Raw genomic sequence first — 57,671 nt, forward strand, 5'->3', positions numbered from 1 at the left:
GAAGCGCGGTATCCAAACCGTCCCTGGTCTGTGCTCGCGAGAATGGCGGGCACGTTAGCAAGGCTGCCGGGGATGTTATGTAGGGGCGATCCCAGACCTGAGTAGGACGGTTCGCAAATATGAAATGTGCTGCGGATTTCTACCCCTGTCGGAGCTGTTGCAGGCTCGAGCCTGCTGCAGCTCCGACACGGATACGAGTCTTAGTTGACCTTGGCGAGGTCGCCCTTCAGTGCAACACCGGCCATGATCGCGCCAGCGTGGCATTCGTAGGTGCTCGCGTCCTTGCGTTCGTTGCGTTTGTAGAAACTGACGATGTCGGTCACGGCGTTGGCGCCGGCCTGTTTGGCGGAGTCGTGCAGGGCGATCAGTGCTGATTGCAGCACCCATTCGCAGGCGACTTCGTCGGTTTTGTTGAAGGCGTTGGTTTTCTTGTTGGTCACGACGGCCGGGGCGACGACGGTGACTTTGCCGGCAGGCTTGTTGCCGGCCAGGTAGAACTTGACGCTGCCGTCGATCTTGCCGCTTTTGATGGCTTCAGCCACGACTTTGTCGAAGGGCAGGTACAGCGCGGTGTCGCGGGCCTGGCTGATGCCGGGCAATACGGCGGCGATCAGCAATGTGGCTGCAGCGAGTTGTTTCAAACGCATGGTGGTCTCCTTGACCGACAGGTTTAGCGCCAGCGACGGAAAATCAACGATGTGTTGACCCCGCCGAAAGCGAAGTTGTTGTTCATCACGTATTCGTGGCTCATCTGGCGGAATTCGCCACGCAGATAATCGAGCTTGCCGCAGTGCGGATCGACGTCGTCGAGATTGAACGTGTGCACGTATTGATCGCGGTTGAGCATTTCGATGCTGAACCACGATTCCAGCGCACCACAGGCGCCCAGGGTGTGACCGAGGAAGCTTTTCTGCGAGCTGATCGGCATGCGTTCGCCGAACAAACTGCTGGTTGCCAGTGTTTCGGCAATGTCGCCCTGTTCCGTAGCGGTGCCGTGGCCGTTGACGTAACCGATGACATCAGGCGTCAGGCCGGCATCTTCCAGCGCCAGTTCCATGGCACGGCGCATGGTCACGAGTTCCGGGCGGGTGGTGTGCTGGCCGTCGGCGTTGCTGCCGAAACCGACAATTTCGGCGTGGATGTGCGCGCCACGGGCCAGGGCATGTTCCAGCTCTTCGAGCACCAGCATGCCGCCGCCTTCGCCGATCACCAGGCCGTCGCGACCCTTGTCATACGGACGCGGACTGGTTTGCGGTGCATCGTTTTTCAGGCTGGTGGCGTACAGCGCGTCGAACACCATGGCCTCGGTCGGGCACAGCTCTTCGGCGCCACCGGCGAGCATCAGCGGCAAACGACCGAATTTGATCGCCTCGTAGGCGTAGCCGATGCCCTGGCTGCCGCTGGTGCAGGCGCTGGACGTCGGAATCAAACGGCCGGTCAGGCCGAAGAAAATGCTGATATTGGCCGCCGTGGTGTGCGGCATCATCCGCACGTAGGAGTTGGCGTTGAGGCCTTCGGCCACCGAGTTGAGCAGCATGTTGCCGAACGCTTTGATTTCATCGGTGCTGCCGGTGGACGAACCACAGGCGACACCCATGCGCCCATCCTTGATCGAGGCGTCGCCAAGCAGCCCGGCGTCGGCCAGTGCCAGCTCAGCGGCACCGACGGCAAGCCGCGAAACCCGGCCCATGCTGCGCAGTTGTTTGCGCGTCCAGTGCGCGGGCACCTTGAAATCATCGATGGGGCCGGCCAGGCGCGTGTTGAGTTCGCTGAAGCGATCCCACTCGTCCATCCGGCGAATGCCGCTGCGATTGGCCGCGAAGTTGCCGGCGATGGTGTCCCAGTCGCTGCCCAATGAGGTGATGCCGGCCATGCCGGTGACGACGACGCGCTTCATCAGCACAACCCTCCGTTGACCGCCAACACCTGGCGGGTGATGTACGACGCTTCCGCCGACATCAGGAAATTCACTGCACCGGCCACTTCTTCGGGCGTGCCCATGCGCTGTGCGGGGATCATTTTCAGCAGCTCTTCAACCGGCACGTTTTCATCAAGCATGGCGGTGTCGATCAGGCCCGGGGCGACACAATTGACGGTGATCTTGCGCTTGCCCAGTTCGATCGCCAACGCTTTCGCCGCGCCGATCACACCCGCTTTGGACGCGCTGTAGTTGACCTGGCCACGGTTGCCGATCAGCCCCGACACCGAGGTAATGCAGACGATGCGTCCGGCGGCGCGACGACGAATCATCGGCATCATCACCGGGTGCAGCACGTTATAGAAGCCATCGAGATTGGTACGCAGCACCACGTCCCAGTCGTCGTCGCTCAGTGCCGGAAAAGCACCGTCGCGGGTCAGCCCGGCGTTGAGCACAACGCCGTAATAGGCGCCGTGGTTTTCAACATCGGCTTCAAGAATGCTTTTGCAGGTTTCGCGGTCGGCCACGTCGAATTGCAACACACGGGCGTTGCGCCCCAGCGCTTCGACTTCGGCTTTGACGGCGTTCGCTTCGGCCACGCCGCTGCGGCAATGCAGGACGATGTCATGCCCGGCCTGGGCCAGGCGCAAGGCGATTGCGCGGCCGATGCCACGGCTGGAGCCGGTGACGAGTACGGATTCAGTCATCGTTCGACTCCCTCGTTTGTTGAAGATATTGCGCCGCTTGCGGCGGGCGAAACACATTGAGCCGGGCGCTGGCATGAATGCCGGGCGCGTTGATATGGCATTCGAACACGCCCATGCCGTTGTCGTCTTCCAGCGAGCGAATCCCATGGATGACCAGCTCGCTGCCGGCCGGAAACGCCTCGACATTGCATTCGAATTTGCGTGTGCCGAGCAGAAAACCCAGCGCCACAGGGTCACCTTTGCGCCGCGCGTGGCAACCAGCGAAGGCCGCGACACTCTGCGCCATCAACTCGATGCCGAGGTACGCCGGCAGGCTGCCGTCGGGCAGGTTGAACAGACCGTCGGGCCTGACCGTCAGCCGGGTGCGGATCTGTTCGTCGTCGACATCGAGGATGTCGTCGATCAGGATCATGTCGCCGGCGTGGGGCAGTAGTTCGGCGAGCGGCCAGTCGGTCATGGGGCGTCTCCGATAATCAGGCTGACGTTGTTGCCACCGAAGGCAAAGGAATTGCTCATCAGGTAGCGGGGAGCAATGGACGTCAGGCGCTCGTTGGCGGTCACCCACTTCAGCGCGGGCAGCGCCGGGTCGGCCTCACCGTCCCAGAGATGGGGCGGCAACGCGTGTTCAGTGTTTTCGGCGCTCAGGCTCATCCAGCAGAACGCGGCTTCCAGCGCGCCAGCCGCACCGAGGGTGTGGCCGGTCATCGGTTTGGTTGACGAGCAGGGCACACCGTTTGGAAACAGGGCGGCGACCGCCAGGCTTTCCATGGCGTCGTTGTGTTGAGTGGCGGTGCCGTGCAGGTTCAGATAAGCGATTTGCGAGGCGTGCATTTGAGCCTGATCCAGGGCTTGGTGCATCGCTTGCTGCGCGCCGCGACCGGTCGGCTCCGGGGCAGAAATATGATGCGCATCGGAACTGGCGCCCGCACCCAGCAGGGCAATCGCCGGCCCGTCGCCACGTTGCTTGCTCATCACGAATAGCACCGCCGCTTCACCGATGTTGATGCCGTTGCGGTTGATCGAGAACGGATTGCAGCGCGCATCGGACACCGCCTCCAGCGCGCTGAACCCGTTGAGGGTCAGTTTGCATAAACTGTCGACGCCGCCGCACAGCACGGCGTCGCACAAGCCCAGATCGAGCAACCGGCGGGCGCTCATCAACGCGCGGGCGCTGGAGGTGCACGCGGTGGAGATCACGTAGGCCGGGCCACTCAGTTGCAGCCAGTCGGCGAGGAAGTTCGCCGGGGCGCCGAGTTCCTGTTGGCGATAGTCGTAATCGGCCGGGAACGCGTGGTCGCGGATGTAATGGGCCAGGCCACGGCTGGCTTCGTCGATGCCCGAGGTGCTGGTGCCGAGCACCACGCCGACGCGATCATGCCCGTAAGTGCGGATCGCGTGGTCAATGTCGTCGCGGATCTGTAATGCCGCTTCGAGCAACAGCTGATTGTTGCGACTGCTTTGGTTCGCCAGCGCCGCCGGGATCGGCGCCAATTCACCGCGCACCGCCGCTACCGGCAATTCACGCTCCGCCACCCAGCCGGATTCGCTGCGCATGCCGGAACAGTCACCGGCGAACAAGCGGCGGGCCACGCTTTGCTTGTCGCGACCGAGGGCGCAGATCACGCCGAGGGCATTCAGATAAGCGGTCATGGCGTCGGCTCGTTGAGAGGGGATACGCGGTAGTGCGGGCCTTTGGGTAGTTCCAGTTCAAAGCGTTGAGGCTGTGAATAGCGGATGTTCCAGCGCATGTGCAGCGAGCGTCGATTGTCTTGTTGCGATGCCTCAGGGTAATTGCGCGCCACCTCGCCGGAGGGCGTCAGGGCGAACAATAGCGCGGCAAACAGCTCTCGGGCTTCAGGATTGGGCGGCAGCAGACCGTCGGCCTGCCAATGCCCGTCGATGAGCTTTTGCCGGGCCAGCGGAATGCCTAGCGGATCCATCATCGACCAGCGAATGCCTTGTCCTTCTTGTTGAATCACCAAGAGCCAGTCCTGACGTTGGTCGGCCTGTTCGCGCTCGATGTGCAATTGCAGCGGCAGGGCGAGGGTCGGGTTCTCCACAGGCAACGGTGGCTGGCTGGCGCAGGCACTGAGCAGCAGCGCACAGAGGAATACAAATAAGCGCAACACCGCAGAACCTGTGGGCGCTGGCTTGCCAGCGATGACGCCATCACATTCACCACCTGCGGTGGCTGACACTCCGCTATCGCTGGCAAGCCAGCGCCCACAGGGTTCTGTGTACACAGATTGACTGTGTTGCATCACAGATCACCTGCCAGTGGCTTGCGCGCCACCACGTTCACCAGTGTTTCTTCACGCTGCCCAAACGGCTTCGGCTTGCGCAATCCAGTGCGTTCGAGCAGGCCAAAATCCTTTGAGCGGCTCCACCACAGATACGGGTACGAAACGTTTTGCTCGGCGAATTCGAAACCTTGCTGACGAATCATTTCCAGGTACTGCGCCGCGCTTTTCTGCACGTGCATCGGATGGCGGAACAGCCAGCGAATCACCCAGGTATCGATGTAGGCCTCGGTGGATTCGGCGAACAGTAAATAACCGCCAGGCTTGAGCACGCGATAGAACTCGGCCAAGGCTTTTTCCTGTTCGACCAGATGATGAAACGTCTGGTGGCAGAACAGCAGATCGACACTGGCGTCCGGCACTGCAAGGGTCGCGCAATCGCTGCCGATCAGTTGCACGTCGAAGCCCAGTCGCGTGGCTTCTTCGGCGCTCAACTGAAGGCTCTGCGGATCGGCATCAACGCCGATCAGTTGCTGCGGGGCGAACGTCTGGCGTAGGTAACGGAACGACTTTCCCTGGCCGCAACCGGCATCGAGCAACACGGGATCGACCGGCAACGGCTCGCTGAACAGGCTGCGCAGATCATTGATCGCCACCCGCAGGACGTGGTGCTGCCAGGTGTGGCTGCGCAGGAACCAGAACCCGAATCGGGTCTCTTCGACGTAGCTGTCGCTCAGGTAAGTCATGAGGCGTCCTGTGCGCAGAGTTCGGAGATCATTTTCAAGCGTCGACGCGATTCGCTGACGAACGGGTTGCGTTCGTCCCAGGCGTATCCGGCGAGGATCGAGCAGATCATGCGGCGAATGTCTGCGGAGCCTTGCTCATAGAAAATCACGTCCTGGAAGGTGCCGGCGTACCAGCCCTCAACGTAGCAACGGAAGGTATCGACGCCGCGCTTGAGCGGTTCGGCGAATTCCGTTTGCCAGTCGACCGCTTCCCCTTGCAACTGACGGTGCAGAACTGCAGCCGCCATGCTCGCCGAGCGCATGGCGATGGTCACGCCGGAGGAAAACACCGGGTCGAGGAACTCCGCTGCGTTACCGAGCAGGGCGAAACCCCGGCCGTGCAGGGTTTTGACGTTGGCCGAGTAACCGCCGAGCGCGCGCGCCGGGGTGTCCCATACGGCGTTGTTCAGCACGCCGGACAGGCTTGGCGTCTCGGCGATGAAACCGCGCAGGCATTCGTCGAGATCGCTGTCACGGCCGGCGAAATGCCTGGCGTCGGCGACTACGCCCACCGAGCAGCGACCGTTGCTGAACGGGATCGTCCAGAACCAGATGTCGCGATGCTCGGGATGGGTGGTGATGAGGATTTTTTCGCGGTCGAAGGCCGGGGTGTCGATGCAGTCTTCAACGTGGGTAAATACCGCTTGGCGCGCCGGGAAATTCGACGGTGCTTCCAGGTCCAGCAAGCGCGAGAGCACACGGCCGTAGCCGCTGGCATCAAGCACGAATTCGGCTTCGACGCGGTACTGGCTGCCGTCTTCGCGCAACACATCAAGCTGCGGCTTCGCCAGGTCGAAATCGACGCTGACGATGGCTTCGCCGTAGCGGATTTCCACGCCTTGCAATGCCGCCTGATCGGCGAGCAGTTTGTCGAAATCGGCGCGTTGTACCTGGAACGTGGTCGGTTTGCCACCGGTAAAGGTGTCGCCAAAATCAAAGGCGCTGTAACGCTCGCCCCAGGCGAAGGCCGCGCCGGTCTTGCGCTGGAACCCGGCGGCATTCACGGCGTCGAGCATGCCGGCTTCTTCGACGAAGTCCAGGCAGTGGCTGAGCAGGCTTTCGCCGATGGAGAACCGTGGGAAGTGCTGGCGCTCAATCACCAGCACGTCATGACCGCGACGCTTGAGCAGCGCGGCGGCGATGGCGCCGGACGGCCCGGCGCCGATGACGACAACCTGACGGGATTCCATTTCAACGATTGGCACGGGTGCTCCTTGCTTGAGCGACGGGGATATTCAGGGCTGCGCGATGCATGCCGGCCAGCGCCGGCAGCAGCGTCGCGATCAGGCCCATCAGCATCAGCGCGAAATACAGCGCTGGTGTGATGAGCTGTTGTTGCAACAACAGGTTGAGAAAAACGATTTCGCTCAGGCCACGAATGTTCAGCAGCACGCTTTCGCGCCAGCGGCTGGCCCCGGCGAACGACGCACCGGCCCAGCCGAGGCCGAGCCAGTTGCCGAACAGTTTGCTGGCAATCGGCAGACATAGAAGCGCCGCCCATTGCAGTGCGTCAAGACTGGCGAGCGCGCTGTGTACGTCGATCTGGACGATGCCGAAAGTAAGAATCAACGGGATGGCAAACCACGTCTGTAACCGGTTCATCCACCGCGCAGGCAACGGCAGCACCAGCGGCACTTTCATCGCCGCCATGCACAGCAGATAACCGATGCCGAAAATCAGGGCGTTGAGCTTGAAGTGTTCGGCCACGATCAGCAGCGCGAAGAAAACCCCGCTGTGCAGCAGTGGCTGACGCAGCCGGAGCACGCACATCAACAGCGGCACGCACGCACCGGCCAGCGGAATCAGCAGGCTGCTCAGGTGCAGACTGCCTTGGGCGAAACCGAACAGCGTCCAGCATGTGAGGTCGATGAGGATCGCGGTCTGCACCAGACGCCGGGTCGCAGCGGGCGGGTAATCGATGTGGCGCAGATAAAGATAGAGCACTGGAATCGCCGTTATCGCGAACACCAGACCGATGGCCAACGAACTGATCCACGGCTGCGCCGGCAGCAGCCACATCGCCATCGCCAGACCACAGGCGAACGGCACCAGAAAACTCGGCACGGCGATTTTCACGCTTTGGCGATCCAGACGCAGGTCGATCACGTCGCTGAGAATGTGCCCCAGCAACAGCGCGAAACTCAGGCTGTAAAGGTTCTTCAACCAGGTCGGCGCGACCAGTGCGGCGCCGCTCAATTGCCAGCCCGGTTCGACCCAGAAAAACATCAGCAGTGGCAAACCGAAACTCGCCAGCAGCAACTGGCTGACAATCGGGATCAGACCGAAATGCCGACCGACGCGAATCGCCACGGCGAACAGCGCCAGCGCCATCAACCAGAACAGGACGACCATCATGCTGCCGACTCCACGACTTTCGCGGCGTGGACGTGACGTCCGGCCCACGGCGCGAGGATAAAGCTGAACGCCAGGCCGAGGCTCACCGACAAACCGAAATTGCTCACCGCTGGCGTGCTCGATACCGCCAGCAAACCGAACGACAGCCAGGTCGTCAGTGCCGCCAGCAGGGTGCCGAGCAGACTCACGGCAGCACCGCCGACCTGTTCGCGCATAAGGATCGCGTAATCGACGCTGATCGCCGTCACCAGCAAAAGGCCGAACAGACTGAACAGGGTCAGCGGCTGCCCCAGCCAACCGAGGCTGGCGAGGCTGCACAGCGCGGCGAGCAGCGGCAGGGCGACGATGCGCAAAGCACCACCGAGGCCGAATGGCAGCATCAGCACCAGCACGATCAGCACGCAGGACGCGAGTTTCAGTTCGGCGGCGCTGACCTGGGTGGCGGCGAAAACGTTGTTCAATTCGCCGAGACGATCGACCAGCACCACGCCGGGCAGATCCAGCGACTGCACCCGTAACAGCGCCGGGTTGTTCAAGCCTTGCAGACTGACCATCGCCGCCACGCCTTCCTCGGTCGGGCCGAGCCATAACGTGCGATAAGGCTCGCCTAGCGGGCCGGCGAGCGCAGCGTCGATGTCTTCGACGGGCAAGTTCTGCAATTGCTCAAGTTCGTTTTGCAGCGCGGCGACTGGAACGCCGAGGTCGAGCAATGGCTGCCAATGCTGCGGCAGCGCAGTCAGCGCTTCGCGGACTTGCTCTTGTTGTTGTGGCGGGCTGACCAGTTGGTTGAGCGCCAGAAAACCCTGCAACTTGTCGAGATTGACCAGTTGATCCAGACGCTCACTGAGGGCGCTCTGGCGCTCCAGCAATTGCTGCTGATTGGCGGCACGCACGAGAAAAAACTGGCTGGTCGGCTGATACCCGGTGATGCGTGCGATGGTCTGCGCTTCATCGGTCAAGCGTTGCGGGGCGCCAACCCACTGGCGAATGTCGTTGCGAGTGTCCAGTTGCAACAGGCCGCCGACGCAGAAGGCGATCAGCACGGCCAGCAGCACCGGCGTTTTTACGTGTTCGAGCAGGGCCTCGCGCAGGCTCAGCAACCGCTCGGCCACGTTAAGCGGCCACTGCGCCGGGCGCAGCTCGACGTTTTGCAGCAGCGCCGGCAGCAGGCATACCGCCGACAAATACGCGCCAAGCAAACCGGCGGCAGAGAACACCGCGATCTGGGTTAGCGCTGGAAACGGCGTCCACGCCAACGCCAGGTAGCCAATGGCGCTGGTGGTCAGGCTTAACGTCAGCCCGGGGAGCGTCAGGCGCAAGGCCGGCCAACTGCGCCAAGGCTTGAGGCTCCAGCTCTTCGACAGATAGTGCAACGGGTAGTCCACCGCCACGCCGATCAGACTGGATCCCAGCACCAGCGTCATCACGTGCATGTGGCCGAACAGCGCCACGCACGCCACCGCGCCGAACAGCATGCCGACCAGCACTGGCACAAACGCCAGCAACACTCGCCAGCGACGGAATGCCAACAGCAACAGCAAGAGGATGCCAATCGCGGCGCCGCCGCCGACCCAGGTCATTTCGCGGGTGGCTTGTTGCTGACCGTTGGCGGCATAAAGCAAGCCGCTGGCGGCCAGCAGTTGAACGTCTTTCGTGGCCGCTTCATCGCGGCTGTGTTGCAGCAGGTCGGCGACTTGCAGCGGCAGGTTCATATCAAACGCATTGCCGGTGGTGCGCGCGCGCAACAGCACCCAACTCTTGCCTTCGGCCTCGGCGATCAGCGCGCCGCTGCCGATGTCCAGTTGCACCGCGCCGTGTTGCGGCTGGCTGTTCTGGATGCGGCCGGTCAGACCCAACCAATCGTCCTGGCTCGGCACCAGACTGAAACCGGCGAAGGGGTCGAACAGCGCTTGCACACGTTGTTGAATGAAGGCGTCCGGCTGTTTGATCAAAAGCTCACGGTCATCCGCCGAAAGCATCGCCAGCCGCCCTTGCAGCAATTGCGTGCGCAGGGTCGGCAGATCCGCTTGCAGGTTCCACTGCACTGTTTCGAACAGTCCACTGGACTGCCACTGCTCGCCGAGAGTCTGTGCCATCGCGACCGCTTGCTGGCGATCCGCGTGACCGACCAGCACCAGCATTTCGCGATTGAGCGGTTCCTGCATGCGTTGTTCGGCGCGCAGTTCCAGAGCGTCAGGGCTGGTGCCGGGTACCAGTTCCATCAGGTTGGCCGACAGCGGCGCGCCGTTGCGCCACTGCCAGCCGCCCAGCGCGACGACTGCCAGCAGCAGGATCAGGAACAGCCACGGCAGCCTGCGTTCATTCAGCAAAGTCGTGCTGCTCCGCGTCGTTCAACGGTTGCTCGGCCGTGCTGTCCTGCATGCGCAACACGGTGCTGTCGCCCTGTGTCTCCAGCAGTTCGATGGTCTGCACCAGCGCGCCGCCGTCGATGTTGATCTGGTTGAACACTTGTTTGAGCAACACGGAGCGGGGCGTCAGGGTGAGTTTCCACTGCTGAGCGTCGCCGCTCAGGGACAAGTCGAAGTCCCGTTGCAGACCACTGCTGTCGCCTTGCAGCACCGCGAGGAACAAGCGGTTCTGCTCGGCCCCGGCGCTCTTGCTCGGCAGCACTTGCCAGCCACTGCCATCACGCCGGGCGATGCCGTTGGCGGTGATGCGGTAATCCTGTTGCAGCGGGGTTTTCAGCAGCCAGAGCAATCCGTGGTTTTTCGCGAGGACAAACGTGCCCTGGCTGACCAGCGGCTGCGGCAAGGCGCGCAGGTGTTTTTCTTGTACGAACCGGCCGTGGATCACGTCCGGCTTCGCCAGTTGCGCGCTGAGTTGTTGCAGGTCGAAAGCGTGAGCCAGCGACGACAAACCCAGCAGTACCGACACCCCCAAACATCTGAAAACTCTGTTCATCGCAGCATCCTTTCCACGGCTTCGGTGAAGACTTTCGGTGACACCAGTTGCATTTCGCGACTGCTCACCTCGACGGCGACCTGCACGGAGCTGGCGCGGGTCAGGCGCTCGCCGGTTTGCAGGTCGCTGATCAGATAATTGATCTTCAGTCGGTTTTCCCATTCCACCAGATTGGCTCGCACATTCAGGCGCTGACCGAACACCGCGCCGCGCACGTAGCGCAGTTGCAGGTCGATGATTGGCCAGGCGTAACCGGACGCGACCATGTCGGTGTAGTTGTGGCCGATCTTGTCGAGCAGCGCGCACCTCGCCACTTCGAGGTATTTGACGTAATGCCCGTGCCAGACCACGTGCATGGTGTCGACGTCGAAGAACGGCACGAGGATTTCCGTGTCGGCGTGCAACACCCCGGCGCTACGCATGCAGCCTCCAGTGTTGCGCGGCGATGCGTTGCAGGCACAGGCGCAATTCGCCTTCCAGTGCGCGGTCTTCGATTACCGGCGGGAAGTCGACGGCCAGTTGTTCGTGCATGGCGGCCAGGGCTGGCGGCAACGGACGTGCGTCCTCATCGCGACCGCGCAGCCAGACGCCTTGATTGGCGGCGAGCAGGGTGGCGGCGGCGACTTGTTCGGTCAGCTCCAGCACACGGATCGCATCGCGGGCGGCGATGGTGCCCATGCTGACCTTGTCCTGGTTGTGGCATTCGGTAGAGCGCGAAAACACACTGGCCGGCATGGTGTTTTTGAGCGCTTCGGCAGTCCAGGCGCTGGTGCCGATCTGCACAGCCTTGAAGCCGTGATTGAGCATCGCCCGATCCGCGCTGGCACCGGACAGGTTGCTCGGCAAGCCATGGTTGTACCGCTCATCCACCAGCAGCGCGAGCTGACGATCGAGCAGGTCGGCAACGTTGGCGACGAGGTTTTTCAGGCTGTCCATGGCAAAGGCGATATGGCCGCCGTAGAAGTGCCCGCCGTGCAGCACGCGCTCGGCTTCGGCGTCGATGATCGGGTTGTCGTTGGCGCTGTTGAGCTCGATCTCGATGAACGAACGCAGCCAGTTCAGGCTGTCGGCCAAGACGCCCAGCACATGCGGTGCGCAACGCAGGGAGTAGCGATCTTGTAAACGGTGCAACGGCGCGGTCGGCGCATCAATCGCCAGATCCTTGCGTAGCCATGCGGCCACTTGCATCTGCCCCGGGTGCGGCTTGGCGGCGAACAGGCGCTCGTCGAAGTGTTCGGGGTTGCCTTGCAGCGCCACCACGTTGAGCGCGGTGATGCGCGTGGCCAGTTGCAGCAGGTAGTCGGCGCGGGCGTAGGCGAGGCAGGCGAGGCCGGTCATGACGGCGGTGCCGTTCATCAGCGCCAACGCTTCTTTGGGACGCAGCACCAGCGGCGTCCAGCCCAGTTCGCGGTGTACGTCGACGGACGCACGGCGCTCGCCGCGGAACATCACGTCGCGCTCGCCGGACAAGGTCGCGGCGACATAGGACAGCGGCGTCAGATCGCCGCTGGCGCCGACCGAGCCTTCTTCCGGGATCAGCGGCAAGATGTCGTGTTCAAGAAACGCATGCAGACGCTCAAGCAGTTCAACGCGCACGCCGGAGACGCCATGGCACAGCGACTGCAATCGCGCCGCCAGCACCGCGCGGGTGGCTTGGGCGTCGAGCAGTTTGCCCAGTCCGCAACCGTGGAAGGTGTAGAGATGACGCGGCAGCGCCTCGACGTGATGCAGCGGCACCGCGACCACGCAGGAATCACCGTACCCGGTGGTCACGCCGTAAATCACACCTTCCTTGTCCAGCAGCGAATCAAGAAACTGCGCGCCCTTGGCGATGCGCTGGCGATAACCGGCATCGCTCTGCAACTGCACGGGCGCCTGACGGTTGGCCAAGGCCAGCACGTCTTCGATGCGCAGAGGGCGTTCGCCGAAGGTTACCGGCTCAAGATTTGGCGTCGTCATCGGTCTTCCAGAATGGGTAAAAGTTGAACCATTGGTGCGGCGCTTCGAGGCAATAGTGACTCAGGCGCTCGGCATAGCGGGTCGTCCACTGATGAATGACCTGCTCGCGCTCGCTGCGCTTCCACGTCACGGCGTCGGCGAAGGGTTCGAGGGTCAGGCGATAGTGGCCGTCGGGTTGTTTCAGACACATCAGCAGGTTGACCGGGCATTTCAGCAGACCGGCCAGCAGCCACGGGCCTTGCGGGAATGGCGCGGGATGGCCGAGGAAGTCCACGGTCACGCTGCGTCCGCCGTGCAGCGGCACGCGATCGCCGGCAATTGCCAGCCATTCGCCGCGCTCCAGGCGTTCGTGCAGTTGCAGCATGATCACCGGATCCAGTTCGCTGACCTGAATCAGGCGCAGATTGGTCGCCCCGGCTTCGCCCAGCAAACGATTGAATTGTTCGGCGTGCTTGGTGTGCACCAGCACGTTCATCGTGACCTTTTCGCCGATCTCGGCCAGTGCCCGGCACACCTCGAGGTTGCCCAGGTGCGCGCCGACCAGCAGTTGCCCGCGACTGCCACGCAGTTGGTTGCGCAACAGCGCCGGGTCGATGATTTCGATCTGCTCGATGCGCAGCTTGCCATTCCACACGTCGAGCTTGTCCAGCAGGGAGTCGGCAAACGCCATGAACTGGCCAAACACTCGCCAATGGCTTGGGCGCAGATCGCTGCGGCCGGCCCAGTCGGCCAGGCGCTGCTGGTATTGCCAGGCACTGCGGCGCGCGGTGCGACCGAACAGGAAAAAGTACAGAACGATGCCGTACAGCAAGGGACTCAACAGGCGTCGACCCAACACCTTCGCCGCCAGCGCGGTGAATTTCATCAGCAGGAAACTGCCGCGTTCTTCGCGGTCGGCCCAGTGGTTTTTATCGCCCCTGGTCGTCATGTGCGCCACCGTCGCCAGAGGATCACCGGGATGCGCAGCAACATGCCGAAGAACAGCCGCGTGTGCATGCTGGAAATCAGCACGTTGTCGTGGAACAGGCGAAAGTGCGACACGCCGTCCAGCGGATAGTGAACGCTGGTTTGCAGCCAGCGCATCGGCTGGTTGCGCCACGACAGGCGCACGAGGATGTCGGAATCGAAATCCATGCGCTTGCCGATTTTTGCCGAGTCGATCACCGCCAGAGTTGGCGCCAGCGGATACACGCGAAAACCGCACATTGAATCGCGGATTTGCAGCGACAGGCTGTTGATCCAGACCATGACGTGGGTGAGGTAGCGCGCGTACAAGCGACCCTTGGGCACGCTGGCGTCGTAGAGCGGATAGCCGCAGATCAACGCTTCGGGGTGGGCGCGTGATTCGTCGATGAAACGGGCGACGTCTTGTAAGTCATGCTGACCATCGGCGTCGACCTGCAAGGCATGGCTGAAACCCAGCCGCGCCGCTTCACGCAGCCCGGTCATCACCGCGCCGCCCTTGCCCTGATTGGCGGTGAGACGTACCAGATGCACGTTGTCGCGGAAGGCCAATTCATCCAGCACCGCCGCACAGGATTTGCTGCTGGCGTCATCCACCAGAATGCACGGCAGACCTTGGGCGAGGAGGGCCTCGACCACGGTGGTGATCGCGGTTTCGTGGTTGTAGACCGGGATCACGGCGCAGGGGTTATGCATGATGGGGCACTCCCGATGGACCGCAGTGACTGCTTCGCGAGCAGGCTCGCTCCCGCACGGATTGGCGCGGGCCATTGTAGGAGCGAGCCTGCTCGCGATTGAGTGCGCAGCACTCACCGAGATTACGCATCGCTACCTCCCAGCAATATCCGGCCGCTTGAGCAGGTCGCCGTGTCATTGCGGAAAGTGAAATACAGCTTGCCGCGCTCAGGGTCGAAGCGCAGGTGCAACTGGATTTCATCGCCGGGACGCACCAATTGCTGGAACTTCAGCACTTCCATCCCGGCAAATGTGCCAGGCAGGCCAAGCAATTGCTGGCCGAGCTTCAGCGCCCATTCGACTTGCACCACGCCGGGTAAAACCGGCGCTTTCGGGAAGTGGCCGCTGAAGTACGCCAGGTCGGGCGGAACGCTTAATTGAAGGTTCCACTCACCGTCGGTTTCCAGCTGGTCGAGCACTTCCGGCAGTTTCGGCCGAGGCGCGAGCAACAAGGCGTCGACCTGTGCCTGGGGCAGTTTGCCCTGAGTGTTCAGCGGCAATTGGCGCACCAGCCGCCAGCGTCGAGGCAAGGCGATGGCTTCGCAGTGCTGGCTCAGGTACAGGCGCAGGGTTTCAGTGAGATGACGACGGCCCTGTTCGCGCAAGGCAAACAGGCCGGCGTCATTGAGCACCAGCAAGGCGCCGAGTGAGGCACGGTTTTCCTGCACCACGCCAAGCCGCGCTTCGGCGACCCACGGATGAGCCATGAGCGCTTGTTCGAGCATCGGCAGGGAAACGCGTTTTTCTTCCAGTTTGACGATGCGGTCGAGCCGGCCGAGCAGTTCGAAGCGGCCATCGGCCTCGATGCGCGCGGCGTCGGCGGTGTGTTCGACATGCCCGGCGGGCAGATACGAGGAGGCAATCAGCAACGCGCCATCGCTGTCCTGGTTCAGTTCGACATCGGCGAACGGCTGCCAGAGGCTTTCGCCCTGACGCCAGGCGATGCCGCCGGTTTCCGAACTGCCGAGGATTTCCGTCGGCCACTGGCCCAGCCTTTGATGCAGGCTGACGGCGGCATCGGCCGGCAGCGCGCCGCCGGAGGAAAACACCCGACGCACGGCGCTCAGGGCCGGCCAGTCAAGGTTGTCGCCCATGCGCTTGAGCAGCGCCGGGCTGGCGATCCAGGCGAAGGCCGGACATTCACGGCTGGCGCGTTGCAAGTCTTCCGGAAACGCCAGTTGTTTGCGCACGAACAGGCGCCCGGCGCACAACGGCCACAGCACGCGGAACAGCAGGCCGTAAATATGTTGTGCGGCGACACTGCCAATGATGCAGGCCTGACCCAGATCCGCGCCCCACAGCTGCTCCAGCGCTTCGACTTCATTGGCCAGTTGCCGCACGGTTTTGTCGATGCGCTTGGGTTCGCCGCTGGAGCCGGAGGTGCACAGGCTCAAGGTGCAGCGGTCGAGATTCAGTTCGGCTTCGGCCAGCGGTTCTTGTCGCAAGTCGCTCAAATGCGCATCGCCGGCCTGATCGGTCAGCCATAGATCGACGTCACCTGACCAGCGCTGGCGAGTTTGCGGTTGCAGATCCGAAGGCAGCAACACACTGACGCCTGCGCGCCAGGCACCCAGCAGCGCAATCGCGAGCTCGGCGGCATCGTCCAGATGCACCGCCAGACGTTTTACGCCTTGGGCTTGCAAACCGGCGGCGAGGCTCAGCGCCTGCTCACGCAGCTGTGCGTGATCCAATGCCGGCGCGACGGTCACGGCGCGTCGCGGCAGTTCCTTGAGCAACAACTGCTCAAGTTTTATCCAATTCATCGGCGGCCTCTTACCCGTTGTCGTATTAGCCATTCAATGGCAAACATCAGGCCGATCAGTCCGTAGGAGATCAGGCCGGTGTACAACATCCACCAATCCAGCGGCGCCCACAGGGTGAGGAGGGCGGCGCATAAACCGTTGCAAAAGAAAAACACGCTCCAGGCCACAGTGACCCGGCGGGTATAGGGGATGGCCTGGGGCGGCAATTCCGGCTCGCGTAAACGTGCCAGACGTTCAACCATCGGCGTGCCGTATTTCAGGCTCAGGCTGAACAACGCCAGCATGAAACCGCTGATCAGCACCGGATACCACCGCAACAGCACCGGGCTGTCGAACAACGCCAGCAGCAGGCAAAACACAATCGCGACCACCGCCATCCACACGCTACCGGGCTTGCGCTCGCCGGTCAGTGCGCGGGCCAGCCACAGGCTGCCCAGCAGCAGGCCGAACTGCCACGGCGCAAAATGCTCCATGCCGAAATACACCGCAAAGGGATACAGCAGGCCCGCCAGCAGCAGGCCGAGGCCGATCAATCGGCTCATGCGGTCGGTTGAACCAGGCGCGACACCGCGTCGACCACGTCACCGACGGTACGCACCGACTTGAATTCCTCGGCGGCGATTTTCTTGCCGGTCTGGCGCTTGATGTGATCGATCAGATCGACCGCGTCGATGCTGTCGATTTCCAGATCCTGATACAGGTTCGATTCGAGGCTGATGCGCGAAGGCTCCAGCTCAAACAGTTCGACCAAAGCGTCACGCAGGGTAATGAAGATATCGTCACGAGTTTGCATGGTCCGGTCTCAAGCTGCCTTTTTTGCCGTGACGAATGCCGCGAGGCTGGCCACGTTGGAGAAATGGTTGCGGGTGTCCTTGGCATCGGCATCGATCTTGATGCCGTACTTTTTCTGGATGGCCAGGCCCAACTCCAGTGCGTCCACGGAATCCAGGCCCAGGCCCTCGCCGAACAGCGTCTGGTTGTCGCCGATGTCCTCGGCGCTGATGTCTTCGAGGCCGAGGGCGTCGATGATCAACAGTTTTATGTCACGATTCAGATCGCTCATCTTCGGCGAGCTCCTTAATGAAAAATTGATGCAAATAGTCGTTGAGCTTGCGCGAAGCCTGCGGCGCAGGTCCTTGCGCGGCAAAGGTCTGTGGGTCTATATCGGCCCCGACACGAAAACTGAAGTGCACGCGGCGCATCGGGATGCGATACCACGGTTCGGCCTTGGTCAATGTGGTCGGGCTGACCTTGATGATCACCGGCGTAAGAATCTTCGCACCGCGCAAGGCAATGGCTGCCGCGCCCCGATGAAAGGACGGGGCCTGACCCGGCTGGGTACGCGTGCCTTCGGGGAAAATGATCAGGGTCTGGCCGTTCTTCAGGGCATTGGCAGCGGCGTCGAGCATGTCCATGCTGCCGTCATTGCTGATGTACTCGGCGCGGCGCAACGGGCTGCGAGTAAAGGGGTTTTCCCACAGCGTTTTCTTCACCACGCAGTTGGCGTGACGCACCAGCCCGATCAGGAATACAACGTCGATCAGCGACGGATGGTTGGCGATGATCATCTGCCCGGGGCGGCCCAGACGCTCGGCGCCCTGGATGTCATAAGTCAGCACGCCGGTTCGCGCCATGAACCGGACGAAAAACCAGAACAACTGACTGACCATTCGCCGCGCCCGCTGCCGGTGCGTCTGCGCATCACCCGGCAAGCACCCGAGCAGCGGAAACACCATCAATCGCAGGCAAAGTCCGCCGAGCCCGAAGAGCGCGAAACTTGCGGCAGTGGCCAGCAGACGCCAGTAGTAGGCGTCGCGAGGCTTATCGGCTACGGGTTGCGTTGCCAGGTCCATACACGATTTTTCCAGGCATGTTGGCAAAGGGTTCGCTGGCCGAGCAGGGCGCGCAACAAGTTCAGCGCGTGGGGCCAGTGCGGTTTGGACAGTGCTTCTGTCGTGCTGTTCAGGGTCAGCCGCCAGTCGGTACCCGGCGTGAGCAAAAGGCCAACGGCGTAAGGGAACGGCACGTCGTCGATCCAGGCCGAATAGGCTTCGGGCGGCTGCTCTTCAGTGATCACCAGCAGCACGGCCGGGGCGCCTTCGTTCAGCAGGGCAGCCGCTTCGAGCATGCCGTTTTCCAATCCGTCCCCGGCGGCGGCGAGCGCGGTCATTTCAGCTGTTTCGCCGCGCATGATCGACCACAAGCCAATGATCGCGTTATGCACTGAAAGGCTGAATTGGGTCGGCGACAGGGGTTGCTCGTTCGCCAGGTCGCTGAGAATCTCGAAAGTGCGCGGGGTTTCGCCGTGACGGGAGACAAAGACCAGCGGCAGGTTTTCCCGACCGTCGGCAAGTGGCCAACCCACACTGAACGCCATGCGCGCCAACCGGCTGAGACGCCGCCGCTGCATGGCCGGGAGAAACGACACATCGGGCGCGGCATCACTGCGCTGGAGGACGACCGGCTGTCGGCTCCAGGCCTGCCAGGCTTCCACGCTATCGAGCCCCGGGGCCCACGCGCGCCATTGGGCGATGTTGAAGTTGATCACGGATTTTTCCCGCCCCTGCGGGCTTGTTATGACGCGAGTGAATCGCCAAAGCCATGGCCGACCTGACGTGACGCAGGGCGCCGAGTGGCGCGCATTATCCCGGTGAGACGGGCGTGTAGCAAACGTTGGTTACATTTTGCTCAGCAAAATGTACTGAGCGGTGCATTGAAAAATATCATTTGGCCATTATCCAGATTCGCCGGGGGGTGTCTGTCAGTCATCTCTTGAATCGTTGGCGGCCTTTACACCGCTTTGCCGACGCATTTCCCGATGAGCCTGTAGTCCGTGTCGCATCAAGGTAGCGAAGCGGTCTCGCAGGCATCTACACTCGGTCATTCTTTGATACACGGAGGTTTAGTCATGCGGCGTGTGGTGTTCAATCAGAAAGGTGGCGTGGGCAAGTCGAGCATTGCCTGCAATCTGGCGGCGGTCAGCGCCAGCGAGGGCTATCGCACGCTGTTGGTGGATCTCGATTCCCAGGCCAACTCCACTCAATACCTGACCGGCCTCACCGGTGATGACATACCGATGGGCATTGCTGATTTCTTCAAGCAGACCCTGTCTTCCGGGCCATTTTCGAAGAAGAACCAGGCGGATATCTACGAAACCCCGTTCGACAACCTTCATATCATCACCGCAACCGCCGAACTCGCCGATCTGCAGCCCAAGCTTGAGGCCAAGCACAAGATCAACAAGCTGCGAAAATTACTGGATGAGTTGTCCGAAGATTACGAGCGAATCTATCTCGATACGCCTCCTGCGCTGAATTTCTATGCGGTATCGGCGTTGATTGCCGCTGATCGTGTGTTGATTCCTTTCGATTGCGACAGCTTCTCGCGTCAGGCCTTGTACGGCTTGATGGCGGAAATCGAAGAATTGAAGGATGACCACAACGAAGGGCTGGAAGTCGAAGGCATCGTCGTCAACCAGTTCCAGGCCCGGGCGAGCCTGCCGCAGCAGATCCTTGACGAACTGATTGCCGAAGGGTTGCCGGTGCTGCCGGTGTATCTGACCAGCTCGGTACGCATGCGCGAATCACATCAGGCGAGCACGCCGCTGATCCACCTTGATCCACGGCACAAGCTGACTCAGCAGTTTGTCGAACTGCATAACCTGCTCGAAAACGCCTGAAAATCATCGTAGGAGCGAGCCTGCTCGCTCCTACGGTAGGTTGTGTTGTGTCAGATTCCTTGGCTGCGCAACCACGCCATCAGCTGCGGCAACGGAAAAGCGCCGCTCTGACGCGCTACTTCCCGGCCGTCTTTGAACAGGATCAGGCTCGGAATCGAGCGAATCCCCAACTGTGCCGACAACTGCTGATTCGCCTCACTGTCGAGCTTGGCCAAGCGACACTTGCCAGCCAACTGCGCAGCCGCCTGCTCAAATACCGGCGCAAACGACTTGCACGGCCCACACCATTCGGCCCAGACGTCTACCAGTAACGGCAGATCACCCTTGATCTGGCTGGTGTAATCGCCTTGTTTCAAGTCAAACGGCTTGCTGAGCAGGACTTCAGCCTTGCAGCGCCCGCATTTCGGCTGATCGCCCAGGCGTTCGGCGGGGATGCGGTTGAGGCCGTTGCAGTGGGGGCAGGGGATGAGGAGAGGATGGGTCATGATCAAATTCCAGAGGAAAACCGATAACCACTAGTTGGAGACGTTTGCTCATATTTTCAATCGTGCAGTCTTCGTCTCGGAATCTAGGCTGAGTCGTAGGCCGCGAGCCCGTTGGTCTGCTCGTCGATATCGCAACCTGCGATAATTTTGATCTGTGATTAACTCCCCATAGCAGAATGCGATAAGGATGTTGCATGCATGTCACCACTGCAAAACGAATACGCGAAGCCAAGGTCAGGTGGCCGAACGCGGCGACGGCACTTGATCATTGGCTCGAATTGGCGAAAGCAAGCACACCTTCAGACTTTGCCGCGATGAAGACGTTGTTGCCTGCAATCGACAGGTGGGCGAGTTTCATATTTTCGATATTGGCGGCAATAAGCTTAGGTTGATCGCCTGGGTCAGATACCGACCGCAAAAACTCTACATCAAGTGTGTGGTGGATCACCGAGAATATGACCGCGGTAAGTGGAAGGAGGGGAAAGCATGAGTGTTCTGATCAAAAAAGCCGCCGAGCACTGGGAGTTCGTGGCGCCATTGCTGCGCAAACCGAAAAGTGAAGACGACTACGACACACTGGTACAAGCGGTTGACGAGTTGCTAGAGATGACCGGCGATGATGAATCCCACCCTTTGATGGGGCTGGTGGACATCATCGGTGACTGGATCGAGGCGTGGGATCTTGAACATCACCCAGCGCCCAAACCACCGGGTTATGAGGTTATGGGGTATCTGATGCGCGAGCATGGCATGACCCAAAGCGACCTCCCCGGTGTCGGAACCCAGTCGGTCGTTTCCGAAATCCTGAGTGGCAAACGCCAGCTCAACCTTCGACAGGTTCGCTGGCTTGCGGAGCGTTTCAATCTGCCGGTAGACGTCTTTGTCTGACCCGAATCAAGACGAACAACTGATCTCCAAATGCTTGCCCCACTCCGGCGGCCGCTGCGCGTAGCTCTCCATCCCCGGTTGTTCTTCGAACGGCTTGCTCAGCACCGCGTGCAGCCGGCGCACCTCTGAGTAGTCGCCACTCTCTGCCGCATCAATGGCTTTTTGCGCCAGGTAATTGCGCAGGATGTACAGCGGATTGACCGCGTGCATCCGCGTGCGGCGCTGTTCCTGATCGGCGTTGCCGTCGCGGCTGACGCGGGCGATGTAACGTTCGCCCCAGGCGTCGAAGCCCTTGATGTCGACGAAGTCGTCGCGCAGACGGGCGATGGCCTGGTCCGCTGATTGATCGCCGAGGCGGCGGAAAAACAGGGTGTAGTCGACGCCGCTGTTTTGCATCAGTTGCAGCAGGTCTTCGAGCAGTTTCTGGTCGTCGTCTTCGGCGGTGGTGAAGCCGAAACGGCGGCGCATCAGGTCGAGGTAGTGCGCCTGGAACAGCGGCAGGTACAGGCCGAGTGCTTCGCGCAGGGCGTCGACGCTGATGAACGGCGTCAGGGCCTGGGCGAGGGCGCTGAGGTTCCACTGGCCGATCGGCACCTGATTGCTGAACGAGTAGCGGCCCTGGTCGTCGGAATGGTTGCAGATGAAATTGGCATCAAAGTCATCGAGGAAGGCATACGGGCCAAAGTCGAAGGTGATGCCGAGGATCGACATGTTGTCAGTGTTCATCACCCCGTGACAGAAGCCATAAGCCTGCCATTTGGCGATCAGCTCGGCGTTACGCTCGACGATTTCACGGAACATCGCCAGATACGGTTCCGGCTGCTCCAGGCATTCGGCAAAGTGCATCGCCAATACGTGTTCGCCAAGCTCTTTCTGCTGTTCGGGGCGTTTGGTGTAGTAGAAATATTCGAAGTGGCCGAAGCGGACATGGCTTGGTGCCAGGCGCAGCACCATGGCCGCACGTTCCTGTTTTTCACGCCAGACCGGGGTGTCGGAGCCGATCACGCAGCCGGCGCGTGACGTCGGAATGTTCAGCGCGTGCAGGGCTTCGGAGGCCAGGAATTCGCGGATCGACGAACGCAACACCGCACGGCCATCGCCCATGCGTGAAAACGGTGTCTGCCCGGCGCCCTTCAAGTGCAAGTCCCAATGCTCGCCAGCGTTGTTATAGACCTCGCCCAGCAACAGGCCTCGGCCGTCGCCCAGTTGCGGCGTATAGCCGCCGAACTGATGACCGGAATAGACCATCGCGCGCGGTTCGGCATCGGCCCACAACTTGTGGCCGCCGAACAGTTCGGCGAATTCCTGCGTTTCGGCCACCCCCGGGTCGAGGTCCAGCCGTGCCAGCGCGGCAGGGCTGGAAACGACCAGGCGTGGATTGTCGATCGGCTCGGGCAGTACGTGAGCGGAGAACGCATCGCCGAGGCGGGCGAAGCGGTTGTCGAAGATCAGTTCGTCGAGGGCTTTCAAGGGCCGACTCCAGCAGAATGTCCGAGCATTCTGCTGGGATCATACGGGTTAGTCGAGTTTGGAAACCGGCGGTTCCTGCGCAGGCTTCTGCCCATCGACGAGCGGCGCGATGGTTTTCGTTTCTGGCTCTACCGGCACCATCTTGTATTCCTGGCCTTGCAGGTTCTTCAGATACACCTCCATCTGGCGGAACGAGATGTTGATGTGCTGCTTTTTGAACTCGCGGTTGATGAAGCGGTTGACTTCATCCAGCACCGGGTTGCGGTCACCCAGATCGCGTACATGCATGCGCAGTTCGTGATCGAGGGTGCTTTCGCCGAAGTTAAGGAAATACACATGCGGCTCGGGCTCCTTGAGCACGCGCGGGTTTTCCCGGGCAGCCTTGAGCAGTAATTCCTTCACCAGATCCAGATCCGAGCCGTAGTCCACGCCGAGCTTGAGCGTCACGCGGGTGATGGTGTCGGTCAGCGACCAGTTGATCAGTTGCCCGGTGATGAACGTTTTGTTCGGGACAATGATGTCCTTGCGGTCGAAGTCGGTAATGGTCGTGGCGCGGATGCGGATCTTGCTCACCGTGCCCGACAGGTTGCCGATGGTGATGGTGTCGCCGATCCGCACCGGGCGTTCGAACAGAATCATGATGCCGGAGATGAAATTCGCGAAGATCTCCTGCATGCCGAAACCGAGGCCGACCGACAGCGCCGCCACCAGCCATTGCAACTTGTCCCAGCTCACGCCGAGGGTCGACAGCGTCGAGACGAAGCCGATCCCGGCGATCACGTAGGACAGTAAGGTTGTCGTCGCATAGGCGCTGCCCTGCGCCAGATTGAGCTTGGACAGCACAAACACTTCGAGCAGGCCCGGCAAGTTACGCGCCAGGGCAAAGGTGATGCCGATGATGATCACCGCGCCAAGCATGTCGCCGATGCTGATCGGCACCATGCTCATGTTGGCGCCGGTGCCGCTGGTGTATTCGTAAAGGGTGACGTTGTCCAGATACGAGAACACCGAAATCAGATCCGACCAGACCCAGTACAGCGCGGCGATGAAGCCGCCGAGCAAGGCCAGACGGATCAGGCGCAGAGACTGTTCGTTGACCTTTTCAATGTCCAGAGTCGGCTCTTCGATCACCGTTTCGCCGTCGCCGGCCTCCTTGGCCGCTTGCCGTTTCGCCAGCGCACGCTGGTAAGCCAGGCGCCGCGCCGCGACGCTGAGGCCACGGACAAATGTAGCTTCGATCACCAGCCAGAACATCAGCAGGTACAGCGTGTTGATCAGCCGGTCGCTGAGTTTCAACGCGGTGTAGTAGTAGCCGAAACACACCGCCACGAACAACGCGATCGGCAGTGCCGTGAACATCACACCGACGGCCTTGCGGAACAGCGAAGCGTTTTTGTGAGTCGGGCTGCTGATCAGCAGACGGCTGAGCAGCCACGCCATCAAGGCGTAGCAGGTCAACACCACCGGCATGCCGAGCACGTCATCGGCCAGCGCCGCCGGTTGCAGCTCAGCGACCGCCACCACGGCGACCAGCGCCATGACGACCAGCCCGAGTCGGCGCACCCAGCCCTGAAGGAATTCGACCTGGGGTTTTTCCCAGCGGAAGTGCAACTCGGCGACGCCGGCCGGCGCGAGAATCCGGTACGCGGTGTAGAACACCAGCCAGGCCTGGGCCATTTGCAGCAGCGCAGCGCCCATGTTGGCGTTTTGTCCTCGGGCGTCGATCTGCAACGCCAGTCCGCACAGGCCCAGGCCTAACGCTACCGGCATGGCCAGCAAAATATTGATCAGGATCGCTTGCGGCGTGTGCAATTGACTGTCGCGCTTGAAGTGGCCGATGTCCTGGTGAACTTTGTTCAACCGTGCATACAGGTGCTTGCGACGCCACAGCAGTGCGCCGATCAGCAGGGCCAGCGGCAGGAACAGCAAGGGCCGCTGAGTCAGGCCGTCGGTCAGTTCGCTCAGGCTCGAAGCCAGCGGCAGGGTATCGATCTGCCGTTTCAAGCGTTCCGGCACGCCGCGCATCCATTCGGTGTCGAGCGGCTTGTTACTGGGAATCCAGAACATCTGCTCGTCGAGGGTGGCGCGCAGACTTTGCGCGGTGCTCAGCAGTTGTTTCTGGTTGAGTTGCAGGGTGATCGATTCGTTGAGCACCGCGCTCAGTTCGCGGTTCAAGCGTTCCAGCAGGTCGGCGCGAGTGTTGGCCAGATCCAGCAAGCTTTTGCGCAGTTGCGGGGTCACTTGTTCCGGAGGCTGTGTGGACAACAAGTTGTCGACGTAAGCAGTGGGATTGCTCAGCAGTTCACGCTGCTGGCTGACTTCGAACTGATACAGACGAATGTCGGCGATCTGATCCGCCAGGTCGCGGTCAACCTTAAGTCGCGGCAGCGCCTGTTTCTGTTTGTAGAGAATCTTCGACAGCAGCAGGCTGCCCTTGAGCACGTTGATCTGCTCGTCGAGGGCCGAGTCGCTCTGGGTCACGCTGTCGAGTAGCTGCTTGGTCTGCAGATTCTGTTGGGTGACTTCATTGAGGCGGTCGGTGCTTTTGAGCAAATAGTCGGAGAGCTTGAGGTTGGCCGCGCTTTCGGTGGCGAGCAGGCTGCTGCTGCCGGATTTTTGCGCTTCGATGGATTGCTGGGTCACCGTTTCCTGAGACTGGGCCAGACGTTTCTGGTTGATCAGGGTTTGCAGTTCCTGGATCTCGCGATCCAGTCGGTCGGATTTTTCCGTGAGCAAGTCATGCTGGGCGTTGCCCAGATCCTGCAACTGACTGTTGCCGGCCAGTTCCTGACGGCGCAACGGGATCAAAGCGTTCAGCGCGGCCAGTTCGGCATTGAGCTGGTCGCGTTGCTCGCCGCTGAGGTTTTTGCCGTTGTCCTTGCCCAGCTTGAGGGTGTTGTTGATCTGCTGGATGCGCGTCTGGCTACTGGCGATTTCCCCCTGGGCGCGCTCGGGACGGGTTTGCGCGGTGATGATCAGGCTGTTGGCGTCAGCCAGGGCTTTTTGCAGATCGCTTTGCTGGGTCGAGCGATCCGTGAGCATCTGCTCCAGTTGCTGGATCGACTCCTTGGTAAAGCGCTGCGCCACCGGCACGACATTGGTGGCCTTCAAACGCGTCAGTTCGCGCTGGCTTTCAAGCGTCTGGCGCGGGGCGCTGGCCAGTTGCTGCTTGAGGTCAGTGAGCTTTTGCTCGTAGTCACGTCGACTGTTGAGTTGGGTGAGCGTGTTTTGCAAAACGCTTTGCAGGGCTTTTTGATCGGCTTCCGGCAGTTTGCGGTCGGCGATCTTGTCCAGGCTGGCCTGTACGGTATCGGTGGACGGTGGTTCGGCGGCCGACAGCGGGCCGACAAAAAGAGTCAGCCCCAGCAGGGCCGCAACAAAATAGGAGCGCAGGGTAGGCATAGAGACCGGTCAAGCAAGTGAGAGTGGACGCAGTTTAGAGGAAGAGTCCGGGGCCCGGGCGACTTCCTTCGGGGAATCTGACGCCCACTTTGCCGATCTTGTTCCCGTCCATGACCGCAACCGTCCAATGAGTGTTGTTCCACTCCACCTGGTCGCCAACGATCGGAGCACCCCCCACTTTCTGGGCAATGAAGCGTCCCAGGGTCATGTCCGGATCGATGCCCTCGGCCGGCAGCCCGTAGAGGGCGGCAACCGCTTTGAGTTGGGCGTCTCCTTCGAGTACGAAGTCGCCGAAGAAGCGCAAATCGAGTCCCCGTTGCGGCGCCTGACTGAACAGTTTTCCCAGGGCCGGAAGGTTGTGTTCATGGCCGATAACACACAGCAAATCATCGACTTCCAGCACCGTACTACCCGACGGATGGAGCAGTTGCTGGCCACGAAACAGGGCTGCGATACGGGTGCCTTCGGGCATTTTCAGCTCACGAAGGGGGGAGCCGATGCACCATTTCTCCGCGCCGAGCTTATAAACGAACAGCTCCCACTCGCTGGTGACGTGGACTTCAAGCGCCGCCCGGGAAATCGGCGCGGGCTCCGGCGGAACCGTGACTTTTAGCAGTTTGGCGACCCACGGCAGGCTTGTGCCTTGCAACAGCAGCGAGACCAGCACGATGAAGAACGCCAAATTGAAATACAGCTGAGCATCGGGCAGGCCGGCCATCAACGGGAACACCGCGAGAATGATCGGCACCGCGCCGCGCAATCCGACCCAGGAAATAAAGACCTTTTCCCGCCCATGGAATGCCTTGAACGGCAGCAAGCCGACCATCACCGACAGCGGCCGCGCGAACAGAATCATCCACAGCGCCAGACCCAGCGCGGGCAGGGCGATGGGCAGCAAATCATGCGGGGTGACCAACAGGCCCAGCACCAGGAACATGCCGATTTGCGCCAGCCAGGCCATGCCGTCAAGCATGTGCAGGATGCCGTGGCGGCTGCGCACTGGACGGTTACCGATGACGAGGCCGCACAGGTAAACGGCGAGGAAACCGCTGCCATGCAAGGCGTTGGTCAGGGCGAACACGACGAGACCGCCGGCGATCACCAAAATCGGATACAGGCCAGCGGCCAGGTTGATGCGGTTGACCAGTTGCAACATGACCCAGCCGCCGCCAAGGCCGATGACGCCGCCGATGCCGAATTCTCGAATCAGGTGCGTCAAGAGGCTCCAGTGCAGGCCGGTCTGGCCGCTGGCGAGCATGTCAATGAGCGTGACGGTGAGAAAAACCGCCATCGGGTCGTTGCTGCCGGACTCGATTTCGAGGGTGGCGGTTACCCGTTCGTTCAGGCCTTTACCGCCGAGCAAAGAGAACACGGCGGCGGCGTCGGTCGAACCAACGATGGCGCCGATCAACAAGCCTTGAATCAGGTTGAGGTCGAACAGCCAGGCCGCCGCCATACCGGTCAGGCCGGTGGTGATCAACACCCCGACCGTCGCCAGCGACAGCGCCGGCCATAACGCCACGCGGAAACTCGACACCCGTGTACGCAAGCCACCATCAAGCAGAATGACCGCGAGGGCGAGGTTGCCGACCAGATAAGCCGTGGGGTAATTGTCGAAGATAATGCCGCCGCCATCGACCCCGGCGGACATGCCCACCGCGAGGATGATGACCAGAATCGGAATGCCCAGACGGGACGAAAGTGAGCTCACCAGAATGCTCGCACCCACCAGCAACGCGCCGATCAAGAACAGGCTGTTGATGGTCGTCGCATTCAAAGGCAGTACTCCAGAAGCATAAAGACGGGCACGAACTGACCATGCAGTCCGCGTGCCAGCGATTCTAACCCGTTGAAATGTGGTGATGTCAAAAAGGATTAGATCAACCGATCGCAGCCTGCCGAAGACTGCGATCTTTCGCTTTTGGTTTTTACAGACTGAACCGCCCGACCATCGTGTTCAGATCCACCGCCAACCGCGACAGCTCATTACTCGCCGCACTCGTCTGACTCGCCCCGGTCGCCGATTGCACCGACAGATCGCGGATGTTCACCAGGTTGCGATCCACTTCCCGCGCGACCTGCGCCTGTTCTTCAGCGGCGCTGGCGATGACCAGATTGCGCTCGTTGATTTCGACGATGGCGGTGTTGATGGTGTCCAGCGACAGGCCGGCGCCGCGGGCGATGTTCAGGGTCGACTCGGCGCGCTCGGTGCTGTTGCGCATCGAATCCACGGCGTGTTCGGTGCCAGTCTGGATGCTGCCGATCATGCGTTCGATCTCACTGGTCGACTGCTGCGTGCGATGGGCCAGTGCGCGCACTTCATCGGCCACCACGGCAAAGCCGCGACCGGCTTCACCGGCACGGGCGGCTTCGATAGCGGCGTTCAGGGCCAGCAGATTGGTCTGGTCGGCAAGGCCACGGATCACGTCGAGCACTTTGCCAATGTCGCGGGACTCGTTGGCCAGGTCGCCGATCAACGTCGCGGTGCTCTGGACGTCAGCGCTCATGCGCTCGATGGCGCTGACGGTTTCCTGCACCAGATCACGTCCGTCACCGGCGGAGGTGGTGGCTTCTTTAGAGGCTTCGGAGGTGCTGACGGCGTTGCGTGCGACTTCTTCAACGGCGCTGGTCATCTCGTTGACAGCGGTGGCGGCTTGTTCGATTTCGTTGTTCTGCTGAGTCAGGCCACGGGCGCTTTCGTCGGTGACGCTGTTCAATTCTTCGGCGGCGGAAGCCAACTGTGTGGCCGAGCCGGAGATGCGCTGGAGCGTGTCGCGCAGCTTGCTTTGCATTTTCTCCATGGCCGCGAGCAGGCGCCCGGCTTCATCGGTGCCATCAACGTGGATCGGCTGAGTCAGATTACCTTCAGCGATGGTTTCCGCTGCATTCAGTGCTTTGGCGATCGGCTTGGTGATGCTGACGGTCAACAGCCAGGCGAACAGAACGGTCAGGCCGCTGGCGATCAGCAGCAACGTCACGACCAGATTGAACGACATCGAATACTGGTCGGCGGCGCCTTGATTGGTTTCGGCGACTTGCTCGGAGTTGATGTCCAGCAGACGCGTCAATGCGGTATTCACGGCTTCGGAGTTTGTCAGCAGATCCTTGTTGAGCAACTCCCGCAGTTCATCCACCTGATTGTTGCGCGACAGGGTTTTCATCCGGTCTTCAAGTTGACGGTACTGCCCCAGCAACTGCAAAAACTGGTCGTAAGCGGCGCGTTCCTCCGGGCTGGCGATCAATGGTTCGTAAACCTTTTGCGCATCGGCGATCTGGCGGTTGCGCATGTCGAACAGTTCGAACGTCTTCTGCTGCACGTCCGGTTCGCGGTTGAGCAGCAGGCGGTACGACAACACGCGCAGGCGCAGGCTCAGTTGGGTGAATTCGTCGAGGCTCTTGATCGACGGCACGCTGGCGTTGGCAATGTCTTCGCCGGCTGCGCGGATTTTGCTCATCTGGTTCAGGGAAAAGATGCCGAGAATCAGCATCAGGGCGCCGATGAGGGCGAAGCCGGTGAACGCGCGGGGCGCGATATTGATATTGCGAAGGGACATGGCGGGCTACCGAAATAGGGCCGCATCCATGCGGACTGAAACGTATGTATGGATGACTTATCGGTCATGCGACTAAAGTCTTGACCCCCTGTGCGCTTTTGCCGCATCCGTGGTCGGGCGACGAAGTGCAGGAACCAGATCCGCCATTCATAGTCTTTAACACTCGCAGGAACGGTCGGCCGCCAGGAAAATCAAGGCCTTGCGCCGGTTTAACCCTGGCGCCCAAGACGACTTTTCTTTATCGTACGCGCCCTTTGAAAAACGCCTGGAATATCAAAATGTTGGAAGCATCCCTCAGCCAATTGGAACAGCTCGTCAGCGACCTGGTGCAACAGAACCAGACCTTGCTGGAAACCAATCAGACCCTGCGCACCGAACTGGCCCAGACCAAGGATGAAAACGAGAGCCTGCAACTGAACCTGATGGAGCAGGAAGAAAAACACGGCGCCACTGCCGCACGTATCCAGGCTCTGGTTGAGCGAGTCACCGCCGGTCCCGTCAGCGCATGAATCACGGCACAGCAGGGGTAAAAGTCGTCTCGATTCTGGGGGAGGACTATTCGATCAAGGCACCGGAAGGGGAGGAACAGACCCTGCTGGACGCCGCCATGATGCTCAAGGCTGCCCTGGCCGACACCAAACGCAAATACCCGACCCTGATCGGTGACCGTCTGCTGGTGCTGGCGGCCATGAATCTGTGCTCGCAGCAGATCGAAATGAAGAAGCAGCACCAGCAGGAACTCGAGCGTTACCAAGAGCAAGTCAGCGCCACGGTCGAGACCATCGCCAAGACCATCAATCAGGGTTGACGGGATTGCGCACCACCAAGGAATAGATTGTCGACTGGGTTGTATACAATCGGCACGGCTGTTGCAGTGTTTCAGCCACTTATTCCTTGGGGGTGTTCCCATGCAGTTCTGGCGTCGCAGTATTCAGTGGCAGTTGATCCTCAGTATGGGCACCGCCCTGCTGGTCAGCATTCTGATTGTCGTTGGCATTTATACCCTCGTGGTCAACCGTCTCGCTCAGAGCTATCTGGTCGATCAGGCGCTGCCGTCAAGCATTGAAGCAACGCGCAACGACATTGAGCGCATTCTCGTTCAGCCCCTCACCGCCGCCAAGGACATCGCCAGCAACAGCATGGTGCGCGACTGGCTGGCCAACGGTGAAGACCCTTCGAGAACGGCCGCCTTCGTGCAGTATCTGGAAGGCATCCGCGCCGAACATAAAGCCTTTACAGCATTGATCGTCGGCACCGATACCAACCACTACTACACCGAAAAAGGCCTGGATCGCACCCTCAGCCGAGCGAACCCGGTGGACGCCTGGTTCTATTCCTTTGTCGACAGCCACCAGCCACGCACCCTGAACATCGACAACGACGTCGCCACGGGCGAATTGGCGCTGTTCATCGACCTGAAAGTGCAGAGCGCTGGCAAAACCGTCGGCATTGCCGGGCTCGGCCTGAGCATGAAAGAGCTGTCGGAACTGATCCACAATTTTAGTTTCGGCGAACGCGGCAAGGTCTATCTCGTGCGTTCCGATGGCTTGATCCAGGTGCACCCTGAGGCGCAGTTCAGCGGTAAACGCACCCTTTCCGAGCAAATCGGTCCTCAGGCGGCGCAGGCTGTACTCGGCCAAAAAACCGCCGTGAACAGCAGCTTCCAGCGCGACGGCGAAGACTTTCTGGCGTTCAGCCTGCCATTGCGCGATTTGGGCTGGACATTGGTGGCCGAAGTGCCGCAATCGCAGATCTACGCCGAAGCCCGAAAAGCCATGTGGATGAGCAGCGGCATTGGCCTGTTGGTGGCCTTGGTATGCCTCGGATTGGTGGTGCTGCTGGCTCGTGGGTTGGTACGACCGATTCGCCAGGTAACAGAAGCGCTGGTGGCCATCGGTAGCGGTGGTGGAGATTTGACCCACCGGTTAGATTCTGGCCGCGCCGATGAACTGGGCGACCTCGCCCGGGGCTTCAACCGCTTTCTGGACAGCCAGCGCGGGATGATTGCTGAAGTGCTGACCACCAGCGAACGCCTGCGCACCGCCGTCGCCCAAGTGGCGAAGGTGGTTGATAACACCGCACAACGCTCCGGCCGTCAGCAGGAAATGACCGACATGGTCGCCACCGCCGTTCACGAGATGGGCCTGACCGTACAGGAAATCGCGCAGAACGCCGGTAATGCGGCGTTCGCCTCGCAGACAGCACGGGACGAAGCCTTGAAGGCGCGCGAAGTGGTGGGCGGTTCGATTCGGCATATTGAAAGCATGTCAGATGAGATTGGCCTCGCGGCGGGGGCGGTCGGCGAGTTGGCGCACCAGGTGGCGTCGATTGATCAGGTGCTGGCGGTGATTCGCGGCATCTCCGAGCAGACCAATCTGCTGGCGCTGAACGCGGCCATCGAAGCGGCGCGGGCCGGCGATATGGGCCGTGGTTTTGCCGTGGTAGCTGACGAAGTGCGCACGCTGGCGCGACGTACCCAGGCGTCGACCGATGAGATTCAGCAAATGATCGGCAGCCTCAAGCAGGGCGCGGAAAACGCTGTGTCATCGATGCGTACCGGGCAGGCCGCGACGGGCACGGGCGTTGAGTCGAGCCAGCGCACCGGTGCGTCGCTGACGGCGATTACCGGGCAGGTCGAGCGCATCAGTGACATGAATCACCAAGTGGCGACGGCGACTGAAGAACAGTCGGCGGTGACGGAAGAGATCAACCGTAACGTGCAGGGGATTTCCGATCTGGCGCGGGCGACGGCGGGTGAAGTGAGGGCTTGTCGAGAGGATTGTCAGATGCTGCAGCAGTTGGCGGATGACCTGACGCGGCAGATGGGTGGATTCAAGTTGAGCTGACGCAAGTATTGTTCTAGCTGACGCCTTCGCGAGCAGGCTCGCTCCCACAGGGATAAGCAGTCCCAATGTGGGAGCGAGCCTGCTCGCGAATGGATTTCAGCATCTACATAGGGCTTGGATCAGAACCACTCATCCCGCATGCCCAGGCACGTATCATCCCGCGCCTCCAGCAGCGTCAGTTCATGCTGGCAACCTGGCACTTCCCACGTCAGAAAATACCGCGCCGCCTGCAACTTGCCCTTATAGAACGCCACATCCGCCGCATGCCCCTTGGCCAACCCTTCCTCGGCACGGATCGCCTGTTCCAGCCAGCGCCAGCCAATCACCGTGTGCCCGAACACTTTCAGGTACAGCGCCGAATTCGCCAGGCTGCTGTTGACCTTGCCCTGCGCCAGATCGGTCAACAACCCAATGGTCACGGTTTGCAGGCGCGCGACCAATTGCTCCAGCGGCTCACGCAATGGGCTCAGGGATTCATACGCCCGGGAGCGTTCAGCAGTGTCGGCAATCAACCGCACCAGACGCTTGAGTCCGGCCCCGCCGTTCTGCGCCAGCTTGCGCCCCAGCAAATCCAGCGACTGAATGCCGTGGGTGCCTTCGTGGATCGGGTTCAAGCGGTTGTCGCGGTAATACTGCTCGACGGGGTATTCGCGGGTGTAACCGTGGCCGCCGAGGATCTGAATCGCCAGTTCGTTGGCCTTCAGGCAAAACTCCGAAGGCCAGGATTTGACGATTGGCGTGAGCAGGTCCAGCAACTCGTGGGCCTGTCGGCGTTCGGCTTCGGTTTCCAGTGTTGTGGTGTCATCGAACAGTCGAGCGGCATACAAGCCGAGGTCAAATGCCCCTTCAACGTAGGACTTTTGCGTCAGCAGCATGCGTCTGACGTCGGCGTGCTGAATGATCGCCACTGGCGCGGTGCTCGGATCCTTGCTGTCCGGCACGCGGCCTTGCGGCCGTTCGCGGGCGTACTCCAGCGAGTACAGATAACCGGCATAACCGAGCATCACCGCGCCCATGCCAACGCCGATCCGCGCTTCGTTCATCATCTGGAACATGTAGCTCAGCCCTTGATGCGGCTTGCCCACCAGATAGGCGACACACTCGCCGTTATCGCCGAAGTTCAACGCGGTGGAGGTGGTGCCGCGCCAGCCCATCTTGTGGAACAGCCCCGCGAGCAGCACGTCGTTGCGCGGGCCGAGGCTGCCGTCATCATTGACCAGAAACTTCGGCACGATAAACAGCGAGATACCTTTCACGCCTGCCGGTGCGTCCGGCAGCTTGGCCAGCACCATGTGCACGATGTTTTCCGACAGCGGATGATCACCGCCGGAAATGAAAATCTTATTGCCCTTGAGTCGATACGTGCCGTCAGACACCGGCTCGGCGCGGGTACGAATATCCGACAGCGATGACCCGGCGTGCGGCTCGGTCAGGGCCATGGTGCCAAAGAAGCGGCCATCGATCATCGGTTGCAGGAAGCGCTGTTTCTGCTCATCAGTGCCGAAGCTTTCGATCAGGTTGGCCGCGCCCATGGTCAGGAACGGGTACGACGTCGAGGCGGCATTGGCTGACTGGAAATGGGCAAAGCAGGCTTGCGACAGCAGCGTAGGCAGTTGCATGCCGCCGGCATCGAAACTGCGCGCAGCGTTAAGGAAACCGGCTTCGAGGAAGGCATCCACCGCCGGTTTCACCTCAGGTATCAGAATCGCCTGACCGTCCTCATAGCGCGGCTCGTTCTCGTCACCCTTGCGGTTATGCGGCGCGAAATACTTTTCGGCAATGCTGCGGGCCGTGCCGATCGCCGCGTCGAAGGTTTCCCGGTTGTGCTCGGCAAAACGCTCACGCCGGGTCAGACCCTCGGCATCAAGGACTTCGTACAGCTCGAAAGCCAGATTGCGGGAACTGAGCAGCGACTCGGACATGGCGGCCTACCTGTTTTTGGAATGGGCCGAGTCTAGGCGTGCTGATAAACGCTGAGAAGGATGATTGATGAGCGTGATGTTGGAGCCGAGCGACGGCATAACAAACACCAAAAACCACTGTGGGAGCTGGCTTGCCAGCGAAGGCGCCGGATCAGTCAACAATAATGGTGACTGACACATCGCTATCGCTGGCAAGCCAGCTCCCACAGGGATTGTTGCTATGCCGGGCACCCCATGCAGGTGCCCGGATTATCGGGTTTAACCGATGGTCATCAGGCTGGCATTACCACCCGCCGCAGCGGTGTTAACGCTCAACGCCCGCTCGATCACCAGGCGCTCCAGCGCAATGTTGGTCTCGCCCTGGGACAGGCCCTGAACGCCAACGATCGCACCGGCACGCTTGGCCACTTGCTGGCAGACCGCGCGCAACTGGTCGGAATGGCCGTGATGCAGCACTGCATCAAACACCACTTCGTCCTTGTTCCAGTCGGAAACCAGTTTGATGCGTGACTGAATTTCCTTCGGCAGGCGTGCGAACAGCGCTTTGCTCATGTCGGATTCCGGCCATACCGCCGAACCGCCTACAGCCAGTGCCGCCGCCAGTTGGGTGAGCAGGTCGCCTTCGACGTCCGCCAGGCACAGGATGTGCTCGCGTGGCAGGATCGCGTAACTGTTGCGCTCACCGGTCGGGCCGGCCAGCAGGCGCGTCACACCGCTTTGCGATTGCGCTGCGTACTGCACGCAAAGAGTGCTGAGGTCGGCAAACTGATTGCTGTCGGCCCAGGCTTTCAGGGCGGTCAGCGGTTTGCTCATGGCGTCGCGCAGGCGAACGTCCGGAGCGGCGGCAGCATCACCGCGAGCGAAGGATTGTTCGATCGCATCCGTAGGACGCGTCGACAGCAAACGGTACAGGTACAGCGGGCCACCGGCCTTCGGACCAGTACCCGACAGGCCTTCGCCGCCGAATGGCTGCACACCGACCACGGCACCGACGATGTTGCGGTTGACGTAGACGTTACCGGCATTGACGTTGTCGATCACCTTGGCGATGGTTTCGTCGATGCGGGTGTGCACGCCCAGCGTCAAGCCGTAGCCGGAAGCGTTGATCTGCGCGATCAGTTGGTCGATGTCCTTGCGCTTGTAGCGAACCACGTGCAGCACCGGACCGAAGATCTCGCGTTGCAGCTCGTCAAAGCTTTCCAGTTCGATCAGGGTCGGCATGACGTAGGTGCCGCGTTTGACTTCTTCGCTGTCGGCAATGGCCACCTGGTACACGTTGCGACCTTTGTCGCGCATGCCCTGGATGTGCTTCTCGATACCGGCCTTGGCTTCGGCGTCGATCACCGGGCCAATGTCCACGGACAGCCGCTCCGGGTTGCCGAGTCGGCTTTCAGCCATCGCGCCTTTGAGCATTTCGATGACACGATCAGCGGAATCTTCCTGCAAGCAGAGCACACGCAGTGCCGAGCAACGCTGGCCGGCGCTGTCGAAGGCCGAGGACACCACGTCGATCACGACTTGTTCGGTCAGTGCCGAGGAGTCGACGATCATCGCGTTCTGGCCACCGGTTTCGGCGATCAGTGGGATCGGACGGCCCTGGTTGTCCAGGCGACCGGCAATGTTGCGTTGCAGCAGGCGGGCCACTTCAGTGGAGCCGGTGAACATCACGCCTTTGACGCGTTCGTCGCCCACCAGACCGGCGCCGACGGTTTCACCGCGACCCGGCAACAGTTGCAGCACGCCTTCCGGAATCCCGGCTTCAAGCATCAGGCGCACAGCCTGAGCCGCCACCAGCGGGGTTTGTTCCGCAGGCTTGGCGAGCACCGGGTTACCGGCGGCGAGTGCAGCGGCGACCTGGCCGCTGAAGATCGCCAGCGGGAAGTTCCACGGGCTGATGCAGACCACCGGGCCCAGCGGGCGGTGCGCGTCGTTGCTGAAATCGTTGCGCGCCTGAACCGCGTAATAACGCAGGAAGTCGACGGCTTCGCGGACTTCGGCGATGGCGTTGGCGTAGGTCTTGCCGGCTTCACGGGCCAGCAGGCCCATCAGCGGCTGGATCTCGGCTTCCATCAGGTCGGCGGCGCGTTCCAGAATCGCGGCGCGTTCGGCCGGCGGGGTAGCCTGCCAGATTGGCGCGGCGTTCAGTGCGCACTGGATCGCGTTGTCGACGTCTTCAACGGTGGCTTCTTGCACATGGCCGACCACGTCACGCAGATCCGACGGGTTCAATACCGGCGCCGGGGTTTCGCTGCTGGTAGCGCAACCGAGCATCGGCGCGGCTTTCCAGTGGTTGTGCGCGGTAGCCAGCAGAGCGCAGGACAACGACGCCAGTCGATGTTCGTTGGCCATGTCGATGCCGCTGGAGTTGGCGCGCTCGGAACCGTACAGGTCACGCGGCAGCGGAATGCGCGGGTGCGGCAGGCCGAAACCGCCTTCCAGCGTTGCCATCTGCTCGATCTGGGCAACCGGATCGGCCACCAGTTCCTGAATCGAGATCGACTGGTCGGCGATGCGGTTGACGAACGACGTGTTGGCGCCGTTCTCCAGCAGACGACGCACCAGATAGGCCAGCAAAGTTTCGTGGGTGCCGACCGGTGCGTACACACGGCACGGACGGTTCAACTTGCCTTCGGAGACTTTGCCTACAACCTGCTCGTACAACGGTTCGCCCATGCCGTGCAGGCATTGGAACTCGTACTGACCGGGGTAATAGTTCTGACCGGCAATGTGGTAAATCGCCGACAAGGTGTGGGCGTTGTGCGTGGCGAACTGCGGGTAAATGACTTCCGGCACCGAGAGCAGTTTGCGTGCGCAAGCGATGTAGGAAACGTCGGTGTACACCTTGCGGGTGTAGACCGGATAGCCTTCCAGGCCTTCGACCTGAGCGCGCTTGATTTCGCTGTCCCAGTACGCGCCTTTCACCAAGCGGATCATCAGGCGATGACGGCTGCGACGAGCCAGGTCGATCACGTAATCGATCACGTACGGGCAACGCTTCTGATAAGCCTGGATGACGAAACCGATGCCGTTCCAGCCAGTCAGTTGCGGCTCGAAGCACAGGCGCTCGAGCAGATCCAGCGACAGCTCGAGACGGTCGGCTTCTTCAGCGTCGATGTTCAGGCCGATGTCGTAGTGCTTGGCCAGCAAGGTCAGCGACAGCAGGCGCGGATACAGCTCATCCATCACGCGCTCGTACTGCGCACGGCTGTAACGCGGGTGCAATGCCGACAGCTTGATGGAAATGCCCGGGCCTTCATAAATCCCACGACCGTGGGAGGCTTTGCCAATCGAGTGAATGGCTTGTTCGTACGAGGCCAGGTACTTCTGCGCGTCGTGTTCGGTGAGTGCGGCTTCACCGAGCATGTCGTAGGAATAGCGGAAACCCTTGGTTTCGAACTTGCTCGCGTTGGCCAAGGCTTCGGCGATGGTTTCACCGGTAACGAACTGCTCGCCCATCAGGCGCATGGCCATGTCGACGCCCTTGCGGATCATCGGCTCGCCGCTCTTGCCGATGATGCGGCTCAGGGACGAAGTCAGGCCGGCTTCGTTATGCGTCGACACCAGTTTGCCGGTTAGCAGCAGGCCCCAGGTCGCGGCGTTGACGAACAGCGACGGGCTGTTGCCCAAGTGCGGATGCCAATTACCGGTGCTGATTTTGTCGCGGATCAGTGCGTCGCGAGTGCCCTTGTCCGGGATGCGCAGCAGCGCCTCGGCCAGGCACATCAGGGCTACGCCTTCCTGGGACGACAGGGAAAATTCCTGCAGCAAACCTTGAACAATGCCTGCACGACCGCCGGCACTTTTCTGATTGCGCAGTTTTTCGGCGATGGATGCGGCGAGTTTGTTGGTGGCTTCGGCCATCGGCGCCGGCAGGCGAGCCTGTTCGATCAGCATCGGCACGACTTCCGGCTCAGGGCGGCGGTAAGCGGCGGTGATCGAAGCGCGCAGAACCGATTGCGGCAGGATGCTTTCGGCGAATTCGAGGAAGCACTGGTGAGCGTGATCGGCGTGGACTTCGCCCGCGTCGTCGGCGTCCTTGGCGGTCAAGCCGTTCAGCTCGGTCAGGGTTGCACCACCCTCGAGTTTTTCCAGGTAATTGAAAATTGCCTGCTTGATCAGCCAGTGCGGCGTGCGATCAATCGACGTCGCGGCCGCCTTGAGGCGTTCGCGGGTCGGGTCATCGAGTTTGACCCCAAGGGTGGTGGTAGCCATATTTTTATCCTCATGGTTGCCACAGTTGCGTGGCATCAGCTGGCCGCAAGATTAGCTGCGCACCGAATGAGGTGCAACCGGGTGCAACCCTTTTTTTGTCGGAATAATCCGCAGTTCGTCAGGAATTAATTTCTGGAACGAAAGTACTGCCCCTGCTTGGTGCTTTTACTTCTAGACAAAGGCCTCGACTGCATCAAAAGGGAGCAAAAACGCTGCAATTGTCGATAATTCCGACTAGGTGCAACTTATTCTGGCAAAACAGGTTGCACCTCATTTGATTTGTTGCATAGCATTCGCGCCCAAGGTGCAACCGGTTCTATAACGGCTTCACCGGCTGATGGCTTTCCTGGGGAAACATCAGTCCTAAATGCGCGGGATCCCGGATCGTCTGCCAAACGTCGTCGTTTGCGTGCGGTTCATCACCGCCGCTACATAAAAACAAAGCCAGGGCGTAACTCAATGAGCGTTAGCAATCCAACACTGATCACATTCGTGATCTACATCGCAGCAATGGTGCTGATCGGCCTGATGGCTTATCGCTCCACCAACAACCTGTCTGATTACATTCTCGGTGGCCGCAGCCTCGGCAGCGTCGTCACGGCATTGTCTGCCGGTGCGTCCGACATGAGCGGCTGGCTATTGATGGGCCTGCCAGGCGCCATCTATATGTCGGGACTGTCCGAAGGCTGGATCGCCATCGGTCTGGTCGTCGGTGCTTACCTGAACTGGCTGTTCGTCGCCGGCCGTCTGCGTGTGCAGACCGAGCACAACGGCGATGCCCTGACCCTGCCGGACTACTTCGCCAGCCGTTTTGAAGATAACACCGGCCTGCTGCGGATTATTTCAGCAATCGTGATTCTGGTGTTCTTCACCATCTATTGCGCTTCCGGCATCGTCGCCGGTGCCCGTCTGTTCGAAAGCACCTTCGGCATGTCCTACGAAACGGCGCTGTGGGCCGGTGCTGCGGCGACGATTGCCTACACCTTCATCGGTGGTTTCCTGGCCGTGAGCTGGACCGACACCGTACAAGCCACGCTGATGATTTTCGCGCTGATTCTGACGCCGATCATCGTCCTGCTGGCGACCGGCGGCGTCGACACCACGTTCCTGGCCATCGAAGCGCAAGACCCAAGCAACTTCGACATGCTCAAGGGCACTACGTTTATCGGCATCGTCTCGCTGATGGGTTGGGGTCTGGGCTACTTCGGTCAGCCGCACATCCTCGCGCGTTTCATGGCCGCTGACTCGGTCAAATCCATTGCCAAGGCCCGTCGCATCTCCATGACCTGGATGATCCTGTGCCTGGCCGGCACCGTGGCCGTGGGCTTCTTCGGTATCGCTTACTTCTCGGCGCACCCGGAAGTCGCGGGCCCTGTGACCGAAAACCCTGAGCGTGTGTTCATTGAGCTGGCGAAGATCCTGTTCAACCCATGGGTTGCCGGTGTGTTGCTGTCAGCCATTCTGGCTGCCGTGATGAGCACCCTGAGCTGCCAGTTGCTGGTGTGTTCGAGCGCCCTGACCGAAGACTTCTACAAAACCTTCCTGCGCAAATCCGCTTCCCAGGTCGAGCTGGTCTGGGTCGGCCGCGCCATGGTGTTGCTGGTCGCCTTGATCGCCATCGCACTGGCCTCTGACCCGGACAACCGTGTACTGGGCCTGGTGTCTTACGCCTGGGCCGGTTTCGGTGCCGCATTCGGTCCTGTTGTGCTGATCTCCGTGGTCTGGAAGAACATGACTCGCAACGGCGCACTGGCCGGTATTCTGGTCGGCGCAATCACCGTCGTGGTCTGGAAGCACTTCGAGCTGCTGGGTCTGTACGAAATCATCCCGGGCTTCATCTTCGCCAGCCTGGCGATCTACTTCGTCAGCAACATGGGCGAGCCAACCATGGGCATGGTCAAGCGCTTCGAAGCGGCCGAAAAAGATTTCCACCTGAACAAGTGATTGCGATGAGCTGAGGCTCGAAGCGATTGCCGACAAGAAAACGGCCCGTCTCCTACAAGAGACGGGCCGTTTTTTGTTGCCTGCACAATCTCAAATACGCCGAAGACTCCTGTGGGAGCTGGCTTGCCAGCGATGGCGTGGTGTCAGTCACAGGGGATTTCTGATGGGCTGGCCTCATCGCTGGTTTGCCAGCTCCCACAGGGATTTGAGCGTTCCGAGGATATGTCTGTAGTCGGACTAACCGTTTTCTGAAAGGGTATTCGACCGCTTGTGTAGTCCAAATCTGATTTTGCTGTCCAGCGGTTTACACGCTTCGCCCCTCATGCAGAATCGCCCGCCTTCATTCTGCAGAGAGACATCGGATGTTCGCGCCTGCCAATCAACCGCGTTTCACGTTGACCCTCGAAGGCGTCCAGATTGACCTCAAAGTGCTTGAGTTCACGGGCAAGGAAGCCATCAGCCAACCCTTTCGTTTTGAGCTGGAGCTGGTCAGTGAGCGACCGGATCTTGATCTGGAAAGCCTGCTGCACTGTCAGGCGTTTCTGAGTTTCAATGCTGAGGGTTCCGGCATTCACGGTCAGATTTATCAGGTCGGGCAGGGGGATTCCGGTAAACGTCTGACCCGTTATCACCTCAGCCTGGTGCCGCGACTCGCCTACCTCGGCCATCGCATTAATCAACGAATCTTCCAGCATCAAAGCGTGCCGCAGATCGTTGCGCAGGTGCTCAAGGATCACGCCATCCTGCGCGATGCCTTTGAGTTCCGTCTCGGCAGTGAATATCCAGAGCGCGAATACTGCGTGCAGTACGCCGAAAGCGATCTGGCGTTCATTCAGCGCTTGTGTGCCGAAGTCGGCATTCACTTCCATTTTCAGCACAGCTGTGAAGGCCACCTGCTGGTATTCGGCGACGACCAGACCGTGTTTCCCCGTTTGCCCGATTCGACCTTGTATCTGCCGGGCAGCGGCATGGCGGGCGCGGCGCCGGCGATCAAGCGTTTCAACGTAAGGGTGGAAACCCGCACCAGCGTTGTCACTCGCCGTGATTACGATTTCCAAAAGCCTAAATTGTTTATGGAAAGCCGCGTGGACGGCGAGCAACGACCGGTGTTGGAGGATTACCACTTCCCCGGCCAGTTCAACGAGCGCAATACCGGTAAACAAATCGCCCAGCGAGCGCTTGAACGCCATGCCGCTGATTATCGTCAGGCCCAGGGCCACAGCGACGAATCCGCGCTTGTCAGTGGACATTTCCTGCAACTCACCGAGCATCCGCGCACGGACTGGAACGACTTGTGGCTGCTCACTGCCATCGAACACCGTGGGCGCCAACCGCAAGTGCTGGAGGAATCGGTGACCAGTGATGGGGAAGAATTCCAGGGTTACCGTAATACCTTTCTTGCCACGCCGTGGGACGTGTTCTTCCGCCCACCGCTCGGGCCGGAAAAGCCTCGCATGCTCGGCTATCAGCCTGCGGTTGTGACCGGCCCGAAAGACAGCGAAATCCATTGCGACGAATACGGCCGGGTCAAAGTGCAATTGGCCTGGGATCGCGACGGCGAACTCAACGAGCATTCCAGTTGCTGGCTACGCGTGGCCACCGGTTGGGCACACGACCGTTATGGCAGCGTGCTGATCCCGCGGGTCGGCATGGAAGTGCTGGTCGGCTTCATCGACGCCGATGCCGACAAACCGCTGGTAATGGGCTGCCTGCCGAATGCCGCGACGCCGGTGCCGCTGGATCTGCCGGCGGACAAGACCCGCAGTATTTTCCGCAGCCAAAGCAGTCCGGGCGGCGGAGGCTACAACGAAGTGCGGATCGAAGATCGCAAAGGCGCCGAGGAAATCTACCTGCGTGCCCAGCGAAACTGGACGCAGCACGTGCTTCACGATCAGCAGGTGCAGGTCGACAACCAGCGCAGCATCGTTGTCACAGGCCTGGCGAAACATGAACTGAAAGCCGATGAGCAACGCATCACCCACGGCCAGCGTCTGACAGAGGTTAAACAAGACGACCATTTATCGGTAGCCGGCGACCGCCATATCCAGGTGAGCAATCAAGCGGTCAGCGTCAGCCAGCAATTCCACGTCAGCGCCGGGCAGCAAGTCGTCATCGACGGCGGAGCGAGCGTGACGATTCAGGCGGGCGGGCAGTGGATCAACATCGGCCCCGGCGGGATTTTCAGCAGCGTACCGATTCAAGTCGGTGGCGCACCGATGGCGGCGATGACTGCTGCGCCGGTGGTTCCGGGTTTACCAGAGAAAATGGTCGCGGCGCCGGCGGCGATGCTTACGGCTGCGCAGATCATGAGTCTGAAAAGCGATGCGCCGTTTTGTGAAGAATGTGAGCGTTGCAAGGATGGTGTTTGTGCCGCCTGATTTTCAACCTCGTGCGTGGCTGGCAACCACTCCGCTCAAATCGTCGGAGCAATTGTTCGCCATCTTCAGCAGCGCCAGTTCCATTGAGCCCTTAAAGGCATGGCAGCACTGTTCGAATACTCACGTTCCACATTCGATCTGGGACAACACTGCCTATGCCGAGTGGGACGCTGTAATGCCTTACGTGGGAATTGTCGACGCTGACAGTGAGTTTCTGGATTGGGTGGCGACGACGGAGTCTCGCGACTGGGGCTGGCTGGCCGTTTCGTCGGCGAGTCTTGAGGTCGTGGTCGAGCATTTCCGAAGTCTGACTCAGGTGCTGACGCCGGAGGGTAAAGCGGTGTTTTTTCGTTTTTGGGATGGACGTTTTCTGTTGCCGATTCTGCTGTCGGCCGAAGTGGATGCTGCGCAGTTGTTGCCGGTGATCGAGCGCGGTTTGATCAATGGGCAGGCGATTGAGATCAATGGAACGGCGAAGGCTTCGGAGCGGGGTTTTCCCTGGTGGCAGGTGCCTGAGTCGGTTGTTGCTCAGGTGGGCGTTGAGGTTCAGATTCGTAATGCGTTGCTATGGCTGAGCGAAAATCATCCGGCATTGTATGAGGCGTTTCCCGAAACTGTTTTGTGCCGGAAGGTCGAAAGGTTTTTCGTGGAATCAGGGCCGGGTCATGTGTTGCTGGACTACCTGGCCGAAGAGCTGGATTGATGGATCGGAGAAATTTCCGGGCAAAGCCCTCGGAAATTTCCTTCAAGTTGTGACGGTTTGCGTGAACTGGTGGGCGGTGGGTTGCGGAGATAGTCTTTCACTTGTCACCGCAGAGGCGGTGGCGGGGTGTAGGAACCCTCAGATTCACCGTGCACCAGCGTTGTGTTCGATTGCGGCACCTGACGCGTGTCCGTAACATTCTTCGCGGCGACTGTGCGCGGGACACGCTTCGGCGTGAGCTGAGTTGGTGGATCTTCAGTTTCCTACTCTCGCGTACGGTTGCCACCCAAACCTGTAGGAAGGTCGTTGGCAGCTTGAATTTTTCCGCCAAAGGTATTCAGAAATGACGACGCTAACACCCGATCCACCCTACGAAAGAATCATCCCCGACCCCAAAAACCGCTTCATGGCGCTGACCGGCAATTGCAGCGACATGCCCACCCTGTTCATCGACACCCACGCCCCCATCGACGTCCTGCTGGACGCCGCCAGACACCGCATCTGTGCCGTCACCCAAGTGCTGGAAAACATGTCCATGCGGGGTTCGGTCGAATGTGATTCGGTGATCCTCAGCGATTTTGCGTTGCTGTGTGCGATTTCCCTGCGTGATGGCTGTGATGTGCTGGATGTGGTCGGGCGGCGGGTCGGGTGAAGCCAGATCAAAAGATCGCAGCCTGCGGCAGCTCCTGCACGGGTTGCCGCAGGCTGCGATTTTTTGACGTTGAGCGCGTCCACTCAGCCGCCACTCCTGACTTGCCGTCCGGTAAAAGGTAAACTTTGCGCCCTTCGCAGGAGCAGCCATGAATTATCGTCACGCCTTCCATGCCGGCAATCACGCCGATGTGTTCAAACACCTGACCTTGACCCGCCTCATCGCCCTGATGTCGCGCAAGGAGCAGCCGTTTGCCTATCTCGACAGCCACGCCGGTATCGGTCTGTATGACTTGCAGGGCGATCAGGCGAATCGCACCGGCGAGTATCTGGAAGGCATTGCGCGGTTGTGGGATCAGCCGGATCTGCCGGCGCTGACCGCCGACTACATGAACGTACTGCATGCCATGAACCCGGATGGCCAGTTGCGCTATTACCCGGGTTCGCCGGAGCTGGCGCGGCGTCTGACCCGACCGCAGGATCGGGTAATGCTCAACGAAAAGCATCCGGAAGACGGCGTGCTGCTCAAGGACAACATGGCGGGTGATCGTCGGGTGAAGGTTCATCTGGGCGAAGGCTGGCATGTGGCGCGGGCGATGTTGCCGGTGCAGGAGAAGCGTGCGGTGATGTTGATCGATCCGCCGTTCGAACAGCTCGATGAAATGCAGAAGTGCGCGGCGTCGATGAAAGAGGCCATCGGCCGGATGCGCCAGACTGTGGCGGCGATCTGGTATCCGGTGAAGGATCAGCGCGCATTGCGTCGGTTCTATCAGGATCTGGCCGGCACCGGTGCGCCGAAACTGCTGCGAGTGGAATTGCTGGTGCATCCGCTGGACACGCCAAACAGCCTGAACGGCTCCGGGCTGGCGATTGCCAATCCGCCGTGGGGGCTGGAGGAAGAGCTGCGGGAGTTGTTGCCGTGGTTGTCCAAGAAGCTCGGGCAGACCCAGGGTGGGTGGCAGATGGATTGGTTGATTGCTGAATAAGACCGCTGCGAGTGATCGTTCCCATGCTCTGCGTGGGAATGCCTCTAGGGACGCTCCGCGTTCCAGTGCTGGAAGGGGACGCGGAGCGTCCCGGGCTGCATTCCCACGCGGAGCGTGGGAACGATCAGAGTCGGGAGGTCAGTTGCCGGCCAGGCTCGCGGGCATGCACACGCCGGTGCCGCCGATGCCGCAGTAGCCTTCGGGATTTTTCGCCAAGTATTGCTGGTGATAGGTTTCGGCGAAGTAGACCGTGGGCGCCTGGTCGATTTCGGTGCTGATTTCACCGAGGCCGGCCTTGGACAGTTCGGCCTGATAGGTGTCCTTGCTCTTGAGCGCCGCGTCGAGTTGTTCGGGCGAGGTCGCGTAGATCACCGAACGGTACTGGGTGCCGATGTCGTTGCCTTGGCGCATGCCTTGGGTCGGGTTGTGCAATTCCCAGAACATGGCCAGCAGTTCTTCGTAGCTGACCTTTGCTTTGTCATACACCACCAGCACCACTTCAGCGTGGCCGGTCAGGCCCGAGCAGACTTCTTCGTAAGTCGGGTTCGGCGTGAAGCCGCCGGCGTAACCGACGACGGTGCTGACCACACCTTCGCGCTGCCAGAAGCGGCGTTCGGCGCCCCAGAAGCAGCCCAGTCCGAAGATGGCGAAATCGACGTCTTCGAAAAACGGCCCAAGCAATGGGGTGTCTTCGAACACAAAGTGTTTTTCCGGCAGGGTCATCGCGGTGTCGCGGCCGGGCAGGGCTTGTTCTTTCGTCGGGAGCACGTTTTTGTTCACCAGAATTTCCGAGCGCAAGACCATGTTCAGTCCCCTCAGTGGTTGAGATGTAAAATTCAGACCGCCAGTGTGCCCAATGATGCCCGCTTACGCACTATCCAAATATGGGGGGATTTGGAGTAATCAGAACGGGAGCGGGCCGCGGGGGTAGCGCTTGAGTGCCTGGATCAGTTCGGCGCCGGGAATTGGCCGGTCGAACAGATAGCCCTGGCCGACATCGCAGCGGTGGCGCCGCAAAAACGCCAGCTGTTCGGCGGTTTCGATGCCTTCGGCCACAACTTTCAGTTTCAGGTTGTGCGCCATGGCGATCACGGCGGAGGTGATCTCCATGTCGTCCTGGTTGTCCGGGATTTCGTGGATGAAGCTGCGATCGATCTTGATGATGTCGATCGGGAATTTCTTCAGATAACTGAGCGATGAGTAACCAGTGCCGAAGTCATCCATGGCCAGGGTCAGACCCAGGCGCTTGAGCTGGTCGAGCTGCAAGTGCGTGTCTTCGGTGGCTTCCAGCAACAGGCCTTCGGTCAGTTCCAGCTCCAGCAGATTGGCCGGCAGCGCTTCTTCCTTGAGGATGTTGGCGATGGAGGCGACCAGATCGGGATCGGAGAACTGCTTCGGCGACAGGTTGATTGCCACTTGTAGATTGCCCAGGCCGGCGGCGGACAGGGCTTTGCTCATGCGGCAGGCCTGACGGGCGATCCACTTGCCGATCGGGATAATCAGGCCGGTTTCTTCGGCGACGCTGATGAACTGGTCCGGACGAATCATGCCGCGCTCCGGATGGTTCCAGCGCAGCAGCGCTTCCATGCCCAGCAAACGGCCGCTGCGCAGGCACAGTTTCGGCTGATAAAACACGTCGAGTTCGTTCTGGGTCAAGGCGCGGCGCAAGTTGTTTTCGACGAACAGTTTGTAACTGGCTTCGGCGTTCAGCGCTTCGGTGAATACCTGCAACTGATGTTTGCCGTTGGCTTTGGCCTTGTGCAGCGCCAGGCCGGCGTTGCGCATCAAGGTTTGCGGATCGCGCCCGTGCAGCGGCGCGCAGGCGAGACCGACGGAGCCGGTAACGCTGATCAACTGGTTATCGACGAACATCGGCTTGTCGAGGGTCATCAGCAACTGGCTGGCGATCTGTTGGCCGGTTTCCAGATCCGTGTCGTCCAGCAACACCGCGAATTCGTTACTGGCGAAACGCGCCAGACTGCCGCTCGGGCTCAGGCTGTTGCGCAGGCGCCGGGCGAGGCTGATCAGTAGTTTGTCGCCGGTCTGGTGGCCGAGGCTGTCGTTGATCCGCTTGAAATTATCGATGTCCACCAGCAACAGGCTGATCGGGGTATCGGTGTCCCGGGCGAAGCGTTCGTCGAGGTTGCGGATGAAGGCCGGGCGGTTGCCCAGATTGGTCAGGTTGTCGGTGTAGGCCAGGCGTTCGATGCGCTGTTGCGCGAGCTTGGTCTGGGTGATGTCTTCGTAGATGCCGATGTAGTGCGTCAACTCACGGTTGTCACCGTAAACCTTGGAAATCGACAACTGGCCCCAATAGGGTTCGAGGTTTTTCCGCCGGCTCTTGAATTCGCCCTGCCAGCTGTTGCTCTTGGCCAGCGCGGAGGGCGCGTCGAACAGCAGTTCGCTGAGGTTCTCCAGCGCCGGCAACTCAGACAGGCGCTGGCCGTGGACTTCCTCGGTGGTGTACTGGGTGATTGCGGTGAAGCTTGGGTTGACGTACTCGACCACGCCGTCGCAGTTGACCAGCAAAAAGGCGTTGGCGCTTTGTTCGACCGCGCGCTGGAACAAATGCAGGGCGCTGGTGGCGGTGCGGCGGTTGTGGTTGTTGATGACCTGCGCGAACTGGTCGGCCAGCTCGCCGGCGAAGGCGATTTCATCCGCTTGCCAGGCGCGGGTGACGCCGGTTTGCTCCAGGCACAGCACGCCGATCACCTGACCGTCGACGCGGATGCTGGCATCGAGCATCGCGTTGACATCACGCGGGCGCAGGGCTTCGGCGATCTCGCGAGTGCGGGGGTCACGCATGGCGTTGTTCGCGTCGATGGCGCGGCTGCTGTGCAACGCCTCCATGTAATCGGGGAAATCGCTGATGTCGATCTCGTCGGGCAGCAAGTATTCCTGGGTCGCCCGGTGATAAGCCGAGATCGGCACCAGACGCTGACCTTCGAGATTCCACAGACTGGCGCAGTCGATTTCATAGATATCGCAGGCGCAGCGGGTGATCAGCTCGGCAGCCTCATGCAGCGAATTGCTGCTGCTGTAACGCTGACGGGCCAACAGCAGGATCAAATCCTGCTGGGCACGCACCCGTTCCAGGTGTTGCAGTTGCTCCTGCTGGGCGCGCTGGTTGAGTTCCAGCGCGATCTGCAGTCGGGAATTCTGGGTTTCCAGATCAAGCGAGGTTGGCGGCGGTTCGCCGTCGAGCGCCTCAGCGACCACCATCAGATAACCGCGCAGCAAATGGCGATTGTGCTGCTTATAGCCTTCGCCGATTTCCAGCAGATTCAATGAACCGGCCGGCGTGTGCAGGGTATAGCGCACCAGATAATGAGGGTTTTCGCCCAGTTGTTGCTGGATCGCGTCATGCAACTGATAGCGCGCTTCGGGCTCCATCAGGCTGGCGTAAGGCGAGCCGACCAGTGCGCAAAGCTCGACCGCTGGTTGGCCGAACTGGCGTTCGCAATTGGGATCAAGAAACAACATGGCCCAGCTGGCTTCATTCAGCCGCTCGTAACGCAGCATCCCGAGCCGCGAGGGCACAGGCAACTGCGTCACTACCTCGGCCACCATACGGCTGGCGGCATCGGGTTGGCTCTTCATGAAGGAGACTCGCTTGGGAATTTGCTGAACGCGCCGGACTCGCGCCCTCTTTACTGTTGGCTGCGGCAAGGTTGCATCATTGCGGCACCGACTGACAAGAGACATGAAGGCCAAGTGCTATAAGAATATGTCGGCTGGAGTGAACATTTCTTCAGCGAGCCGGTAAAAACAGCGAAAAGATCGCAGCCTGCACCAATGCAATCCCCTGTGGGCGCCGCCGCAGGTTGCGATCTTTTGCCCTTTTTAACGCAACGCAATGCCAATCGATTGCAGCCGCTTGCCCTCGCGGTCGTGATAATTGACCTGTATCTGCCCAGCCTCGACCACGATGTGGGCGAAATTATCTTCGCTGACCACCAGGCTGGTCAGTTCATGCCGATACTCGCCTGCCGCCGTCACCGCCAAGGGCTCATCGAGGATGAACGTCGACGCCTTGGCGTAAGGCAGCAGCTTGCTGTTGCACAGTGGCGAGGACACGATGGTGTGGACTTCGAAGTCCGGGTCTTCGCTGTGCGTCAGGCGGCTGGTCAAAGAGCCGTGGACATCGCCGGACACAAACACCGCGTTACGTATCCGATGAGTGCGGATAGTTTCCAGCAAACGCAAGCGCTGTTCGGGAAACACCTTCCACGCATCATCGCCATGCTGTTTGCGATCCGGATAGAACATCACGCTGGTGACCACGAATTTGACCCGCGCCGGGCTATCGATCAGCCATCGGCAAAGGGCCTGCTCCTGCTCTCTATCAAGGATTCGTCGATTCTCGGCCGACAGGTTGCGCCGGGTTCGGCTGTCGGTCACGAACCATTCGATATCCCCGTCGCTGAACGTGTACCAATAATGCTCAAGTTTATGTCGGTTGACGTCTCCTTTTACGGTCAACTCATGGGTCGGACTGTGACTGGCTTGATAGATCTCGTAAGCAGCCATGGCATTGCGATATAAGTCTGCGTCGGAACTTGCGGCGTTGGCGGGCCAGTTATCTTCGATTTCATGGTCATCCAGAATCATGTAAGTCGACGTGCCGGACATTAGTTTTTGAATATTTGGCTGCGAGAAGGCCGAACGGTACTTTTTCAATATGTCCTGATACTCCCGATCCGGCGCAACGACATTCAAGTCGTCTACATAGATCTGATCCCCAGTCATCAATGTCGCGCTGATCGGTGGTTGTGCGCCCTCAATCAACTGGTTGATCGAGGCAAAAATCCTGTCGCCGAGCTGGGGCATGGAGGCGACGCCTGCCGTCATGCGTAAATATCGGCACGAGCCGACGATATAGGCGCGAGCCGGTTCGGGGTCTGCGCAGCGGGTACGCAGGCGATAAATCTCCCGGGGCCACTGCAACGGTAATTCGGTGATGCTCTCAACAGTGTGTCCGGGATTCATCGGGCTGAACCAGCCCGCCTGATATTCATATTCTGTGTCGCTGGCCAGTTCATTGAGGACAAATACCCAGGACATGTCGTGCACCGGGTCCAGAAGTGCAAACAGGGGCGTTGACCAACGTTGCTCAGCTATCTTGCGAAAACGAATGGCCGCAAATACCGGTTTATCGTGCTGGTAATTACCTCGAATAAATATTCGTGCATGGTTAGTTGTGGTGTGGCCAATAATCGGGCCGATAACAGGCTTGAACATGTTCGAATCCATTCGAATTAATTCGGTTTATAAGTAAGTGTTTGCAAAGTTCAATGGTTAACTTTGGTGTTCCAAGATTAGTGGTCTGTTGATAAAAAATATCGGCACGAAGTCGACTGGATGTGTGGCTTTGTTAAGCCTTGTTTGTAGGAAATGTGCGCTGAGAGGTTTTTTTCAGGCAAAAAAAGCCCCGTCAAACTGACGGGGTTGAGGTACGAGCGTGTGGCGCTCGAAAACGTGGAGCGCGAATGGCCCTCCGTTGCCGGAGGGCCGTTCGGTTTACAGCAGGATAGTGCGAATGTCCGCCAGCAGGCTGCCCAGACGCTGGGTGAAGCGTGCAGCGGCGGCGCCGTTGATCACACGGTGATCGTAGGACAGCGACAGCGGCAGCATCAGTTTCGGCTGGAAGGCTTTGCCGTCCCAGACTGGCTGGATGGTTGCCTTGGATACACCGAGGATCGCCACTTCCGGCGCGTTGACGATCGGCGTGAAGCCGGTGCCGCCAATGTGGCCGAGGCTGGAAATGGTGAAGCAGGCGCCCTGCATGTCGTCAGCGGTCAGCTTCTTGTCGCGGGCCTTGGCGGCCAGCGCAGCGGCTTCGGCTGCCAGTTGCAACAGGCTCTTCTGGTCGACGTTCTTGATGACCGGTACCAGCAGGCCATCCGGGGTGTCGACGGCGAAGCCGATGTTCACGTATTTCTTGCGGATGATCGCCTTGCCGCTTGGCGCCAGCGAACTGTTGAAGTCCGGCAGTTCCTTGAGCATGTGCGCGCAGGACTTGAGCAGCAGCGGCAGGATGGTCAGCTTGACGCCGGCCTTTTCTGCAACGGCTTTCTGTGCAACGCGGAACGCTTCCAGCTCGGTGATATCAGCCGAATCGAACTGAGTCACGTGCGGGATGTTCAACCAGCTGCGGTGCAGGCTCGACGCGCCGATTTGCATCAGGCGAGTCATCGGCACTTCTTCGGTTTCACCGAAGCGGCTGAAGTCGACGACCGGAATCGGCGGAATGCCCGCGCCACCGGTTGCGCCGCCAGCGGCCGGTGCTTCCTTGGCCTTCTGCATCATGGCTTTGACGTAAACCTGCACGTCTTCTTTCAAGACACGACCGTGTGGGCCACTGGCGCCCACAGCGCTCAGCTCGACGCCGAACTCACGGGCCAGTTGACGCACGGCAGGGCCGGCGTGAACTTTCGCGCCTGGCTTGGCCGGTGCGGCGGCTGGCGCGGCAGCAGGAGCAGGAGCAGCGGCGGCCGGGGCAGCAGGCGCGGCAGCCGGAGCGCTCGGTGCAGCAGCGGCCGGGGCCGGAGCAGCCGCCGGCGCAGCGCCTTTGACTTTCAGCTTGAGGATCAGATCGCCCGTGCCGACTTCGTCATCCAGCTTGATGGAAACGCTTTCCACCACACCAGCGGCAGGCGATGGAATTTCCATGCTTGCCTTGTCGGATTCCAGGGTGATCAGCGACTGGTCGGCTTCGACGGTGTCGCCGGCCTTGACCAGTACTTCGATGATCTTGGCCTTGCCGGCCGAGCCGATGTCCGGAACGTGGATGTCCTGAACGCTGTCGGCAACCGGTGCAGCCGGCGCTGCAGCGGCGGCGGGCGCAGCGGCAGCGGCTGGCGCGGCAGCCTGAGCCGGAGCGGCCGCAGCAGGCGCCGCAGCACCCGCCACTTCCAGATCCAGAATCAGATCGCCCGTGCCGACTTCGTCGTTGAGCTTGACGCTGATGGCCTTGACCACGCCAGCGGCAGGCGACGGGATTTCCATGCTCGCCTTGTCGGATTCCAGGGTGATCAGCGATTGATCAGCCTCGACGGTGTCGCCGACCTTGACCTGGATCTCGATGATCTGGGCCTTGCCCGATGAACCGATGTCCGGCACGTGCACTTGCTGAACCGAAGCGGCAGCAGGAGCAGCGGCTGGCGCGGCAGCAGCAGGAGCGGCGGCCGGTTTGGCTTCGGCTTTTGCAGCCGGCGCAGCGGCAGGCGCAGGCGCTGCCTCGGCGGCGCCCTCGACTTCCAGCTCCAGCAGCTCGTCGCCTTCTTTCAGGCGATCGCCCAGCTTCACTTTCAGACTCTTGATGATGCCGGCCTTCGGCGCAGGCACTTCCATGCTCGCCTTGTCCGACTCAAGGGTCAGGATGCTCTGATCAGCTTCGATACGGTCGCCGACCTTCACAAACAGTTCAATTACTTCACCTTCACCGCTGCCGATGTCAGGTACGCGAATGAGTTCGCTCACAGAATGTCTCCTCAGCAGTCCAGTGGGTTGCGTTTTTCCGGGTCGATGCCGAACTTGACGATGGCTTCAGCCACCACCTTAGGTTCGATATCACCACGGTCAGCCAGCGCTTCCAGGGCTGCCAACACCACGAAATGACGGTCGACTTCGAAGAAATGACGCAGTTTCTTGCGGCTGTCGCTGCGGCCGAAACCGTCGGTGCCCAGGACTTTGAATTCCTTGGACGGTACCCACTGACGAATCTGCTCGGCGAACAGTTTCATGTAGTCGGTGGAAGCGATGACTGGACCTTTACGGCCGTTCAGGCACTCTTCGACGTAGCTCAGCTTAGGCTTCTGGCCCGGGTGCAGACGGTTGGTGCGCTCGACGGCCAAGCCGTTGCGACGCAGTTCGTTGAAGCTGGTAACGCTCCATACATCAGCGCCAACGTTGAACTGTTCACGCAGGATTTTCGCCGCTTCACGAACTTCACGCAGGATGGTGCCGGAGCCCATCAGTTGTACGTGATGTGCCGCTTCGCGGGTGTCTTCTTCCAGCAAGTACATGCCTTTCTTGATGCCTTCTTCGGCACCGGCCGGCATGGCTGGCTGCTGGTAGGACTCGTTCATCACGGTGATGTAATAGAAGATGTCCTGTTGCTCTTCGGTCATCTTCTTCATGCCGTCCTGAATGATCACCGCCAGCTCGTAGCCGTAGGTCGGATCGTAGGTGCGGCAGTTCGGGATGGTGGCAGCCAGCATGTGGCTGTGACCGTCTTCGTGCTGCAGGCCTTCACCGTTCAGGGTGGTACGGCCGGCGGTGCCGCCGATCAGGAAGCCACGGGTACGGCTATCGCCGGCAGCCCAGGCCAGGTCGCCAATACGCTGGAAACCGAACATCGAGTAGAAGATGTAGAACGGCAGCATCGGCTGGTTGTGGCTGGAGTACGAAGTACCGGCGGCGATGAAGGAGCTCATGGCGCCTGCTTCGTTGATGCCTTCTTCAAGGATCTGACCTTTCTGGTCTTCCTTGTAGAACATCACCTGGTCTTTATCGACTGGCTCGTAGAGCTGGCCGACGGACGAGTAGATGCCCAGTTGGCGGAACATGCCTTCCATACCAAAGGTACGGGCTTCGTCCGGGATGATCGGAACGATGCGCGGGCCGATTTCCTTGTCCTTGACCAGTTGCGCGAGGATCCGCACGAACGCCATGGTGGTGGAAATTTCACGGTCGCCCGAACCGTCAAGGATCGCCTTGAGGGTCGCCAGATCCGGGGTCGGTACGCTGAAGCTTTGTGCGCGGCGCTGTGGCACGAAACCGCCGAGAGCAGTGCGGCGCTCGCTCAGGTAACGGGCTTCGGCGCTGTTTGGCTCAGGCTTGAAGAACGGCAGGCTCTCTAGGTCTTCGTCTTTGACCGGGATGTCGAAGCGGTCGCGGAACAACTTCAGGCTGTCGACGTCGACCTTCTTGGTGTTGTGCGCGGTGTTTTTCGCTTCGCCGGCGCCAGTGCCATAACCCTTGATGGTTTTGGCCAGGATGACGGTCGGTTGTTCTTTGTGGTTGACCGCTTCGTGGTAAGCCGCGTAGACCTTGTACGGGTCGTGGCCGCCACGGTTGAGTTTCCAGATCTCGTCGTCGGACAGATCAGCAACCATCGCCTTGAGTTCAGGCGTGTTGAAGAAGTGTTCGCGGACGAACGCGCCGTCTTTGGCTTTGTAGTTCTGGTACTCGCCGTCGATGACTTCGTCCATGCGGCGTTGCAGGATACCGTCGACGTCTTTGGCCAGCAGTGGATCCCAGAAACGGCCCCAGATGACTTTGGTCACGTTCCACTGAGCACCACGGAATACGCCTTCGAGTTCCTGGATGATCTTGCCGTTGCCGCGAACCGGGCCGTCGAGGCGCTGCAGGTTGCAGTTGATGACGAAGATCAGGTTGTCCAGTTTTTCGCGGCCGGCCAGGGAGATGGCGCCCAGGGATTCCGGCTCGTCGCACTCGCCGTCGCCCAGGAAGCACCAGACTTTCTGTTTGCCCGGCTGGATGAAGCCACGGTGTTCCAGGTACTTCATGAAACGTGCCTGGTAGATCGCCTGGATCGGACCCAGGCCCATGGACACGGTCGGGAACTGCCAGAAATCAGGCATCAGCCAAGGGTGCGGATAGGACGACAGGCCCTGTCCGTCGACTTCCTGGCGGAAGTTGTTCATCTGGTCTTCGGTGATGCGGCCTTCCATGAACGCGCGGGCGTAAACGCCTGGGGAGGTGTGGCCCTGGAAGTAGATCAGGTCGCCGCCGTGTTCGTCGGTCGGGGCCTGGAAGAAGTAGTTGAAGCCGATGTCATACAGGGTCGCACTGGAAGCGAAGCTGGAGATGTGACCACCGAGGTCAGAATCTTTCAGGTTCGTACGCATTACCATGGCCATCGCGTTCCAGCGTACCAGCGAGCGAATGCGGCGTTCCATGAACAGGTCGCCAGGCATGCGTGCTTCGTGGGTTACCGGGATGGTGTTGCGGTAAGGCGTGGTGATGGCGTACGGCAACTGCGAACCGCTGCGGGTCGCGAGTTCACCCATACGGGTCATCAGATAGTGAGCACGGTCTTCGCCTTCTTTGTCGAGAACCGATTCCAGGGCGTCCAGCCATTCCTGGGTTTCGACGGGATCGAGGTCTTGCATGGCTTGCTCCAGGGCGGAAAGGCTTCCAGAATCGGTTGCCTGAGTTTGCGACTGGCCTTGTGGGCAGACGATTTAAAATTCTTGGATTGCCGATTGGTTGTTCCGGCGGCGTGTAGTTTTACTACAAATCTTCCGGCATTTCAGCCTTTCGCCTGTATAGACGAGTAGTAAAACTACAGATGAATGGCTTGTGGCCTCCGGCTGCGTTGTGAGAATAATCGTTAAGGTTGGTCTTTTACCATCCGAAAAAGGTGAAAACTTGATGCTGACTGCCAAGATGAAAGAAATTTCAGCTATTTCTAACTTTTGTTCGACAGTCGCCCAGGTAGCGCATTTTCACCCATCACTACACGCGGCCATTTACACGCCGATCAAGGATAGACCATGACCCTGCCCGTGCTTGCCGAACTGCCCGCCATTCTCTTGCCATTGGTCAGCCGATCCGAGCAGTCGTTCCGTACGGCTGTCGCCGAGCTTGATGACGATCTTGGCCTGTCCGTGTGGACACCGGAGCGCTGGGCGCAATTCGCCCGGGTGACGGCCGCCAGCGATTTCGTCATCGAGCAGAGCGTGCGTGACCCGTTAATGTTGCTGGCGCTGGTGCAGTCCGGCGAACTTGACCGGCCGTTCGCGCCCGGCGAGTTATGTGCGCAGATTGCCGCTGCGGTGAGTGCCGCGCAAACCGAGGACGAACTGGGCCGTGCCTTGCGCCGCCAGCGCGCACGGCATCAAGTACGCATCATCTGGCGCGACCTCACGCGCCAGGCCGATCTGGTGCAGACCTGTCGTGACCTCTCGGACATGGCCGACGCCAGCATCGACCAGGCCTATCAATGGTTGTACAGCCGCCATTGTGAGCAGTTCGGCACGCCGACCGGCCGCCGCAGCGGTGAGCCGCAGCAGATGGTCATCCTCGGTATGGGCAAACTGGGCGCCGTCGAACTGAACCTGTCCTCGGACATCGATCTGATCTTCGCCTACCCCGAGGGCGGCGAAACCGTTGGCGTGAAACGCGCACTGGATAACCAGGAATTTTTCATCCGCCTCGGCCAGCGCATCATCAAGGCGCTCGACCCGATGACCGTGGACGGTTTTGTATTTCGCGTCGATATGCGCCTGCGCCCCTACGGATCGTCCGGCGCGCTGGTGTTGAGCTTCAATGCGCTGGAGCAGTATTACCAGGATCAGGGCCGCGACTGGGAACGCTACGCGATGATCAAGGCGCGCGTGGTTGCCGGCGATCAAGTGGCGGGGGCGCAGTTGCTCGACATGCTGCGACCGTTCGTTTATCGCCGATATCTGGATTTCTCGGCCATCGAAGCGCTGCGCACCATGAAGCAGTTGATCCAGCAGGAAGTCCGGCGCAAGGGCATGGCTGACAACATCAAGCTCGGCTCGGGTGGCATCCGGGAAGTCGAGTTCATTGCCCAGGCCTTTCAGTTGATTCACGGCGGGCGCGACCTGAGCCTGCAACAACGTCCTCTATTAAAGGTGCTCGCGACGCTGGAAGGGCAGGGCTATCTGCCGCCGGCGGTAATCAGCGAACTGCGCGAAGGCTATGAATTCCTGCGTTACACCGAGCACGCGATCCAGGCGATTGCCGACCGGCAGACCCAGATGCTGCCGGATAGCGCTCAGGATCAGGCGCGCATCGCCTTCATGCTCGGGTTTACCGACTGGGATGCGTTCCACGAAAAACTGATGTTCTGGCGTGGCCGCGTGGCTTGGCACTTCGGTCAAGTGATTGCTGATCCCGATGAAGATGAAGGCGCGGAAAGCGAAGTGGTGGTGGGCGGTGAATGGTTGCCGCTGTGGGAAGAGGCACAGGATGAAGAGGCTGCCTGTCGTCAGTTGGAGGAGGGTGGCTTTGCCGATGCGCCGAAGGCGTTGAAAGCGCTGGCCAACCTGCGCGGCAGTCCGCAATTGCGAGCAATGCAGCGGCTGGGGCGTGAACGTCTCGATGCGTTTATTCCACGCCTGATTGCGCAAGCGGTGGAGCATGCCAATCCGGATCTGGTGCTTGAACGGGTGTTGCCGCTGGTCGAAGCGGTGGCGCGGCGCTCGG

At 60.5% G+C, this 57,671-nt stretch carries 44 protein-coding genes and 3 pseudogenes (1 of these 47 running past the window's edge); 13 read left to right on the plus strand and 34 right to left on the minus strand.

The window, feature by feature from the left end; translation table 11 throughout:
- Window positions 1-200 precede the first annotated feature (200 nt).
- The 21 genes from GIW69_RS19855 to GIW69_RS19955 form a co-directional block, all read right to left on the minus strand.
- On the minus strand, window positions 201-647 hold the full coding sequence (locus tag GIW69_RS19855; protein ID WP_236484480.1) for an excinuclease: 447 nt from the start codon (window positions 645-647) through the stop codon (window positions 201-203).
- Between the two features lie 23 nt (window positions 648-670).
- Window positions 671-1,897 (minus strand): beta-ketoacyl-ACP synthase, encoded by a 1,227-nt coding sequence (locus GIW69_RS19860; protein WP_236484481.1) that lies wholly within the window; start codon window positions 1,895-1,897, stop codon window positions 671-673.
- A complete protein-coding gene (fabG, locus tag GIW69_RS19865; protein ID WP_236484482.1) occupies window positions 1,897-2,625 on the minus strand; it encodes a 3-oxoacyl-ACP reductase FabG in 729 nt (242 codons plus the stop codon). Before fabG ends, GIW69_RS19860 begins: the two co-directional genes overlap by 1 nt.
- Complete coding sequence (locus GIW69_RS19870) at window positions 2,618-3,082, minus strand: hotdog family protein (RefSeq protein ID WP_236484483.1); 465 nt, start codon at window positions 3,080-3,082, stop codon at window positions 2,618-2,620. Before GIW69_RS19870 ends, fabG begins: the two co-directional genes overlap by 8 nt.
- Window positions 3,079-4,275 (minus strand): beta-ketoacyl-[acyl-carrier-protein] synthase family protein, encoded by a 1,197-nt coding sequence (locus tag GIW69_RS19875; RefSeq protein ID WP_236484484.1) that lies wholly within the window; start codon window positions 4,273-4,275, stop codon window positions 3,079-3,081. Before GIW69_RS19875 ends, GIW69_RS19870 begins: the two co-directional genes overlap by 4 nt.
- Window positions 4,272-4,886: a DUF3261 domain-containing protein gene (locus GIW69_RS19880; protein WP_236484485.1), complete on the minus strand. Its 615-nt coding sequence runs from the start codon at window positions 4,884-4,886 to the stop codon at window positions 4,272-4,274. The genes GIW69_RS19875 and GIW69_RS19880 overlap by 4 nt, the downstream gene beginning before the upstream one ends.
- Complete coding sequence (locus GIW69_RS19885) at window positions 4,886-5,611, minus strand: class I SAM-dependent methyltransferase (protein ID WP_236484486.1); 726 nt, start codon at window positions 5,609-5,611, stop codon at window positions 4,886-4,888. The genes GIW69_RS19880 and GIW69_RS19885 overlap by 1 nt, the downstream gene beginning before the upstream one ends.
- Window positions 5,608-6,855, minus strand: coding sequence for an NAD(P)/FAD-dependent oxidoreductase (locus GIW69_RS19890; protein WP_236484487.1), 1,248 nt, complete (start codon window positions 6,853-6,855; stop codon window positions 5,608-5,610). Before GIW69_RS19890 ends, GIW69_RS19885 begins: the two co-directional genes overlap by 4 nt.
- Window positions 6,842-8,005 carry a sodium:proton antiporter gene (locus tag GIW69_RS19895; RefSeq protein WP_236484488.1) on the minus strand — a complete coding sequence of 388 codons (1,164 nt, stop codon included), beginning with the start codon at window positions 8,003-8,005 and terminating at the stop codon, window positions 6,842-6,844. Before GIW69_RS19895 ends, GIW69_RS19890 begins: the two co-directional genes overlap by 14 nt.
- Window positions 8,002-10,335 (minus strand): MMPL family transporter, encoded by a 2,334-nt coding sequence (locus GIW69_RS19900; RefSeq protein ID WP_236484489.1) that lies wholly within the window; start codon window positions 10,333-10,335, stop codon window positions 8,002-8,004. The genes GIW69_RS19895 and GIW69_RS19900 overlap by 4 nt, the downstream gene beginning before the upstream one ends.
- Window positions 10,325-10,927 (minus strand): outer membrane lipoprotein carrier protein LolA, encoded by a 603-nt coding sequence (locus GIW69_RS19905; RefSeq protein WP_236484490.1) that lies wholly within the window; start codon window positions 10,925-10,927, stop codon window positions 10,325-10,327. The genes GIW69_RS19900 and GIW69_RS19905 overlap by 11 nt, the downstream gene beginning before the upstream one ends.
- On the minus strand, window positions 10,924-11,349 hold the full coding sequence (locus tag GIW69_RS19910) for an acyl-CoA thioesterase (protein WP_236484491.1): 426 nt from the start codon (window positions 11,347-11,349) through the stop codon (window positions 10,924-10,926). The genes GIW69_RS19905 and GIW69_RS19910 overlap by 4 nt, the downstream gene beginning before the upstream one ends.
- Window positions 11,342-12,886 carry an aromatic amino acid ammonia-lyase gene (locus GIW69_RS19915; RefSeq protein WP_236484492.1) on the minus strand — a complete coding sequence of 515 codons (1,545 nt, stop codon included), beginning with the start codon at window positions 12,884-12,886 and terminating at the stop codon, window positions 11,342-11,344. Before GIW69_RS19915 ends, GIW69_RS19910 begins: the two co-directional genes overlap by 8 nt.
- Window positions 12,867-13,814 carry an LpxL/LpxP family acyltransferase gene (locus tag GIW69_RS19920; protein ID WP_236484493.1) on the minus strand — a complete coding sequence of 316 codons (948 nt, stop codon included), beginning with the start codon at window positions 13,812-13,814 and terminating at the stop codon, window positions 12,867-12,869. Before GIW69_RS19920 ends, GIW69_RS19915 begins: the two co-directional genes overlap by 20 nt.
- Window positions 13,811-14,545 (minus strand): glycosyltransferase family 2 protein, encoded by a 735-nt coding sequence (locus GIW69_RS19925; protein WP_236484494.1) that lies wholly within the window; start codon window positions 14,543-14,545, stop codon window positions 13,811-13,813. The genes GIW69_RS19920 and GIW69_RS19925 overlap by 4 nt, the downstream gene beginning before the upstream one ends.
- A 122-nt stretch (window positions 14,546-14,667) precedes the next feature.
- Window positions 14,668-16,347 (minus strand): acyl-CoA synthetase family protein, encoded by a 1,680-nt coding sequence (locus GIW69_RS19930; RefSeq protein ID WP_236484495.1) that lies wholly within the window; start codon window positions 16,345-16,347, stop codon window positions 14,668-14,670.
- On the minus strand, window positions 16,344-16,889 hold the full coding sequence (locus tag GIW69_RS19935; protein ID WP_236484496.1) for a hypothetical protein: 546 nt from the start codon (window positions 16,887-16,889) through the stop codon (window positions 16,344-16,346). The genes GIW69_RS19930 and GIW69_RS19935 overlap by 4 nt, the downstream gene beginning before the upstream one ends.
- Window positions 16,886-17,140: an acyl carrier protein gene (locus GIW69_RS19940; RefSeq protein WP_236484497.1), complete on the minus strand. Its 255-nt coding sequence runs from the start codon at window positions 17,138-17,140 to the stop codon at window positions 16,886-16,888. Before GIW69_RS19940 ends, GIW69_RS19935 begins: the two co-directional genes overlap by 4 nt.
- Before the next feature lie 9 nt (window positions 17,141-17,149).
- Complete coding sequence (locus GIW69_RS19945) at window positions 17,150-17,410, minus strand: phosphopantetheine-binding protein (RefSeq protein ID WP_236484498.1); 261 nt, start codon at window positions 17,408-17,410, stop codon at window positions 17,150-17,152.
- Window positions 17,391-18,200 carry a lysophospholipid acyltransferase family protein gene (locus tag GIW69_RS19950; RefSeq protein ID WP_236484499.1) on the minus strand — a complete coding sequence of 270 codons (810 nt, stop codon included), beginning with the start codon at window positions 18,198-18,200 and terminating at the stop codon, window positions 17,391-17,393. Before GIW69_RS19950 ends, GIW69_RS19945 begins: the two co-directional genes overlap by 20 nt.
- Window positions 18,176-18,895 (minus strand): beta-ketoacyl synthase chain length factor, encoded by a 720-nt coding sequence (locus tag GIW69_RS19955; protein ID WP_236484500.1) that lies wholly within the window; start codon window positions 18,893-18,895, stop codon window positions 18,176-18,178. The genes GIW69_RS19950 and GIW69_RS19955 overlap by 25 nt, the downstream gene beginning before the upstream one ends.
- Window positions 18,896-19,255: 360 nt before the next feature.
- Between GIW69_RS19955 and GIW69_RS19960 the strand changes: the two genes are divergently transcribed.
- Complete coding sequence (locus tag GIW69_RS19960; RefSeq protein ID WP_236484501.1) at window positions 19,256-20,026, plus strand: ParA family protein; 771 nt, start codon at window positions 19,256-19,258, stop codon at window positions 20,024-20,026.
- Between the two features lie 50 nt (window positions 20,027-20,076).
- Here GIW69_RS19960 and trxC read toward each other — a convergent pair whose 3' ends face one another.
- Window positions 20,077-20,511, minus strand: coding sequence for a thioredoxin TrxC (gene trxC, locus GIW69_RS19965; protein ID WP_236484502.1), 435 nt, complete (start codon window positions 20,509-20,511; stop codon window positions 20,077-20,079).
- A gap of 194 nt (window positions 20,512-20,705) precedes the next feature.
- Here trxC and GIW69_RS19970 point away from each other — a divergent pair.
- A pseudogene (locus GIW69_RS19970) lies at window positions 20,706-21,001 on the plus strand (type II toxin-antitoxin system HigB family toxin).
- Entirely contained in the window at window positions 20,998-21,399 is a 402-nt protein-coding gene (locus GIW69_RS19975; protein ID WP_236484503.1) for a transcriptional regulator, read from the plus strand. The pseudogene GIW69_RS19970 and the gene GIW69_RS19975 overlap by 4 nt, the downstream one beginning before the upstream one ends.
- A gap of 6 nt (window positions 21,400-21,405) precedes the next feature.
- On the opposite strand, the gene selO is transcribed toward GIW69_RS19975, so the two are convergent.
- The 5 genes and pseudogenes from selO to GIW69_RS26445 form a co-directional block, all read right to left on the minus strand.
- Entirely contained in the window at window positions 21,406-22,869 is a 1,464-nt protein-coding gene (selO, locus tag GIW69_RS19980) for a protein adenylyltransferase SelO (RefSeq protein WP_236484504.1), read from the minus strand.
- Between the two features lie 48 nt (window positions 22,870-22,917).
- Window positions 22,918-26,271 carry a mechanosensitive channel MscK gene (gene mscK, locus GIW69_RS19985; RefSeq protein ID WP_236484505.1) on the minus strand — a complete coding sequence of 1,118 codons (3,354 nt, stop codon included), beginning with the start codon at window positions 26,269-26,271 and terminating at the stop codon, window positions 22,918-22,920.
- Window positions 26,272-26,305: 34 nt separating this feature from the next.
- Window positions 26,306-28,048: a potassium/proton antiporter gene (locus GIW69_RS19990; protein WP_236484506.1), complete on the minus strand. Its 1,743-nt coding sequence runs from the start codon at window positions 28,046-28,048 to the stop codon at window positions 26,306-26,308.
- A 151-nt stretch (window positions 28,049-28,199) separates the two neighbouring features.
- On the minus strand, window positions 28,200-29,072 hold the full coding sequence (locus GIW69_RS26440) for a methyl-accepting chemotaxis protein (RefSeq protein ID WP_496570940.1): 873 nt from the start codon (window positions 29,070-29,072) through the stop codon (window positions 28,200-28,202).
- 30 nt (window positions 29,073-29,102) lie between these two features.
- Window positions 29,103-29,825 (minus strand): annotated as a pseudogene (locus GIW69_RS26445) (MCP four helix bundle domain-containing protein); the annotation flags it as partial.
- Between the two features lie 278 nt (window positions 29,826-30,103).
- Between GIW69_RS26445 and GIW69_RS20000 the strand changes: the two are divergent.
- From GIW69_RS20000 to GIW69_RS26455, 4 genes and pseudogenes are all read left to right on the plus strand, one after another.
- A complete protein-coding gene (locus GIW69_RS20000) occupies window positions 30,104-30,334 on the plus strand; it encodes a hypothetical protein (protein ID WP_236484508.1) in 231 nt (76 codons plus the stop codon).
- The gene (locus GIW69_RS20005; RefSeq protein WP_236484509.1) at window positions 30,331-30,633 is read left to right on the plus strand and encodes a cell division protein ZapA; all 303 of its coding nucleotides are present in this window, start codon (window positions 30,331-30,333) and stop codon (window positions 30,631-30,633) included. The genes GIW69_RS20000 and GIW69_RS20005 overlap by 4 nt, the downstream gene beginning before the upstream one ends.
- Before the next feature lie 145 nt (window positions 30,634-30,778).
- A pseudogene (locus GIW69_RS26450) lies at window positions 30,779-31,804 on the plus strand (HAMP domain-containing protein); the annotation flags it as partial.
- A 135-nt stretch (window positions 31,805-31,939) separates the two neighbouring features.
- Complete coding sequence (locus GIW69_RS26455; protein WP_496570941.1) at window positions 31,940-32,671, plus strand: methyl-accepting chemotaxis protein; 732 nt, start codon at window positions 31,940-31,942, stop codon at window positions 32,669-32,671.
- Between the two features lie 119 nt (window positions 32,672-32,790).
- Here the strand turns inward: GIW69_RS26455 and GIW69_RS20015 are convergent, their stop codons facing one another.
- Both GIW69_RS20015 and putA read right to left on the minus strand, forming a co-directional pair.
- On the minus strand, window positions 32,791-34,593 hold the full coding sequence (locus GIW69_RS20015; RefSeq protein ID WP_236484511.1) for an acyl-CoA dehydrogenase: 1,803 nt from the start codon (window positions 34,591-34,593) through the stop codon (window positions 32,791-32,793).
- Between the two features lie 258 nt (window positions 34,594-34,851).
- On the minus strand, window positions 34,852-38,805 hold the full coding sequence (gene putA / locus GIW69_RS20020) for a trifunctional transcriptional regulator/proline dehydrogenase/L-glutamate gamma-semialdehyde dehydrogenase (RefSeq protein WP_236484512.1): 3,954 nt from the start codon (window positions 38,803-38,805) through the stop codon (window positions 34,852-34,854).
- A 459-nt stretch (window positions 38,806-39,264) separates the two neighbouring features.
- On the opposite strand from putA, the gene putP reads away from it, so the two are divergent.
- The 5 genes from putP (at window position 39,265) to GIW69_RS20045 (ending at window position 45,467) form a co-directional block, all read left to right on the plus strand.
- Window positions 39,265-40,749, plus strand: a complete 1,485-nt coding sequence (gene putP, locus GIW69_RS20025; protein ID WP_236484513.1) for a sodium/proline symporter PutP — start codon at window positions 39,265-39,267, stop codon at window positions 40,747-40,749.
- A gap of 362 nt (window positions 40,750-41,111) precedes the next feature.
- Window positions 41,112-43,127: a type VI secretion system Vgr family protein gene (locus GIW69_RS20030; protein ID WP_236484514.1), complete on the plus strand. Its 2,016-nt coding sequence runs from the start codon at window positions 41,112-41,114 to the stop codon at window positions 43,125-43,127.
- Window positions 43,117-43,830: a DUF4123 domain-containing protein gene (locus GIW69_RS20035; RefSeq protein ID WP_236484534.1), complete on the plus strand. Its 714-nt coding sequence runs from the start codon at window positions 43,117-43,119 to the stop codon at window positions 43,828-43,830. The genes GIW69_RS20030 and GIW69_RS20035 overlap by 11 nt, the downstream gene beginning before the upstream one ends.
- Window positions 43,831-44,173: 343 nt before the next feature.
- On the plus strand, window positions 44,174-44,482 hold the full coding sequence (locus tag GIW69_RS20040) for a hypothetical protein (protein WP_236484515.1): 309 nt from the start codon (window positions 44,174-44,176) through the stop codon (window positions 44,480-44,482).
- Between the two features lie 148 nt (window positions 44,483-44,630).
- On the plus strand, window positions 44,631-45,467 hold the full coding sequence (locus tag GIW69_RS20045; RefSeq protein ID WP_236484516.1) for a 23S rRNA (adenine(2030)-N(6))-methyltransferase RlmJ: 837 nt from the start codon (window positions 44,631-44,633) through the stop codon (window positions 45,465-45,467).
- 138 nt (window positions 45,468-45,605) lie between these two features.
- Here GIW69_RS20045 and msrA read toward each other — a convergent pair whose 3' ends face one another.
- From msrA to aceE, 5 genes are all read right to left on the minus strand, one after another.
- Complete coding sequence (msrA, locus tag GIW69_RS20050; RefSeq protein WP_236484517.1) at window positions 45,606-46,271, minus strand: peptide-methionine (S)-S-oxide reductase MsrA; 666 nt, start codon at window positions 46,269-46,271, stop codon at window positions 45,606-45,608.
- 99 nt (window positions 46,272-46,370) lie between these two features.
- Window positions 46,371-49,067 (minus strand): GGDEF and EAL domain-containing protein, encoded by a 2,697-nt coding sequence (locus GIW69_RS20055; protein WP_236484518.1) that lies wholly within the window; start codon window positions 49,065-49,067, stop codon window positions 46,371-46,373.
- A 243-nt stretch (window positions 49,068-49,310) separates the two neighbouring features.
- On the minus strand, window positions 49,311-50,708 hold the full coding sequence (locus GIW69_RS20060; RefSeq protein ID WP_236484519.1) for an alkaline phosphatase D family protein: 1,398 nt from the start codon (window positions 50,706-50,708) through the stop codon (window positions 49,311-49,313).
- Between the two features lie 279 nt (window positions 50,709-50,987).
- Complete coding sequence (aceF, locus tag GIW69_RS20065) at window positions 50,988-52,949, minus strand: dihydrolipoyllysine-residue acetyltransferase (RefSeq protein ID WP_236484520.1); 1,962 nt, start codon at window positions 52,947-52,949, stop codon at window positions 50,988-50,990.
- An 11-nt stretch (window positions 52,950-52,960) separates the two neighbouring features.
- Window positions 52,961-55,606, minus strand: a complete 2,646-nt coding sequence (gene aceE, locus GIW69_RS20070) for a pyruvate dehydrogenase (acetyl-transferring), homodimeric type (RefSeq protein ID WP_236484521.1) — start codon at window positions 55,604-55,606, stop codon at window positions 52,961-52,963.
- Window positions 55,607-55,990: 384 nt separating this feature from the next.
- Here aceE and glnE point away from each other — a divergent pair, with 384 nt between their 5' ends.
- Window positions 55,991-57,671 carry the 5' portion of a bifunctional [glutamate--ammonia ligase]-adenylyl-L-tyrosine phosphorylase/[glutamate--ammonia-ligase] adenylyltransferase gene (gene glnE, locus GIW69_RS20075; protein WP_236484522.1) on the plus strand. 1,259 nt of this gene lie beyond the right edge of the window, so 1,681 of the gene's 2,940 nt are visible here — the first part of the coding sequence; its start codon is at window positions 55,991-55,993; its stop codon lies beyond the right edge, outside the window.

The sequence above is a fragment of the Pseudomonas syringae genome, from assembly GCF_021605415.1.
Lineage (GTDB): Bacteria > Pseudomonadota > Gammaproteobacteria > Pseudomonadales > Pseudomonadaceae > Aquipseudomonas > Aquipseudomonas syringae_S.

What these genes read in the sequence shown, in the direction of transcription:
- GIW69_RS20005 (WP_236484509.1), top strand. Translation starts at nt 30,331, where the DNA reads ATGAATCACGGCACAGCAGGGGTAAAAGTCGTCTCGATTCTGGGGGAG.
- putA (WP_236484512.1), bottom strand. Translation starts at nt 38,805, where the DNA reads ATGGCTACCACCACCCTTGGGGTCAAACTCGATGACCCGACCCGCGAA.
- GIW69_RS19895 (WP_236484488.1), bottom strand. Translation starts at nt 8,005, where the DNA reads ATGATGGTCGTCCTGTTCTGGTTGATGGCGCTGGCGCTGTTCGCCGTG.
- mscK (WP_236484505.1), bottom strand. Translation starts at nt 26,271, where the DNA reads ATGCCTACCCTGCGCTCCTATTTTGTTGCGGCCCTGCTGGGGCTGACT.
- GIW69_RS19940 (WP_236484497.1), bottom strand. Translation starts at nt 17,140, where the DNA reads ATGCAAACTCGTGACGATATCTTCATTACCCTGCGTGACGCTTTGGTC.
- GIW69_RS26440 (WP_496570940.1), bottom strand. Translation starts at nt 29,072, where the DNA reads ATGGAGAAAATGCAAAGCAAGCTGCGCGACACGCTCCAGCGCATCTCC.
- GIW69_RS19935 (WP_236484496.1), bottom strand. Translation starts at nt 16,889, where the DNA reads ATGAGCCGATTGATCGGCCTCGGCCTGCTGCTGGCGGGCCTGCTGTAT.
- GIW69_RS19930 (WP_236484495.1), bottom strand. Translation starts at nt 16,347, where the DNA reads ATGAATTGGATAAAACTTGAGCAGTTGTTGCTCAAGGAACTGCCGCGA.
- GIW69_RS20015 (WP_236484511.1), bottom strand. Translation starts at nt 34,593, where the DNA reads ATGTCCGAGTCGCTGCTCAGTTCCCGCAATCTGGCTTTCGAGCTGTAC.
- GIW69_RS19905 (WP_236484490.1), bottom strand. Translation starts at nt 10,927, where the DNA reads ATGAACAGAGTTTTCAGATGTTTGGGGGTGTCGGTACTGCTGGGTTTG.
- GIW69_RS19870 (WP_236484483.1), bottom strand. Translation starts at nt 3,082, where the DNA reads ATGACCGACTGGCCGCTCGCCGAACTACTGCCCCACGCCGGCGACATG.
- GIW69_RS19910 (WP_236484491.1), bottom strand. Translation starts at nt 11,349, where the DNA reads ATGCGTAGCGCCGGGGTGTTGCACGCCGACACGGAAATCCTCGTGCCG.
- msrA (WP_236484517.1), bottom strand. Translation starts at nt 46,271, where the DNA reads ATGGTCTTGCGCTCGGAAATTCTGGTGAACAAAAACGTGCTCCCGACG.
- GIW69_RS19915 (WP_236484492.1), bottom strand. Translation starts at nt 12,886, where the DNA reads ATGACGACGCCAAATCTTGAGCCGGTAACCTTCGGCGAACGCCCTCTG.
- GIW69_RS19885 (WP_236484486.1), bottom strand. Translation starts at nt 5,611, where the DNA reads ATGACTTACCTGAGCGACAGCTACGTCGAAGAGACCCGATTCGGGTTC.
- GIW69_RS20040 (WP_236484515.1), top strand. Translation starts at nt 44,174, where the DNA reads ATGACGACGCTAACACCCGATCCACCCTACGAAAGAATCATCCCCGAC.
- GIW69_RS19960 (WP_236484501.1), top strand. Translation starts at nt 19,256, where the DNA reads ATGCGGCGTGTGGTGTTCAATCAGAAAGGTGGCGTGGGCAAGTCGAGC.
- GIW69_RS20000 (WP_236484508.1), top strand. Translation starts at nt 30,104, where the DNA reads ATGTTGGAAGCATCCCTCAGCCAATTGGAACAGCTCGTCAGCGACCTG.
- trxC (WP_236484502.1), bottom strand. Translation starts at nt 20,511, where the DNA reads ATGACCCATCCTCTCCTCATCCCCTGCCCCCACTGCAACGGCCTCAAC.
- GIW69_RS19950 (WP_236484499.1), bottom strand. Translation starts at nt 18,200, where the DNA reads ATGGACCTGGCAACGCAACCCGTAGCCGATAAGCCTCGCGACGCCTAC.
- GIW69_RS19855 (WP_236484480.1), bottom strand. Translation starts at nt 647, where the DNA reads ATGCGTTTGAAACAACTCGCTGCAGCCACATTGCTGATCGCCGCCGTA.
- GIW69_RS19925 (WP_236484494.1), bottom strand. Translation starts at nt 14,545, where the DNA reads ATGCATAACCCCTGCGCCGTGATCCCGGTCTACAACCACGAAACCGCG.
- GIW69_RS19920 (WP_236484493.1), bottom strand. Translation starts at nt 13,814, where the DNA reads ATGACGACCAGGGGCGATAAAAACCACTGGGCCGACCGCGAAGAACGC.
- putP (WP_236484513.1), top strand. Translation starts at nt 39,265, where the DNA reads ATGAGCGTTAGCAATCCAACACTGATCACATTCGTGATCTACATCGCA.
- GIW69_RS20055 (WP_236484518.1), bottom strand. Translation starts at nt 49,067, where the DNA reads ATGAAGAGCCAACCCGATGCCGCCAGCCGTATGGTGGCCGAGGTAGTG.
- aceE (WP_236484521.1), bottom strand. Translation starts at nt 55,606, where the DNA reads ATGCAAGACCTCGATCCCGTCGAAACCCAGGAATGGCTGGACGCCCTG.
- GIW69_RS19880 (WP_236484485.1), bottom strand. Translation starts at nt 4,886, where the DNA reads ATGCAACACAGTCAATCTGTGTACACAGAACCCTGTGGGCGCTGGCTT.
- fabG (WP_236484482.1), bottom strand. Translation starts at nt 2,625, where the DNA reads ATGACTGAATCCGTACTCGTCACCGGCTCCAGCCGTGGCATCGGCCGC.
- GIW69_RS20030 (WP_236484514.1), top strand. Translation starts at nt 41,112, where the DNA reads ATGTTCGCGCCTGCCAATCAACCGCGTTTCACGTTGACCCTCGAAGGC.
- GIW69_RS19975 (WP_236484503.1), top strand. Translation starts at nt 20,998, where the DNA reads ATGAGTGTTCTGATCAAAAAAGCCGCCGAGCACTGGGAGTTCGTGGCG.
- GIW69_RS19875 (WP_236484484.1), bottom strand. Translation starts at nt 4,275, where the DNA reads ATGACCGCTTATCTGAATGCCCTCGGCGTGATCTGCGCCCTCGGTCGC.
- GIW69_RS20060 (WP_236484519.1), bottom strand. Translation starts at nt 50,708, where the DNA reads ATGTTCAAGCCTGTTATCGGCCCGATTATTGGCCACACCACAACTAAC.
- GIW69_RS19860 (WP_236484481.1), bottom strand. Translation starts at nt 1,897, where the DNA reads ATGAAGCGCGTCGTCGTCACCGGCATGGCCGGCATCACCTCATTGGGC.
- GIW69_RS26455 (WP_496570941.1), top strand. Translation starts at nt 31,940, where the DNA reads ATGGTCGCCACCGCCGTTCACGAGATGGGCCTGACCGTACAGGAAATC.
- GIW69_RS20045 (WP_236484516.1), top strand. Translation starts at nt 44,631, where the DNA reads ATGAATTATCGTCACGCCTTCCATGCCGGCAATCACGCCGATGTGTTC.
- GIW69_RS19945 (WP_236484498.1), bottom strand. Translation starts at nt 17,410, where the DNA reads ATGAGCGATCTGAATCGTGACATAAAACTGTTGATCATCGACGCCCTC.